Below are 40,830 nucleotides of genomic sequence, written 5' to 3'. Positions count from 1 at the left end.
GGAAACACCTGCATCAGAGGACGAATTACTGATTTCATAGTCGCTGAGAACTTTTGACTGTCCAGTTAGATATAAAGTTGATATTTAAAACGGTTACTTCTGTTTTAAATTCACATGATGCATATTGAATAATGCCTTGGTGGTAAAACATTGACTAAAAGTACATTTTTATTAATTTTCTTTTATAGGAGAAACAATAGATGGATAGGAATAAGACCTCAGTTGCAATCATTATTGTTAATTGGAATGGATATAAAGACACAAGTGAATGTTTAGCAAGCATTGGAAAGTTGAGTTATAACGATTTCAAGGTATTCATTGTCGATAATGGTTCTTCAGATAATTCTTATCATCTATTAAAAACTTTTATTACCCAAACATCTTTGGATTATGCCGTTGAATTACTGAAATCAAATGAAAATTTAGGATTTGCTGGTGGAAATAACATTGCTATTAAGCAAGCACTAAATCAAGGATTTGAATATTTTTGGATGTTAAATAATGATACCGTAGTTGATCCTAAAGCTTTACTCTATTTAGTAGAAGAAATTTCAAAAAATAAAAATATTGGTATTGTTGGATCTAAAATATATTATTATAACTCAGATACGATTTGGTATGCCGGGGGTTTAGTTAATAAGATGACAGGGTTCACAAAACACATTGGAAATAAACAAATTGATACCGGTCAATTTAATAATATAAAATTGGTTGATTACATTACAGGGTGTAGTCTATTATTTAGAAAAGAATTATTAGATGAAATAGGCTTCATGATGGAAGATTATTTTCTATATTGTGAAGAAGTTGATTGGAATATTAGAGCTAGTAAGTTTGGATGGAAATTAGTTTATATACCAAAATCAGTCGTTTATCACAAGGTTTCAAAGTCATCAGGAGGAGCATTAAATCTCTCTCCAGAAGTTACTTACTATTATATTAGAAATCCATTCGTTACAATAAAAAGGACTCAAAATAAGTTTGCTGTTTTTATAGCTTTTTGGGGTATGTTATTTAACGGAGTAAAAAAATTTTTGAAGATCTTTATAATGAATGAAGAACAAAAGATTAAAAGGATTGAATTAATCCTCAAAGCAATGAAGGATGCGCTTTTTGTTAATATGGGGATGTTAAAAAGATAGTAATGAAGAATTTAAAGGAAGGGTATAATACAATGAGAGTTTGTTTTTTTAGCGATAATTTGCCTCCAATGCGTTGTGGGGTTGGCGACTATGTATCAAATCTTGCAAAGAACATTTCAAAAGATAATGAAATTTATTTTGCAACTTTTACAAAAAGGTCAAATGAAAAAAATGTTTTTGTACTGCGAAAAAATAACTACGTAAAAGAATTAATCAATCATGTAAAAAAAAGCGATATTGATTTGGTACATTTTCATATTGCTTATTCAATCACAAAGAATCCTATCCTCAACTTATCATATTTTAGATCAGTAAAAATCTTAATGAAATTAGGTATTAAAGTAGTTGTTACGTTTCACCAATTTCCCAATAAGGATATTTCGAGGGGGTTAGCTTATAGTATTAACAAAAACTTTTCAATAAAGCTAATTAATAAAGTACGATACTTTGTTGATTACTATTTTGGAAAGCTGTATTCAAGGGGCATTAAATATGTAGATTATGTTTATGTAGTAGACCCTAAATATATTGAATTAATTAGTGGGGTAAGAAATAAGGCTAAAATAAGCGTTTTACCAGTTCCATCAAATATTGAAAAAGCAAAGTATACTGAAGAAGAGATGAAAATATTTAAAGAAAAAATTGGATTTAAAAGTACCAAAGATTATATTTCGTTTTTTGGAATGTTGTATCAAGAAAAGGGTTTTGAAGACATATTAGAAATAATAAGAAAAACTGATTATCACTTGTTATATATTGGTTCTTTGAAATTTGACAATCTATATAGAAAATCTTTAGAGAAATTAATAAATGAATATCATATTAAGGATAAAATTATTAGTACTGATTATTTAACACAAAATGAAGTTGGAATGGCGCTTCAATTGGGTGTTGCCAGCATATTTCCATTTATTAATGGATATTCGTCTAAAAATGGAAGTGTAAATGCTGCCTTAACACAGGGAGTATTTACTATTACAACAACCTTAGATAAAAATGAATTGGGTTATGACAAGCGAAAAAATATTTGTTTTGTAGAACCACATGATGTCAACTCAATGATTGATGCAATTCAAAAATACAGAGAGATTAGAATAACTCCTAAGAGGGGTAATTTGACTAGTTGGGAGGATGTTGCTTCGCGCCATGTTGCCATTTATAGAGAACTTTTGGAAGAAAAATAAGTCTATAAATCTGTTTCTTGAATTTTTAGCTATTATTATTGTGGTTTTTACTTCTGTTAATAGTATGAATGGAATTATAATGGGTTTGATAATAACAATTACTATTTTCTCTTTTCAATTTTTAAACACTAGCTACTTAAACATGACTTATGTTTTTGTTCTAGTTTTGTTATTTATAAACTTTATTTTTCTAGTTTTAAGTAATTCATTTTCATTAAATTCCGCTTCCACCTTTAAATATTTTTATGTTTTTTGCAGAGATATTTTAATATATGTTTTGTTTTTTTATTTAATCTTAAAAAGACTGGATATTTTTACAGGCATTTTAAAACGAAATTTAATTGATAGAATTGCATTTATTTTTTTACTCATGGGTATCGTTTATCTAATATTACCTATTGGTCATATTGATTTTAACCTAAAGCTGGGGAGCTTTAAGCAAATATTTAATTTTGTTTTTCTGTTTTTTATAGGCAGAATGCTTGCTTTTTCAGAGAGCTTTAATGAAAATTCTATAAAAAAATTGTCTAGGTTAATAATTTCCTTGGGTGTAATCTTCTCAGTTTATGGTATTATGGAAATCTTTATCCTCCCGTATTTTTTGGGAATGGATCCATTATTATTCTTTGGTGGAGATAAATATTTGTCATTAATGTTTGGAGCTAATTCAGATATATATGGAGGCGGAACAATAAATATTAGCGGATTAACAGGAAATTTCTATTCCCCTGCTTTTGGCATGTCGATAAGAAGAGCTTCTTCCTTGTTAATTGATCCTGTTGCGCTTAGTTTTTTCCTCTCTTTTGTGCTGGTTTTAAATTTTTGTTATTCAAAAACAAAAGTATTGAATACAATCCTTATTTCAAGTTGCCTAATATTAACTTTAGGTAAAGGTGGTATTTTAACCTCCTTAGTTAGCATCACTTTTTGGGCATTAGTACGATTTAAAAAAATAGGAAAATTAGTCGCATTTCTAACTTTTGGAATCAGTGCTGGCTTGTTTACTCTTTTTTTAAGAACAGATAGCTCCGTGATGGATCATTTGAACGGACTTACAAATGGTGTTAAAGATTTTATCGAATATCCTTTAGGAAAAGGTTTAGGAAGTTCAGGAAATTTAGCGACATTGGTTGCCGGTAGTAACAATAATAATTTAATAAGCGGCGGAGAGAGTACAGTTGGAAGTCTCTTAAGTCAAATTGGGATTTTAGGTGGACTATTATTTATTTTATTAATAGTTTTATTGATGTTAAGAATAAAAGCGATAAAATTTACAAATGATAATCAAAATCAACTAAAAATATTCTTAAGTGGCCTGTTAATGGGAGGCTTTTCAGCAAGTCTTTTTTCAGAAGGTGTATTTCAATTTAATGCCTTGGGTCTATTATTTTTATTTATAGCAGCCATGATTTCTGTATCAGAAAAGAGCAAGAAATTTTTTTAAGAAAGTAAGTAGGAGGAAAGCAAAATTGGCGCAAATTGCACTATATCATCCCTGGATTTATTTAATGGGAGGAGCAGAAAAAACAATTTTAGAGTTAGTAAAAAGAAGTAAACATACTTGGACAATATACACCAATCACTTTGAACCTGAAAATACGTTTCCAGAATTTAAAAATCTTAATGTTATAGAGTTAACCAAAATACCTGTTAAAAGAGATTTTTTTAATATCACAAAGGCTTTTTTAGTGATCGTTTTTCAAAAAGTTAAATTTAGTGGCGATCTAGTATTAATTTCTAGTGAGGGCTTTGGGGATTTAATGAATTTTAAAGTAAATAAAAAAAAACCAATAATTTGTTTTTGTCATACGCCTTTAAAAGTAATTTATGATTCCTTTTCGCGTAAGAGATATATTAAACTGAATGGTAAAAGTGCGGTATATAAATTAGCAATAGCGGGCTTCTTTTTTAAACAGATTGAAAAAAGGGCATGGAAAAGATATTCAAGAGTAATATGCAACAGTAATGAAGTGAAAAAAAGAGTACTAGATGCTGGATTGTCAAGTAAAGAAATTGTTTCAATAGCTCATCCTGGTGTAGATTTAAAGAGATATACAAATTTGAATATAACCGCTGGAGAATATTTTTTAATTCCAGGGAGAATGATGTGGACTAAGAATATAGAAATGGGAATAGAAGCCTATAAAATATCTAGAGCTAAGGAGAAACATGTTAAGCTTATAGTGGCAGGAGTTGTTGACAAAAAAAGTGAAGAATATTTCAGGAAATTAAAAGCATTAGCTCAAGGGGATTCTATGATTAAATTTGTTGTTTCTCCTAATGATGAAACGTTGTTAAGGCTTTATCAGGACTGTATGGCAGTCATCTTTACCCCCCCAAATGAGGATTGGGGAATTGTCCCAGTTGAGGCAATGGCTGCAGGAAAGCCTGTTATTGCTGTAAATAATGGAGGACCAAAAGAAAGCATAATTAATAATGTTACAGGATACTTAACTGACAACAATAAGTTTGCTTTTTCTCAAGCAATGAATAAAGTGTTAGCTAATAAGAATTTAAACAATATGTGCTTAGAAGCTAGAAAAAATGCACAAAAATATAGTTGGGATAGATTTGTTGAAAAAATAGATAACAAAATCGACGAGGTATTAGGTTAACTCAAATACATTCTCTTTAAAAAAGGGATCATTTTTCATCTTATAAAAAAATACTATCGCCTATTTTTATAACAATCTTCTTTTAGATAAGGAATATAAGAAAGTTTGCTAATGGTTTTAATTGAAAAAAGGGATATTGGCTATTTGAAAATATTGGGTAATCTATTATGTACTATTTGCATTGAACTCAACAGTTATGAAGATAATAGGATCTTTTAATAATGTTTGAATAAATAACTATGCAAGTTGATTATTAAGAAAATGCTACACATATTATTTCGTCTTTTCTTCAAAACTATTTGATCTATTAATTGATGGGGGCAATTTCTTTGAAAATATCATACTTGATGCCGAATCTTGGAAAAACTGGTGGTTCCATTGTGCTTTATAATTTTATGGATATCCTTGACGCTCGAGGATATGAAGTTTATGCAATAACACCTTCTGAATCAATAAAATGGGAAAAAGGAATTTGGAAAGAACGATTAAATGGGAATAACAAAAGGGGAATAAAAAATAGGATAAAAAGTACTGTTTTTTCATACTTGAAAAAAAATAAAAAATTAGATCAACTGGCTAGTTGGTTTAAGATTTTAAATATGAATAAAAAATTAATTGAAAATTGGGTTGAGTCAGATATCACTATAGCAACATTTAGTTGGACAGCCTACGCAGCAGATTATTTATCAAATAAAACAATTTCTATTTATCATATGCAGCACTTCGAGGAACTGTTCTTTCAAGATACGACAAAGAGATTTTTTACAAGAAATACTTACAATTTACCTCTTTACAAGATTTCAAACTCTAAATGGTTGCAAAACCTTTTAAAAACCAAATTTAACCAAGATTCCTATTTGTTGAATCCAGGAATTGATTTAAGTATTTTTAATTCAAAAATTAATTACAAAGATAAATATATTGAAAAAAAAGATTGGAATTTTGTGAGCTTTTTTGATGAAAAGAGAGAGTGGAAAGGATTTAATGATGCAGCTGAAGCTATAAAAATAGCCAGGAAAAATCTGGAAGAAAAAGGGTACACTATTAATTGGAATGTATTTGGCCTTGAGCCCCCTGCCAAAGAATATGATACTCAATTTCATTATTGTGGCAAATTATTTAATGAGGATCTAGCAGATCTATATAAAAATTCAGACATAGTACTATTAACATCATGGTATGAAAGTTTTCCTTTACCACCTATTGAAGCGATGGCTTGTGGAAGTGTTGTAATTTCAACTCAATATGGTGTAGAGGATTATTTGAATAGCAATGTAAATGGATTTGTTGTTGAGCCAAGAAAAATTGAAGCAATTGCTGAGAAAATAATTTATGCAGTGATGCACCCGTTTCAATTGCAAGCGATTGTTGAACGTGCTCTTGATACTGTAAAAAACTATGAATGGGAGAAAAGAACTGACCAATTAGAGAAAATTCTAAGTCTGATTGTAAAAAATCATTCGTTTAATAAATATAAATTAATTGATGACTTAGTGTCTGGATCTTTTAAAGAATATATGTATCAAGAATTTAAAATAAATGAGGATATCAAGTTGAATAAGGAAAGTTAAGCGTCAAATTTAGCGACAAGGAAAGATAACATGGTTGATCCCCAGCTCAAGATGATGATTTTTTTGGAGCTTGTTGCCAGGGTAAAAGGAAACCCTGTGCCGGATGTGAAACGGCTGCGATTTCACAACGATCACCATGAACCTGAAACAATTCCCATGGGCGCATTTCCGTAAAACAAAAGCAGGGGTTAAACTGCATCTCGCCCTGTGTTCATGGGCAAGGGGCAGGTCTTTCCAGAAAAGGCAGTATTGACGCCGGCTCAGATTCATGACCGGACAGAACTGTATGCTCTGGTCGATGAGGAAGCCATGTACGTCTTTGATCGCGGCTACATTGACTTTAAGCCTGAATTCCCGTGAAATTATACCAAGGTTGGCGGTTCAACACCCAAAAGATGATAAAGCTCAATCTGCTTTTTGGTCAACTCACTAATATGAGTATGGCCTCCAGGTTGACGGTATTGCTCAATGACCTCCAGTTCATCTAATAGTTCCTGTAACGTATATTTTTTAAACAGGTCATGATCACTCATGGCTTTTTTTATGTACGAGAGATAGAACAGAGCTAGAAATTGAACGAAAGGTTTTCCTCAGAAGATACTGAGGTTCGCCGCATATTGTTGTCTATATGCAATTTTATATTGTGTAAAATCTTATAATTTCACAAATAGAGGTGCAAATAATGGATGTAGGCACGGTTGTTATAGAATGCGTTAAAGCCATTGCACCGGTCATTGCCGGAATTACTTCTGCGTATGTAACAGCAAAATATACACTTAAAGCAACTATGGAAAAAGATGCTGCTCAAAGAAAAAGCGATTTACAGGAACAGCGGTATTTGCGTTTTATTGAACTGTTAGGAGTTATAAAATTTCCTCATGATAATAGCGTTAATGCTGCAATGTCGGGGCTGGTAGGGCAGATTTACTTAACTGCCGATCAAGATATGGTTCAAAAGGTATTTGATTTACTGGAACCTATTACCGAACATGATAAAGTAAATAGATCACAACAGGCCCAGTACAAAAACATTATTTTGAGCGGAAGAAAGTCAATGGGTATTCCCACTGATGAAAATACCTTTCCCGATGTATTCCTTATCACGTTTTCTTGACAGTGATAATTTATGGTTTATGGATAATTGGTATCAGAAAATACAAACAGCATTTTATATTTACTGGTATAGTGTCATTAGGGTTGAATGCTATAAGATATATAAAACCTGAATGTGTTGGGGGAGGACATCTTCGTGTAAGTAGGATTACACGGAGATGTCCTCTTTCCTTTCCTAAAATAAGTGCCAGCTATAAAGTCCTACGGACATTATAGCTGGCACTTATTGCCTGCATTCCCGGACATTTATACCAATAAGTGAGCTTAAATCCTTTAATATTCGGGGATTTGAACTTTTTTAGTGTTGCTTTTTTTGCCAAAACATGGTATAATTATACCATGTTTTGGAGGGATGCACATGTCACTCGTCCATTTGAAGAACAAGAAAACCGGGATCACTTACGTATATGAATCCGTAGGGTACTGGGACAAAGAAAAGAAGCAGACACGGAATCACCGGAAATGCATCGGTAAGCTGGATCCAGTAACCGGCGAGCTCATTCCGTCGAAAAAGTATACCGACGGTCTGAAAGAGATCATCAACCAAAAGGAAAAGAAGCGCGGTCCCGTGCCGTCGACCACCTATCAGCGCCGTTTCTACGGGGCAACCTATCTGTTTGACGCCATCAGCGCCAAACTTGGCCTCACAGAAGACCTGGCCCGCTGCTTTCCGGAATCGTACCCGCAGATCCTCTCCCTGGCCTATTATCTGGTCCTGGAGGATCGCAATCCGATGAGCCGTTTCTCCCGTTGGGCGAAGACCCATGTGCATCCCTACGGGAAAAGTCTGCCCTCCCAGAGAAGCAGTGAACTGTTCGGCTCGATCACGGAGAACGCCAAACACCATTTCTTCCTTCTTCAAAGCAAGCGACGTCTCCGTGAGGAGTATCTAGCTTACGATACAACCTCCGTTTCATCCTATTCTAAGGCGCTGAAACAGGTCAAATACGGTAAAAACAAGGATCATGATCCGTTGCCGCAGATTAACCTGGCACTCCTATATGGAGAGACCTCCGGTTTGCCGGTCGCTTATCGCAAGCTTCCGGGCAATATTGCCGATGTCAAAACGATACGTACCCTGCTCGCTGATGTGGACTTTCTCAAGCAAAAGGAAGTAAAAGTCGTGATGGATCGCGGTTTCTACAGTGAGAAGAATATCAATGCCTTCTATCAGGACCATGTGAAATTTCTGATCGGTGCCCGAACGTCACTGAAATTCGTTCGCAAGACGTTGGATGACGTCCGCCAGAAAATGATCACACGCGCCCACTATGATTCCGGCTGCAATCTCTATTATGTCTCTTTTCTGACCGACTGGGACTATTCCGAAGTCAAGAAACGAACCGGGGAACTCATGACCGATAAGAAAAGGCTGTACCTTCATCTTTTCTATAATGATCAGAAGGCGACCGATGATAAGATGGCCTTCAATAAACTGCTGGACCGTCTGGAAGAAGAACTGCAGTCCGGTAGGAGAAACCCGGAACATGAAAGGCTTTATACGCGTTACTACAAGTGGAAGGAAACGCCCGTCAGGGGGCTTTCCCTGACGCCAAAAAACGAGGCCATTGCCAAAGCGGAAAGGGATTTTGGCTACTTCGCCCTTATTTCCAATGGGATCAAAGATCCCATTGAGGCGCTGGAGATCTATCGGACAAAGGATCTGATCGAGAAAGCCTTCGGAAATTTAAAAGAACGGCTAAATCTTCGCCGAACTTCTGTCTCTTCCGAAGAAAACCTTGAGGGAAAACTTTTTGTCCAATTCATCGCTCTGTTCTATCTTTCCTACATAAAAAAGGCGATGAGCGAACATCAATTATTCAAACGGTACACAATCCAGGAACTTTTGGATGAGCTGGATGTGGTCGAGCAGTACCGTCAACCCGGTGGCCATACGCATATTGGCGAACTCACCAAAAAGCAGATGGATCTTTATCAAGCCCTTGGGGTCGATCCACCTGCCTTGGTATAAATTCATGGGAATTCAGGTTGTTCTTATTATTAAGGTACTCAAGTTTCGGAGTGAAAAGCAGGATTAACCCCCTGATTCTATCTGGATGGGGCCAATACGACAGAGAAAAAGAAAGCATCCTACTTATCTGGTAAAATATAATCAGATAGTTCAAGATGGAGAGATCGATATTCTCAATATATCGACAGAAACCTTGCTAAGCCGGTCGAACATTGAAATGCTTATCGGATCGAGAAGACTCGGGCTATTTATAATTGACGAAGCGCGTATAGTGACCATTGGGGAAAACCGTTCCATGTGGATTACTGGTATTTGGGTCACTATTTAGCCCGACTGAGAAAGAAGCATAAGTTCCAATTGCGAGCTTTACGGCTACGGCCATATACGGCGGATCGGAAGAAATGTATGCGGAAACGTTTGACAGTCTGAACATGGTCAATCCGATTGCTACTTCGGATTATGTGAAACGTGATGATCTGATGATGCATGCGCAGTCTTCAGAAAGAAACTATGGGAAATATAATAATGGCTATCGCAAGGCAAAATTTGGGCTGCTAAGTAAATGGTTGAAGAACTTTGTGAGAAGAAGACAGAGGACAGAAGACGCTGGTGTATTTTCCAACGGTCGATCTGTTGAATTACTTTTACAGTCATCTGAAACAGTTCGAAGAAGTTCTTGCGGCTAAGACGGTACCGCTACTATGGGCCGCTCGATAGTGATGAGAAGAAAGGGAACTTTGCTGCCTTTCATCGCAGTGTAGCAAAGACTATGTTGGCGATACAGGCATTTGAGGGGGGCGATCAGTCGTGCAATTTCATTGAAAAACCGTGTTTATCTAGAAATGAATAGTGATGGGCAGGGAAGAAAAATGAAATGGAAGGAAGCAACAGTTCATTGTCAGGCTGCTTTTTCTGACGATGAAAAATACCGTTATCTTTTAACCAAAACCTGGGATGCGGACAAACCCATAGCAGCCGTGTTAATGCTTAACCCCAGTACGGCAGAAGAAATAAAACTGGATAGAACGATCATGAATCTGACCAATTATCTTGTCGATCATGGTTTCGGCACACTTTCGGTTATTAATTTGTTTGCCTATCGGTCAACAGACCCAAGTAAACTTAATCAGGCGAAACAGGATCAGGGTCAGGTAAACGATCAGTTTATTCTGTCAACCTGTTCAGCTGCAGATATGGTCATCATTGGATGGACAAGAAACGGAAATATAAACAGAAAAAGACAGGTAGCTTCTCTGCTAGCTCATCTGTCATGCACTTTCAAATGTTTCAGGGATAAAGAAGGCGTTTTTCCGAGGCATCCGTCACTCCTCAATCCTTCCTGGGAACTTATCGACTATGACTTTACTTTTATTGAAAGAGAACACTGATCTCATTTTGGAAAATAGTTTCGGAGAATCTATTTATTCTGCCTGAGTACATGACAAGAAAGAAACTATTGGACTGAAACCGGTTATGCTCACTTAGCGTTCCACAATAGTTTGTAGTTTCTTCTATCAAAGTTTCTTGCATGTGTTTTTGAAAGTAGGCGCAAATTCAAGTTCGACAGTTGATAGATACACAAATTCCAAGAATGGCTTTATAAAGCTATTTTTTGAGTATACTCGGCTGGTTTCCTGAGATGAATTTACACAAAAAAAGACTTGATCCCCACAAAATACTTCAACTGATCACCATACTATATCTCACTCTAAATAAAATATTATGATCTAAGTGAAACGATGCAAAAAATAAATTAAGGGGTAAAACCTCTGGGTTGATAAAGCCATATTGGCAAGAGCATTATCATAATAAATACTATCGATTTCAAAATTTGGATAAATAAAAACCCCAAATGATTTTGGGGTCATATAATCATTTTTCAAAGATCGGTTTATTATACTCTCTCAATCTGTGTCACGATAAGCACACTTTCCTCAAAGCCTGCCTCCACAAGTACATCAAAGTGAACTCTGAAGCTCGCGGGTTTTGTAAATCCTTTTTTGGAGCAGGTAATTTGTTGTTTTTCCGAGACTTGTTGCCAATTGTTAGGTCGAATACGAGCTTGGCATCCGACGAAGAACTTGCATTCAGAGTCCAACTGTGATGGTGAAAATGTCTTGCCAATGAGATTTTTTAAATGAAGAATCAGGTCTTTGAGCTCCTTAATGGCAATCTCCATCTTTTCCTCATCGTTCATCCATTCACGGCCGAGCAGACTGACAAACTTGTCATCGACAAACGCGTGATGATCAAGCTTGTGCTCTTTGCTCAGAACAATTTCAAACCCCTTTCTTTTGTATACGTTGCATCTTGATTTAATAAACTCAACGGCCAACTCACCGACTTGATAACCCATAATCGAACCGCCTCTTTCTATAGTCTTTAATAAACGACTGGTTTAAACGCTTTGCTTGATTTCCCGCCTGATTTTTGCGAAAATCTCTCTTTTCCAGTTGGTAATGGTGTTTCGGCAGACGCCCAGCCGTTCCGCAATCTCGTTGATTGAATAACCGAGGTCAATATAAAGATGGTAAAATTCACGTTCGTGCGGAGTGAAAGAAGCAGTGATGAGACGCAAGGTCTCCCAATCGAGGAGAGGATTAGGATCGGTCGATCGTTCCGGGATCTCATTGTTTTCAAAAAGAATTTGGTGTTTGGTCAGATTCCGTGATCTCTTTATGCAGAGGAGAAGCCGTCTGTTAATGGTCTTGCGGAGATAGGAGAGGAAAACGGCGTCCGGCTCTTTTCCAACAGGCACTTTACTGAAGTCGAAGCCCTCAGCGGTACGCCAGAGCGCGAATCTTGCCTCTTGGATCAGATCTTCAAGGTCGTATCCATGAGACCGCCAAGCTTGGCCGTATACGCAATGATAGACAGACGAGTAGATCAGCGGACGATACTTTTCGAACAAAGCTTCAAAGGCACGATCTTTGGACAGATGGACTGACGGCATGGTCTGCGAATAAGACATGGGCAAATTCCTTTCATTGGCTAGTACTTTATAACAGCGATGATGGGAGCTGTCCTGCTCATTTGGGAAGAGGGAAATGACCGCCCGAATAACTTTGTCAGTGCGACAGTGGGGAGAAAAGGTTTACTGGATTGGTAAAAAAGGCCTCTTACTATTTATATAGCAGGGAACGTCGGGAAATGTCGATTATTTTTTCAATTGTTGAAAATATTTTGGGAAAATGTGTCCGAGTTGTTCACAATTGAGGGTGTTTTGAGAGGTTAAAGTAGTTTAAAGGCAGATGATATTCATCTCCTTGAAAAAGGAATAGGGCAGAAAATGGCGAATAATGTATTATGAAGCTGACCGGATAAATTAATCGTTAGATACTAACCAGAATGATCCAAGTTCCGAAGTTTTTGGGCAGATCTTTGGAATTAACATGTAGAGCTTAGAAATTAAAGTAGAGCTCCGAAATTAATACAGATGTAGAGCAAGATCAACTTTGGAAGATGACTGAAATAGCTCGTCAAAGGAAAAGACTCTCCGCGATTAAATGGAGAGACTTATTGTTACACTTTGTACATTTAGACATTTCACAATCAGAGAAATGAGCCTGTACCTGCACCGCGCACCCGATTCATTGAGTAAGTTATATCAGGAAGATGGTTCGTAAGGGGATACTGAGCCATTATACAAAACGGATCCGCATCATTCTATCCACGTCGGACGAAAGAAGATTGATTAAGGGAACTTGTGCCTTATGTTGAATTTCCGATGCATTCGAACCGACATAGAGATGTGGCAGAAGGGACAAGAAAAGCGTATTGGATTCAGACGCGGTGCATTGAAATTTACTTTTCCATAGGTGGCTGTCATTCTGCGTGGTGAGCGCTGATAATTAGACGGGGCTTGCTGAATATATTAAAAAAGATTGATTTAGCAGGATTTATGAGGAATACTAGAGTCTTACTTTTAAAAGATAATATTCATCTAAGGGGCGGATAACTTGTGAATCTATCTTATCCTGATTATGTTATTACACCAGCAAAATGTAAATTTGTAAGCTTATCGCATACTGAGATCAGAACAAGATTAATTTTGAAAGCAAATTTGAACATTGAATATCATAACAATCTTCTGTTCATATTAATGAATCCCAGTAAGGCGAATCGATTCTTTTCCGATAGAACAGTAAATAAACTTGCACACATCTCTTATTTTGATCTAAGAAGTTTGTGCATTGGTTCCTTCAGTGTAGTAAATGTCTTTCCATTTTGTCGATCAAATTCGTCAGAGCTGCATGATACATTGGATGAAACTATTAACGTTTCAAAACGATTTTATTATAGGCAATTAACACTGAACTTAAGAGAAATATATAGTTCAATAGACGCAGCAGACTATGTTTTTCTTGGGACGGGCGGTATTCCTGCCAACATTCAGGACAAAGAAGAATATGACTTTATGATTAAAACAATACACAGTTATGTGGAGACATTGAAAGGACAAGCTCTACTGGGAAAGGGAGAGAATAACGAGACATTTCTCAAAGACGGAAAGTACTCTTATCATCTTTGCCCAAACGGTAATCCGCAAACAATAAACAGAGCCAGATTTTTCAAATTGAGAGCCGGCAAGTTTGTTGAAGAATCAAAAATAGAGTATCAACTTTTTTATTAAAAAAGTTAGATTAGCTCGAGTACATAACGGTTACCTCTCATTGATTTGTAAGAAAACAAGCATGATTCGGTGTTAAAATAATTATGAGGATTATAAAAATAATTTATAGACTATTACTGTTAGATTGAAAGATTGTATGCTCTTAATAAGTAATTAAATGAGCCCTATAAAACTTATACAGTTTACAAGGAGGAAGATTAGAATGAAAAAACATGAAATGGAAGCTGTTTTGTTCTGCTCGAATTGCGATCATGAAACGCCACATAAAATAGTCTACATTAATGATCAAATTGCTCAAATAGAATGTCAGCAGTGCCATCATGCTATTGATCTTGAAATTGATGTTGTGAAGGAATTTTATAAGGAATTGTACAAAAAGATCTCAACAAAACCAGCAAGAATCACGAATGAGTACAGGCAAGATCTTAGTATCTTTCTTAGAAAATTGCCTTTTCGGGTGATTAGTAAGCCTTACAGGGTAATGAAAGAATTAAATGAATCAAGAAAAATTATAGAACAGTACAGACAAAAATATGATGACAGTAAATGAAAGATTTGTAGACGAATAGACAGCTCCTGGGTGTTTCCGAAATTTCTTAACCAAGAACAGGAGTCACGATTCTTAAGCCTTAATTTAAAAGACCCGCCTCGCTTTTCCCCGTTTGCCTTACAAATAGGAGCTCCTTAATTGTGGTAACTGGTATATATATACGGTTTAAAGAAGACATCTTGCGGACAAAAGATGTTTTTCTTTTTTTATACTTTTATGGATAATAATGTAAAAATAATAGTGAAAAAGTATTATATTATTAATAAGGATGCTTATGTCGATAAAAGAATTAATGAGCATATGGATGTTCTTTTTAAGATATCATCCGGATGCATCAAAGAGGTTGAGCAACATATTGTCCATTGCTGTGGACATAGAGTAATGGTTTCGCTTCCAATAATCATTATACAATAAACATGTGAGGTGGTAGACATGCAATTAAGTAAAAGAGAACAGGCCCTAACTGATATTCTTTTACAAAAAAACGATTACGTAATTGCTAGTGAAATTGCGAATCTTGCAGACATATCATCTAAAACCGTATACCGGACAATTAAAAATATTAACGATTTATCGAGTTGCGGTGACATTATTGAATCATCAAGAGGACGTGGTTTCAGAATCAATTACGAAAATTACATAAAGGAGAGGAATAATAAAAATAGCGATTTTTTAGACTATACGCCAATCGAGCGAAGAAACAGCGTCATTTTAAACTTACTTTTTAGATCGCCTTTTCCAGTGAGCATGGAAAACGTTTATCAAAAGTATTTTGTTAGTGATTCTTCAATTGACAATGATCTTTCTGTTATTACAAAGATATTAAAAGAGTACCATATTGATCTATCACGTAAAGGTAAATCCATATCTATTACAGGTACTGAAATTGATATTCGGAAAGCGATAAACGTAACAATTTTGAAGATGAACCTATTTGATGCGGATAATTTGCGTGACTTTACATCTGACTTGCATGAATTAAATCCATATGATGAAGAATTTATTATTTCTCAGCTGGAAAAAATAGAGCGTGCCCTGGATTTAACCATACCTTATCCATATAATGTCAATATTTTTTCTCACTTGTATATATTAATTACTCGATTTCGTGAAGGGAAGGTATATGAAAGTGAGCAGGCACCTTTGGATGATAAGCAAAGGGATTTAACAAGAAACAATAAACAATTATACATTGTTGCAGAAAAAGTTATTTCCAATACGAGCAGTTACTTAAATTCAAAGATACCAACGATCGAATCGCTTTATTTATTACAGTATCTCGTTTCTACCAGATTTGATCAAGACGGGGTTCAAAGTAGCGAAGTGCCGGATCTTGTTAAAAAGGTCACAAAGTATTATGTAACGGCAATAAATGAGTTAGAGCATTTAAATATCAATTATGATACTGTTAAAAACGACTTGGCTAATCATATTAAGCCAATGCTGAACCGAATCAATAATCATATATATATCAAAAATAATCTTCTAAATGAGATTAAACTTGAATATGGAAAATTACTCAAGGATATCGTTACGATTTCAAATAAAGCTGAGAAAATTTTTGATATTGAAAAAATCAATGAAGATGAGAGCGGGTTTATTGTACTGTATTTTGCAAAATATATTGAACAAGGGAACACCCAACAAAAAGTATTGATTATGTGTACAAGTGGTGTAGGAACTTCGGAACTATTAAAGGTTAAGGTCAAAAAATATTTTCGGGAATTGGATATCATAGATGTTATATCGACAGCCAAATACCAAAAAGACATCGATAAATACAAAAATATTGACTTGATTTTAACCACTGTAGACGTACGGACGCCTAAGGGTATACCCAAACTATTAGTCAGTGCAATGTTTACAAATAAGGATAAGGAACGTCTAAAAGAATTATTGAGAGATCACAGACATGGAAAATAAAACATACGGAGTATTGAATGTTGATTTAATAACGGTTCATTTGCATGCGACACGTAAGCACGAAGCACTTACTGAGCTAACGAAAATGCTTGCCGATCATAACTATATTAAAAATGAAAACGATTTCATAAAAAGTATAATAAGCAGAGAAAAGAATGGATCCACAGCACTGGGTTTTGGGTTAGTGATTCCACATGGCGAATCAAAAGTTGTTTCAAGATCTATTCTTGCAATCGGTATAAGTCAGCATGATGTTCAATGGGCAACGCCTGATGATGTACCGATAAGAGTGATTGTTTTATTAGCAATCAACAGTAATAGGATGAACGATTTTAGAATTCATCAAATGCAACAAGTAGTATCCAAACTTGCGGATGAAGAATTAATAAATAAATTAAAAAGCGCCGGTACGAAACACGAAGTTATCCGTTTACTGACTGAAAACGAGTAAATTTAAACCATCGGGGGCTTTGATTATGTACTTTGATCGAGAAATTATTCTATTCAATCAGTCAGCTACTGATCGTGGCAATGCCTTAAAATTATTAGCTGATGAATTTTTAAAAAGAAAACTCGTGACCAATAAATTTTTGGACGGGATTCTGGAGCGTGAGAGAAACTATCCTACGGGGTTAAATGTCAATGGGCTGGGCATTGCTATTCCTCATACAGACAGCGATAAAGTGATTGTATCACAGTTAGGTTTTTTGTCACTCGCTAAACCAGTGGAATTTAGAGAAATGGGAAGTAATGTTGGAAAAGTGGATGTTAGCATGATTTTTATGTTATGCCTAAAAAATGCAAACGATCAACTTGAAATGTTGCAAAAATTGGTAGCGCTTTTTCAAAATGAACATTTGGTTAGTCAATTACAAACATGTGATAGTGTTGAGAATTTTATTGAAGTGATGAAACAAGCTGGCATTAAGTGATTTAAATAATAAATATTAAATTGTTTGGAGGAATTTATATGGCTGCAATTCAATGGTTTGTCAGTTTAGGAGCAAGTGTTATGCTTCCCGTACTGCTTTTCATCTTTGCGCTTATCTTGAGAATTAGACCCGGTAAGGCTTTTAAAGCTGGTTTAACTGTTGGTATTGGATTTGTTGGTTTGAATTTAGTAATCAGCCTTTTAACCACAAATCTTGGCCCGGCAGCACAAGCAATGGTTAAAAATTATGGCCTTAGTCTAAGCTCGATTGATGTTGGATGGCCTGCGGCATCAGCAATTGCTTATGGTACGGTTCTGGGGAGCATGGCCATTCCGGTTGGCATTATTGCAAATGTAATTCTGTTGTTTTTAGGCCTGACGAAAACACTGGACGTTGACGTATGGAATTATTGGCATATTGCTTTCACGGGATCTCTTGTTTATGCGGTATCTCAGAATTTCTGGTTAGGGATATATACGATGGTGATTCATGCTGCGCTGCTTTATTTGTTAGCTGATATGAGTTCTAGAACAGTACAAAAATACTATGGTTTGCCAAACATTACTTTTCCGCATGGAGCTTCGGCACCTGGTTTCTTATTAGCATTACCACTCAATTGGTTATTTGATCACATTCCTGGAATCAACAAAATCAAACTTGATCCGGAAACGGTACAAAAAAGGCTGGGTGTCTTTGGTGATTCGACAGTTATGGGTGTAATTATCGGCCTGATCATCGGAATCTTAGCAAAGTATCCAATTGGCGGAACACTGCAATTAGCTGTCAACACCGGTGCAGTTATGATGTTGATGCCTAGAATGGTTGCCCTATTGATGGAAGGCCTAACCCCAATTTCCGAAGGGGCTAATGATTTTGTTCAAAAGAGATTTCCTGGTCGAAACTTGTTTATTGGTATGGATAGTGCACTGGCCGTAGGTCAATCATCGGTGCTTTCTTCATCATTAATTTTGGTACCGCTAACATTACTTATTGCTGTAATTCTTCCGGGAAATAAAGTGCTTCCTTTCGGAGATTTAGCAACAATTCCTTTCATGATTGCATTAATGGCTGCTGTCTTCAGAGGCGATATTTTTAGAACAGTAATTGGCGGCGCAATTAACATTGCGGCAAGTCTGTATGTTGCTTCTTGGGCTGCACCGTTGATTACAAAAGCTGCTATTGCAGCAAATTTCAATTTACATGGCAGTCATTCGATCAGCGTGTTAAGTGACGGCGGTGTTTGGACAACATGGATTATCGTCGGATTAGGAAAAGTGATTAGTTGGGGTGGTATTTCTGTAATAGGAGTTGTCGTATTTGCTGGATTAATCTACTTTAACAAAATTAGAAAAGTTTCTCAGGATGAATCTGATCCGTCAGAATCCTGATATAACGTAAAAAGGAGCGATTAATATGAAAAAGTTGATGATTGTTTGTGGTACAGGCGTTGCTACAAGTACTGTTGTTACAGGTAAAGTAAAATTATTTTTAAAAGCAGAAGGTTTAGATAAAAAAGTAACCCTGTATCAAAGCAAAATTGCAGATGAGGTAAATCATCTGGACGATTATGATATTGTCGTCAGCACAACAATTGTTCCTGACAATGTAAAGGACAAAGTAATTAACGGTGTACCCTTATTAACCGGTATCGGTGCTGATAAAGTCTTTGAAAAAATCAAGGCCGAAATTGAAAAAAATAGTTAATCAAAGGTAAAGTAAAATTGCTTATCGGGGGTAACATTTTATGCTTGTTACATCAACTGAATTATTAAAGACAGCAAAAGAAAAACATTTTGCATTTCCACACTTTAATTTTTGGAGTCGTGCCTCATTAAAAGCTTACTTGGAAGTTGCTCAAGATTTAGATTTACCGGTCATTCTTGCTTGTGCTGAATCACACTGTTCATATATGACTACCGAAGAAGCTGCAGAATTTGGAAAGTATTATGCGAATAAGGTTAATATTCCAGTTGTGCTCCACTTAGATCATGGGATGACTTCATCAATTATTAAATATGCTATCGACAATGGTTTTACATCAGTCATGATTGACGCGTCTCAAGAACCTTTCGATGAAAATGTTAAAAAGACTCGAGAAGTCGTTGATTACGCGCATAGTAAAGGTGTTGTTGTAGAGGCTGAGATTGGGCATGTCGGTACGGGTTCTAAGTATGAGGAAGGAGATAGTGATACAAGATATACACAGGTTGATGCCGCAGTTGATTTTGTGAATCAGACTACCGTCGATTCTCTTGCGGTGTCCATAGGAACTGCTCATGGGACTTACAAAGGTACACCGCATATTAATTTTGATAGATTGAAAGAATTATCGGCAAATGTCCCTGTTCCCTTAGTTCTGCACGGTGGTTCTTCGACGGGCGATGAAAACCTTTCCAGAGTTACAGAGAATGGTATTTGTAAGATTAATATTTTCACGGACATAACAATCGCTGCTCTTAATAAAGTTCGAGAAAATAATCCTGAAACATATTTGAAACTTGAAAATGATGCTTACGAGGGTATGAAAGAAATGGCAACACACTATTATCAAGTTTTCCATACTGAGCGCTACAAAAATAAGTAAGGCTATAAAAGAAAATCAGATCAAGCTTTTGGTATGGGAGGAATTCACTCAATGACAGATGTAAAAGTTAAAAGACCTTTCTTTATAGTTAATCCGAAAGCGTACATTTATGGTGAGGAAGTATTAAATCTGGCGTTAGTTACTGATGAGTTGGCAAAAGAAAATGAAATTGACTGTTTATTTACCGCCCAACTGGTTGATATCCCTGTTATTGTCGAAAGGACATCACATTTGATTGTGACTGCCCAGCACATGGATCCTTTAGTTCCAGGGCGAGGAATGGGACACGTTTTACCGGAAGCTTTAAAAGCAGCTGGAGTTAAAGCCGTTGTTTTAAATCATGCTGAGGATCCTTACACACTTTCTAATCTTGATAAAACCATAAAAAGAGCTAAGAAAGTCGAGTTGCTGACGATTGTTTGTGCGGATACTGTTGAACAATGCAAAGCGGTGGCTCAATTGGGTCCGGACATGATGATTTGCGAACCGACTAGTTTAATAGGTACCGGGAACACAAGTGATGATGACTATATTAGAGAAACCAATCAAGCCATTCGATCAGTTAATCCGGATATCCTAATTATGCAGGCAGCAGGTGTCAGTACCGGAGATGATGTTTATCGGGTTTTAATGGGAGGGGCTGACGGTACTGGCGGAACAAGCGGTATTATCAATGCTTCGGATAGAAGGGCTAAGTTGATTGAAATGATTGGCGCATTGAAGAGAGTACAAGAGGAGGAGATCAGATAATATGATTATTCATAACGATAAATTAGTTTTAACGTCAAACGGTAATCGTCCTTCCTATCATGAAATTACTGATGAAGTGAGGAGAATCGTGAAAGAAAGTCATGTAAAAAACGGAATTGTCGTTGTTTCGACTCCTCATACGACATGTTCAGTCTTTTTTGAAGAATATTCACATGATCGTAATTACAATGGGGATGAATACTTACAAGTAGACTTAGACAATGTACTTGAAGCCATTGTCCCAACAACGAAATCGGATAGACAATATTATCATCCGGGGCCGGAACACACAAAATTCGCCGAAGATATATCAAAAACAGATACAGCAACGGAAGGTACGATAATGGTACCTAATCGTCACTCTTTATTAAACACGGACGCTCATATCAGAGGTTCATTGCTAGGTTCCAGTGAAACCTTTATTATTCAGAATGGTATTATTCAGATTGGTAAGGTGGGGTATGTCTATTTTGTAGACTGGGATCATACGCGCAGCAGAAATCGTCAATGTTTAGTAGAAGTGCTTGGGGAATAAAGAAAGTAAAGAAGCTTCAAAGGCGGGGAGAAAATCTGATATTTTATCAACCCGCTTTTTTTAAGTACTTTAAGGTAAGGTTAAATTATATTTTTGGAGGGTGTATCAGTATGGATAATAAATTAAACATTAAAATCTACGCGGATGGTGCGGTGCTGGACGACATGCTTTCCGCCTATCAGTCCGGTTTTGTCTCGGGCTTCACGACCAATCCGAGCCTGATGAAGAAGGCGGGCGTCACAGATTATGTCGCCTTCGCCCAGGAAGTGGTTGAAAAGATTCCCGATCTGCCGCTGTCCTTTGAAGTGTTTGCGGACGATTTCGAGACGATGGAAAAAGAGGCGGAGAAAATCCATGCCTTCGGCCCGAATGTCTTCATCAAGATTCCGATCACGAACACGAAGGGCGAATCGTCCATCCCACTGATCCGCAAGCTGGAAGCCAAAGGCTATTCACTGAATGTGACGGCGATCCTAACGACGGAGCAGGTCGAGGCAACCGTCGAGGCGCTGAATCCGGAGGTGGAGAACATCGTCTCCGTCTTTGCCGGCCGGATCGCCGACACAGGGCGCGACCCGATTCCGTACATGAAAAAGTCTGTCGCGATCTGCCGGGCGAAAAAAGGTGCAAACCTGCTCTGGGCCAGCTCGCGTGAACTGTTCAACGTCTATGAGGCGGACCGGCTCGGCGTCGATATCATCACCTGTACGCCGGAAATTATCGGGAAACTGAAGAAAGTCGGCAAGCCGCTCGAACAGGTGTCGCTCGACACGGTCAAAGGCTTCAATCAAGACATTCAGGCGCTCGGTTATTCGATTCTGACGGACTCGGAAAAGACGGTTCAGTCCGGCAAGTAAAGGGTTTCATAGATGGCGAAATCTGTATTTTAAGGCAAGGTCATGATTCATTTACCTGTTCGTTAATCAAGTGCACGGGAATTTGAATCACATTTCTACTTATTAAGTCTGATGAATAGCCGTTAAGGGAGATGCAATATGATGACAACATCTATTGAACAACTGTCGATCGATACGATCCGCACGCTGTCGATCGACGCGATCGACAAGGCCAATTCCGGCCATCCGGGGCTGCCGATGGGCGCGGCGCCGATGGCCTACACCCTCTGGGCGCAAACGATGCGCCACAACCCGGCCGACCCGAAGTGGTTCAACCGCGACCGGTTCGTCCTGTCGGCGGGGCACGGCTCGATGCTGCTGTACAGTCTGCTGCACCTGTTCGGCTACGGCCTGCCGCTCGAGGAACTGAAGCAGTTCCGCCAGTGGGGCAGCCGGACGCCGGGTCACCCGGAATACGGGCACACGGCCGGGGTCGAGGCGACGACCGGCCCCCTCGGGCAGGGGATCGCGATGGCGGTCGGCATGGCGATGGCTGAAGCCCATCTGGCGGCGACGTACAACCGGGACGGGTATGACGTGATCGATCACCGGACCTACGCGCTCTGCGGAGACGGGGACCTGATGGAGGGGGTGTCGGCCGAGGCGGCTTCACTGGCCGGCCGGCTGAAGCTCGGACATCTGGTCGTCCTCTATGATTCCAACGCTATTTCTCTGGACGGCAAACTCGATAGGTCGTTCACGGAAAACGTCCGGCAGCGCTTCGACGCCTACGGCTGGCAGACGCTGCTTGTCGAAGACGGCAACGCGGTCGGCGACATCCGGCAGGCGCTTGACGAAGCGGCGGCCGAGGACACCCGCCCGACGCTGATCGAGGTGCGGACGACGATCGGCTACGGGGCGCCGGAAGTGGCCGGAACGAACAAGGTGCACGGCAACCCGCTGGGCGCGGAGGTGACCGCGGCGACGAAGCGGGCGTACGGTTGGACTTATGCCCCGTTCTTTGTGCCGGAGGCAGTCCGGGCCCACTTCGAGAAACTGGCGGCCGCGGGCCGGCAGGCGGAAGAGGCCTGGAACGCCCGGTTTGCGGCGTATGAACAGGCGTATCCGGAGCTCGCGGCGCAGCTGAAGGCGGCGATCGCCGGCCAGCTGGTCCCGGGTTACGCGGACCGGCTGCCGGTTTACGCGCCGGGGGCGAAGAAGGCGACCCGGGAGAGCTCGGGCGAGGTGATCAACGGGCTCGCGCAGACGGTGCCGGCGCTGTTCGGCGGGGCGGCGGACCTGGCGTCGTCAACGAAGACGACGATCAAGGCGGGCGGCGATTTTCTGCCGGAAACCTACAGTGGGCGGAACATCTGGTTCGGGGTCCGAGAATTCGCAATGACGGCGGCGGTGAACGGTCTGGCATTGCACGGCGGGGTGATTCCGTTCGGTTCGACGTTCTTCACCTTCTCGGATTACGCGAAACCGGCGATTCGTCTCGCGGCGCTGATGAGCATTCCGTCGATCTTCGTCTTCACCCATGACTCGATCGCGGTCGGCGAAGACGGGCCGACGCATGAACCGGTGGAACAGCTGGCTGGCCTGCGGGCAATCCCGAACCTGACGGTGATTCGTCCCGCAGACGGCAACGAGGTGCGCGAAGCCTGGAAGGTGGCGGTGGAAAGCCGGAACCGCCCGACGGTGCTCGTCCTGACCCGCCAGGGGGTTGAAACGCTGAAAGGCGAAGCGACCGGCGCGTCCGAAGGCGTCCGGCGAGGCGGCTATGTTGTTTCCAAAGCTGAAATCAATCGACCTGAAGATGGTATATTGATTGCCACCGGCTCTGAAGTTGGACTAGCTGTGGAATCTCAGAGGGTACTGTTAGAGCGTCAGATTAATGTACGTGTGGTCAGTTTGCCGTCATTTAATCTGTTTGATGTACAGGATAAAGAGTATAAGGATAGTGTGCTGCCGCCTGAACTCACAAAACGAGTGGGCATTGAAATGGCGAGTTCATTTGGCTGGGAGCGCTATGTTGGTTCAAAGGGTGCTCTGATTACCATCGATAAATTTGGTTCGTCAGGTAAAAGTTCGGATGTTCTCAATGCGTATGGATTCACTCCCAAACACGTGATTACAGTAGTTGAGAAAGTTATTCATAGCGAACAATATTTGGAGAAGGGCATTAGAAGTTAACTTAAAAAGACTAGAGAATGTATTTTTTTCAAGATAAAATTATGGTAATCGGGATGAGCCGGCTCATCCCGATTCTTTTGAAAACGTCTACATGAGTAACAGCCTGCGGAACAAGTCTACTAAAAACAGTATAAAATTATAGACTGTGTCACTTTAAGGGAACTACTGGTTTAAGATCTATAAACGAAAAACTAACAATCTTGCGAACGCTTATCATCAATGCTGTGCTTCTCTAACTTGGTACTCGTTTGGAGGTAAATATTTTTGTAAGAACAAACGTTTGCTCTGTGATATAATTACAGTAGGAAAGAAGAAGACAGATATTACAGCGGTGATGAAATGAGCGGAGAATATTCCATTAATCAGACAAAAATATTTATTAGTTCACCTGCACAGGATAGCCTTAAAGTAGTGCGCCAAACTATAAAGGAAATGATAATACAGATTGGACATATTCCGATCATGTTTGAGACAAATTTTGGAGTTGCAGGCAATGATTCGATTCGGAAATGTCTTGACATGGTTCATCAGTCTGACATATATTTACTTTTTATTCATAATAATGGCGGCAGCTTTGTACAAGAATATGGGTGCACAGTAACACACTTGGAGTTTTCTAAAGCACTAATAGAGCGCAAAGAGATATTTGTATTTGTTGAACAAGAAGTAAAAGAAATATTTTTTAAATATTTTTGGCACCCTTTACATGAGATATTTAATAAATTAGCTGGACCTTCTGATATATTGAATGAGGTATCGAAGTTAAAAAGACAAAAACCGTTTTCTGAGATTAGCACAGATATTAATGTTATCGTTTTACTTTATGACATATGCCAAAATGGCCTTTGGATGAATGGATTTGATATTAACGGCGGTTATACAGAAATTATAAAGCAGCACCTCAGTGAAGTTTTGCAAAAAGGTTTATCTTATTTGAAAATCGAAAATGAAATTTTGTCAAATAGTATTGATAGTAAGATATTTAATGATTATAAAGGTCTGGTGCTGGATACTTTAAGTAGTTTTGAAATAAAAAAATGCACAAATTGGCATAGATTCCTTGCTGCTGTTATGGAAAATATGAAGGGAAAATCTGTTTTAGTAGGAAGAGAAACATATCTTCCGAAAATGATTGGAAAATATGGGGACTGTAATGGATGTACGTTATATAAAAGAAATGGAGATGCATTGGAGTTAGTCAAACCGGCAATAGGTGTAGCGAGCGATGAGCACCCTCTGTTACAGTTGAATGAAGATGAATACTACGTTGTATTGACATATAACAAGAAAATATCGGATCCAAATGTTTTTGTAAATAGGGCAAAGAAGAGATTGTACATTGCTTTAAAGGTAAACCAGTTTGTGCTCTGTATGCATTTTCCCATTGAGCAATTATGGCCTGACGTGTGTAATAAAGCTGCCAGAGATGATATAATGGCTTCAAAGCAATTTGTTATGCTAATGGGCTTCATAAAATCCATTTTGGGAGGGATTAAAGATGGATGAGATCAGGCTGAAAGACGGTATTGAAATAGTCGGTTTAGGTAAAGACGGAGAACTGGAAAAAATGATAAAAGAATATAATGAGGAATCCAACGAATCGGTAGCTATTGTGCTTAGCACAATTAAGGCGAATGATCGCTTTTATCGAAGAAGGGCTCTAAGACAAAAAGACATCACAAAAAGAATTATTGGTGTAAAGTCCCATTAAGGTATAAGCTTTTATTGTGGCTCTTTGCCTTATTGTTTTGGTGTAAACCTGACTGTTACAATTTTAAGTCAAATTCAACTGGTTCAGCTTGCCTTAGAAAGCTGAACCAGTTTTTACTAAAAAAGGAGTATAAAGCCGCGTGTACATTAAACTAAACTCCGCTGCCGGAGCAAAGAGGGGAGTTTGAAGAAAAATTACTGCTGTTCAGTAATCAATCATGAGATAAAAACAAAAAGAACCCCCAATCATTGGGGTTATAAACGAGATTGATGATAAGCCGGTTATTTTTCCTGAAGCAGCGAATCTCTTAACGGCCTCAGTTTCTTGCGGAGGTTTTTCTCCCAAGTACGACGGTGGGGGGTTCAGCATTCTGTCGAGTCTCCTAGTCTTTAAAGAACACACAGCCTGTTACTTAAAGGAAGATACCTCTTCTGGAATAATCAATGAAAAGGATTTCATTGTTAAATAGTGAACTCTTTAATATCCGAATACCGATCGATAAAGTCTGTCGACTCCTTCTTCAATTCTTTCAAGAGGCAAATTAGCAAATCCCAAAATAAATACAGGATTTTTGGAGAGACGGTAATGAGTGAGACAACACCGTTTTATACTGTATAATTCCAGCTTTTCCTGTTCGGCCTGATTGAGTATGTCCTCAATGGAGCGTTCTGTTTTGAAGGTGCACATGAAATGGAGACCAGCATTGGCTCCATGAATCGCTATGTTTTTGCCGAAACGCCTGTCCAGTTCTTTAATTAACCTCGTTTGCCGCTCTGAATAAATTTGCTTCATTCGCTTAATATGTTTCTGATACTCTCCTGAATCAATAAACTCTTGCAAGGTTAATTGTGCGAGGACGTTGCATGTTTGCATCAGAAAACCTTCACTCTCGCGAAAGCTTTGCAGCAGATGCTGCGGGAGTACCATGTAACTAATCCTCAAACCAGGAAGCAGAGATTTTGAAAAGGTTCCCATGTAGATGACTTTGTCAAATGTGTCCAGGCCTTGAATGGAGGGAATCGCATCACTTTGATATTTAAATTCACTGTCATAATCATCCTCAATAATATAACGGTTTTTGGCTTGCGAAGACCAGTTTAACAGTTGAATACGGCGAGAGATGGGCATGACGATCCCCGTTGGAAATTGGTGGGAAGGTGTAATGTAGAGAATATTTGGGTCTTGCTTTATTATTTCAGACATCGCAATCCCTTTATGATCTAATTCGATGGATGTTATGTCGGCATGCTGCAATTTGAGCAGTTGATAAATTCGGCTATAACCGGGTTCTTCCATAGCGTACTTTGAGCCTTCCGGGAACAAATGACAAAGTATCTGGATAAGGATTTGAGTTCCTCCGCCAATAACAATTTGTTCAGGATAGCATTTAACACCCCGGGTAATCGATAAGAGACGGCTAATGGTACAACGCACAGAATAGATGCCTTGGGGATAACGTGAGGAGTCGTCATTTAACTCTGTGCGTTTCGATTTAAGTGCCTTATGTTCGCAGTTCAGCCAGCTATCAAAAGGAAAAACGGATCGGTCTGCTGACATGTGAGAAAAAGAGATCCAGTCCTTTTTGGGTTCCGATCTTTCGGCAAGATTTGGATTAAGGGATTTTAACGTACTAAATGAGGTGGGTACTTTTTCAAGTTTCTCTACGAAGAATCCGCTGCGTTCAACTGAGTAAATATAGCCTTCCGCAAGAAGCTGCTGATAAGCACCATTAACCGAGTTTATGCTCACATGTAAACTTTCAGCCAGCTCGCGCTTTGAGGGTAATTTTTCATTAGGCAGAAAATGATTGAGTAAAATTTCAATTTTTATTTGTTTATAGATTTGCCGGTAAATATAATCGCCTTTTTGGTTTGATAGATGAATTAAAGATAACATAAAATCAACCTCTGATACCAAAATTATTTGAATCTTGATACTATACATAATACAAAAAATTAATCAAAATATCTATTAAAGGAGAGTGGTCCATGTGTTAAAAGAACTTCTGGAGGATGTATCAACCAAACAATGGCAGGAGAGGAGAGATCGGTTTGTGGCGGCTGCCGTAGGGAATGGGAATCTCCATATCGCTGCCAAAGCGGAGGGGGCTCTAATAACAGACATTGACGGAAATCAATTCATTGATTTTGCAGGTGCGATCGGTGTTCAAAATGTAGGCCATTGTCATCCTAAAGTCATTGAAGCAGCCAAAAAACAATTAGAAAGTTATATTCATCCTGGCTTTAATGTGATTATGTATCCGTCTTACATTGAGTTATGTGAAAAATTGTGTGACATTGCCCCCGGGGAATTTGCTAAAAAAGCCTTATTGTTAAATTCAGGTGCTGAGGCTGTGGAGAATGCGGTTAAAATTGCGCGCCGTTATACGGGACGCCAAGCAGTGGTTTCTTTTGATCGGGCATTCCATGGAAGGACCAATTTAACGATGGGCATGACGAGTAAAGTAAAACCCTATAAATTTGGTTTTGGTCCTTTTACGTCTGAAACATATAAAGCTCCCTATCCCTACTACTACCGGAAACCCGAAGGAATGACCAATGAAGCCTACGATGATCAAATCATTGCGGCATTTGAAAACTTCTTCGTCAGTACAGTGGCACCGGAATCCGTAGCCTGTATCATTATGGAACCTGTGCAGGGTGAGGGCGGATTTATTATTCCTTCAAAGCGCTTTGTCACCTTTGTCCGTCATTTTTGCACACAGCATGGCATTGTTTTTATTGCCGATGAAATTCAGGCGGGGTTTGCCAGAACCGGAAAAATGTTTGCTATCGAACACTTTGATGTTTCTCCTGATTTGATGACGGTTTCGAAATCGTTAGCAGCAGGCTTTCCGTTAAGCGGTGTTGTAGGGAAAGCTGAGATTATCGATGCTTGTGATCTGAAAGGCTCTCTTGGAGGGACGTATTGCGGCAATCCGGTTTCCTGTGCAGCTGCGTTAGCCGTTTTGGAGATCATCGAAGAGGAACACTTGACTGAAAAAGCAGAGAAAATCGGAGCACTGTTTGAGCAGCGAGCAAATGAATGGAAAGAAAAATTTCCTTTCGTCGGTGATGTCAGACGTCTGGGCGCCATGGCGGCGGTTGAATTTGTCCAGGATCGCGTTTCTAAACTGCCTGACCCAAAAAGGACAGGATGCATTGTTCACTATGCTAATGATCATGGGTTGTTGCTTTTGAATGCTGGATTAAATGGAAACTGCATTCGTTTTTTGTCGCCTCTGACGATCACGGATGTTCAGTTGCAAAAAGGACTGGACATTATTGAAGAGGGTTTAAACCAATTAGAAAAATAGACAGTTCGTGTAACCAACAAGGCAGATGAAAACAATAGAAAGCTTACCAATCACTGACAAACATTGATCTGTAGGTTTGAAATAGAGAAAAATGATGGTTAATTTTGCAATATTGCGTTAGAAAATACAAGGTGCTGTTAAAGACAACTCTATTAGGGGATGAAAAAATGAGTCATTCAATGGTCAACGCACCTTCAGAAAAAAGCGGGCTCCGTTCACAATGTCTTTCATTCATCGAAGTTCTTGGTCAGTCTATCGCAAATATTGCTCCGACCGCGACACCGGCGATAACCATACCTGTTGTCTTTGCTACTTCCGGTAATGCTACATGGATCGCATATGTGTTTGCAACGTTAGCCATCATTCTATTAAGTTTGCAAATAAACGTATTCTCTAAGCGTTCTGCCACAACAGGCGCTCTGTATACTTATATTTCAGAGGGTATCGGTTCCGCAGGCGGATTTGTTTCCGGAAGTGGTTTGGTATTCTCTTACTTAGTAACCGGAAGTGCAGTGCTTTGTGGTTTTGCAAACTATGCCAATAATCTGCTTGCCTATGCAGGTATTCAGCTTTCACCTGCCCTGATTATTATCATGGGTACCGCAGTGGCATGGTTTATGACCTATAAGGGTGTTGAACTTTCGGCTAAAGTTATGCTCGTTTTTGAAGCCATTTCTGTGACGTTAATCACTCTTTTGGGGCTTCTCGTTTTGATCCATCATGGGTTCAACCTTGGAACTTCCCAGTTTAATCTTAAAGGCGTGTCTTTTGACAGCATAAGATTAGGACTTGTTTTTGCCTTCTTCAGTTTTGTCGGTTTTGAAAGTGCGACGGCAATGGGGCGGGAAGCCAAAGAACCGCTGCGTAACATACCGCGTGCAGTCATTGGAAGCGGCGTTTTCGTAGGAATATTCTTTGTGGTCATGTCCTTGATCATGGTCATGGGATTTGCGGGCAGTAAAACCTCTCTGGGTGAATCAACTGCACCGCTCACTTATCTTGCGCAGCAAAGTCACGTTGGCATTCTCGGTTTTTTAATTTCAATAGGCGCCATGGTCAGTTTCTGGTCTTGCGGCGTGGCTTCGATAACGGCGGCGGCCAGAGTCATGCTTCATATGAGTCATGAGGGGTATTTACCTGATGCCATAAGCAAGTGCCACAAGACTAACAAAACTCCGTACATCGCCATCATGGTTTGTTCCATTGTCGTAGGAGGTATTCCTGTTGTCCTGGAATGGCTCAGAAGTTCAAACATGGATGTGTACAACTGGACGGGAAGTATGGCTGTTTACGGATTTTTAATTAACTATCTGCTTGTGACGGTCTCAGCGCCTCTTCTTCTTTATAAATTAAAGGAACTGAAATGGTCCCATATCGTCACGGCAGCACTTTCGTTCATCTTGCTGTGCATACCGCTGATCGGAAGTGTCTATCCCTTCCCTGCATTCCCGATGGCCGTATTGCCCATTATATTTCTTGCCTGGCTTATTATCTCTCTTGTCTTTTATATTTTTGTTAAGCAACACAATAGTCTGCAAGAGAATCCGAACACGGAACAAATATAGGATTCTATAATTTGGGGAGGGGGTCACTCATGAAAGTGAACGTGTCTTGTGTTCAGATGGAGCCGGTCATGTACCATGTAGATGAAAACATCAGCAAAATGGAAAGTTATATCGATACAGTAATGATCGAACATCCGGAAACGAACCTCATTGTTTTCCCCGAACTCATCGCATCGGGATATGAGTGTAACGAAGAGTTCCATGCTCTTGCCGAAGTAGTACCGTATGGCAAAAGTATGAAACGGATAGGGGCGTATGCCAAGAAACACGGGGTTCATGTGATTTATGGTTTTCCAGAACAGGATTCCACTCTTACTGATGTTTTGTACAACTCTTCTGTCTTTATTGATGATAATGGAAACGTATTGGGCGTGTATCGGAAGGTTCACCTTTTTGGAAATGAGAAAACCTATTTTCGTTCTGGCTGCGAATATACCCTAATCCACTCATCAATTGGAAAAATAGGAATGATGATCTGTTATGATACATCATTTCCCGAAGCAGCAAGGACTTATGCCCTTCGCGGCGCCGATCTTCTTGTGATTTCTACAAATTGGGAGAAACCGTATGAAGCGGACTGGGATCTTGTTACGAGGGCACGGGCAATGGACAACATTGTTTATATCGCGGCGGCAAATCGTATTGGCTTCGATACGACGCTTGGGTTTTTCGGAAGAAGCAAAATTGTTGGCCCTCTCGGTGAACCGATTAGAGAACTGAACGAAGAAAAAGAAGGCTACATTTTTGCAGAACTTGATTATGAATTATCGCTTAAATTAAAGTCGGGCTATTACACTATTTTTAAGGACCGTAAACCGGATACGTATAGTATGGTTTGCAAGAAATACTAAGGTGATCGGGTGAATTCGAAGACAGCAGCTGTAGATTGTCTCGTTTTACAGAACCTAATATGTGGGGCGATGCACCGCCTGGTAAATTTTGATTCGAGGAATGGATGAATATTCTCGAATCTTTTTTCTTTCTGCGAAAAAAGGTATAACAGTAGTAGGTTAGACAAAAAATCATTACACATACTCCGGGGGACATAATGACACAGGATTCACGAATTTATTGTGTACTTGTACACTACTAGGATCTTAACAAGATTCATAACTCTTTCCGTTTATAGTAGAAAAAATCGATCGGGTTTGTAGAAACTAAAGCAAAGCGCTCCCTAAGGAGGTCTGTCATGAACTGGTTTACCTTTATTTGTTTAAGCATCGTCTTTATGATTTCACCTTTTCAATGGGGTCTTTTCTACGAATCGAATATAAAAATGTGGGAATGGGTCATTTCTGTATTATTTATTCTTAATCTATTGTGGTATTGGATCAGAGAACGTCAGGTGTTAATAAAAAACAGGCTGTATTTTCTGGTCCTGCTGCTTCCGCTGATGTATGTGGCCGCCGTTCCGTTTGCTTTAAATCAGGAAGGCAATGGACAAAATATATTCCGATTTTTTACCTATGCGTTCTTTTTCCTTTTATTAATATGGACGAAAGAATCACCCAGGATTAGCAAACTTTATCCGTACATTTTTAACTCATTAGGCATTGCTTTTCTTATGTTTGCTGTGGCCAATATATTCGGTGTCCTTCATCTTCAAACGTCTATGGTCGGGTGTGTCGAACCGCGATCATGCGGTCCTGTACGCTATCCGAACACATTCGGTGCCATTATGGGCGCTTATTGGTTTTATACATTAGCCGCTTTTATTTACCAAAAAGCGTTAACCTGGCGGGATGGTCTAATCATCTTACTTCTTGCCGGATATGCCGGCATTATTATGCTTACCTTTTCCAGGGGAACGTACATCTTTTTTGGGGCCACATTTGTTCTCGCGTTGCTATTACTATATAAAAAGTGGAAAAAAATCATTTTCATTTCGCTTCTTGTTCTTGGTTTGTCACTGGGTGTATTCAATCTATTATCTATGGATAAACATATAGATTTTAATGGATTTTCAAGTTTAACGACCCGTTTTGCCAGTATAAGTCCTCACGCATCTACTGCGATTGCCCGAGAATCCTTCTACAAAGATGCGCTCTCAATGAGTAAAAATTCTCCATTGTTTGGATTCGGTGGGAAAAGCTGGACGATTTATTATCCGAAATATGCGAATCGAGGTAATGGTTTAGATCAAGTCCACAATGGTTTTCTCGAATTTCTTATTGAGATAGGCTGGGTTGGTCTATCCGTCTATGTCCTCGTGTTAGCGTTGCTTATATTCCTGATTTTTAAATCAAATGAGCCAAAAGAACGTCGGATTGGCGTTGTTTTAGCATTGGCCGCGATCTTCGGGCATGCAATGGTTGATTATGATTTATCCTTTGGAACAATGTGGCTGCTTATTTTCTGGTTAATGGCTATGGGAGTAAGCACCCGGCAGAGTTTAAGCGAATCTTACTCGAAAAGTCTTTGGACAGTGTGGAATAGTGCTCTGTCGCATCGGCACAGCGGCATGAAGAATGAAATACCGCATGAGTAAAACATCGTGTGGGGCCAGTCTGCATCAATAGGAACGAGAATCAAGATCAGCTTTGATTTTATAGCCTGCCGTCACTAGAGATAGTGAAATCTATTAAATGAGTATCCCTTTAACTCATTCAGATTTGAATTTTTAAAAGGATAGGCTGAATGCTTTATTTCTAAAAAGCGAATCTTCAACGCCTTGGGACGATAATCTTCGAGTTCAGGGCGAATCTTCAACGCCTTGGGGCGATTGTCCCCGAGTTCAGGGCGAATCTTCAACGCTTTGGGGCGATTGTCCCCGAGTTTAGGGCGATTCCTTTGCCTTGGGGCGATTGTCCCCGAGTTCAGGGCGAATCTTCGACGTTTTGGGGCGATTGTCCTCGAGTTCAGGGCGAATCTTCGACGTTTTGGGGCGATTGTCCTCGAGTTTAGGGCGATTCCTTTGCCTTGGGGCGATAATCTTGGAGTTTAGGGCGAATCTTCAACGCCTTGGGGCGATTGTCCCCGAGTTTAGGGCGAATCTTCGACATCTTAGGGCGATTGTCCCCGAGTTCAGGGCGAATCTTCGACATCTTGGGGCGTTAATCTCTGAATTAAAGGTGGATTGGGAACTTTTCCATCATCTGCATAAAGCTGTGCAACGAGACAGATAGTGACTGATCATGAGCTAACGGGATCATCAGTATCTATTAATATCAGGTAACCGGGTGGCATCAAGACCTTTAATCATCTTGCTCTGAAAATCTTCTAATGATATAATTTTTTGGTAAAAAAGTTGGAACTATCTAAAATAAACGTCTTAAACCATTTGACAATCCGGGTGAAAAGAGAAGTGAGTGATCCGTCTCTTATAGCCCATGAATCAGGGAGAAACCAAAGATGCCTTTTTATAACCTAAAAGTCGCTGGCATTGAACGTAAATTGCCGATTATTCGAATCAATGATGACCTGGATATTGCCAGTTTTGTAATCCTGGGCGATTCAGAACTCGTCATTCATGCCGCTCAAGAGCTGAAGAAAAAGATTCCAGAAGCGGATTATCTGATGACAGCGGAAGCAAAGGGCATTCCGCTTGTTCAGGAACTGTCCCGTGTGTTGGGTATGAAACGCTACTTTGTGGCAAGAAAAAGCATCAAGCCTTATATGGCCGAGCCTTTTGTAACAGAAGTTTTTTCCATCACCACTCAGAAAAAACAGGTGCTGTGTCTGGATAAAGAGGAAAGCGAGCTCATTAAAGGGAAACGCATTTTGATCGTAGACGACGTCATCAGCACCGGCGAATCCATTAAAGCACTGGAATCGCTCGTCACGAAAGCGGGCGGCCAGATAGCCGGGAGGGCTGCTATTCTGGCGGAAGGCGACGCGGCGGATCGTAAAGACATTGTCTATCTAGAAAAGCTTCCGGTTTTTCCGGTTGAAGCAGCGAAATAAGTATTGATTCAGGCAGAAAGATCTTTTTCTGTGCCATCATTAAAAAGAGACTATTTGATAGGCCTCTTAAAAACGAAGAACTGGAGCGAAGTAGATAGACTTCGCTCCAGTTCTTTTCAGGGCTGGGACTCGGATTCCCCTTAAAGAAAGTCCCTTCCGTGATTGGTTCTTCTTAATCGACTGTGCCGGTTATTTTCAGATGGCTGTTTGGGCAGTTCAAGCTTTTTTGGCTAAATCGATAATCGATTCAAAGAAAGCTTCCCTGTCAACGTCATAAACTACTTCGACCGGGCGGCCGTCTTCAGCAGCCTCGATTTTGCCCTGGCTGGGTTCTTCTACATGAACCTTGGTTAGGACTTTCTTTGTTTTGACCAGATCCGGGTTTCCCGAGGCCATGGTGGTCAGAACATCCCATAGATAGTAAGTCGCGTTATTTTCAAAGTGGACAAGAGGCGGAACGGAGGCGTAGCACTGTCCGATAAAATCAAGTCCGTCATATTTGCGCAATGAAGCCCAGTGGTTGCGGATCGGGATCGTCAGCGGGACCTGATTGGTGCTTTCGAGAGCCACCATCCGGATGTTCAGGCTGCTCTGCCAGACTCTCGCGACAGCCTCCGGATCCCAGAAGGCGTTCCATTCGGCCGAACCGTCATGCTCAGGCTCCTGAACGTTGCCGATCGGATTTAATGTGCCGCCCATCCAAATCAGTTGATCAATTTTCTCTTCAATATCAGGTGCCTGATCAAGCGCGCGTGCGACGTCCGAAAGCGGGCCGGTGCAGAGAATCGTCAGCGGCTCGTCGGCATTCCTCGCTTGTTGAATCAGGTGTTCATGTCCGTGAAGTGCGCTTACAGGTGTTTTCATGTCTCCCGATTCATTCAGAATAGGGAGTGCATTGACATAGAAAGAGCGCATCCGCCATTCCTTTGGAAAAGGATTCATTCCCCGGGAATTAGAACGGGCCACTTCGACTGTTTCCCTTCCGAAACGATCAATTATTTTCCGGCTCGCCTCAATGCCGGGCGTCAGATAACCGTCGGCCGGGATGACGGAAACGCCGCTTAAGCTGATATTTTCCATTTGCGTCAGCAGAAAAAGCGACACAAGGTCATCCACGTCCGCATCGTGAATAAAGTAGAGTGCTTTTTTGTCCATTCTGTTCTCTCCTGTAGGTAGATTTAGATGTTTCAAGATGGATTGCTCCGGGTGTGATGAATAAAAAACAAACGGTGGACAAAAATGTGCGTTTCCCGTCCACCGTTCTTTTTTTACACTATAGGAAAGTATAAAAATTTTAAGGATTATAGTATAAGGGCAGCTAGGACTCAGCCTGCGCCAGGGCTTGGCTTCGCCAAGTTTTCTAATAAGCAGGCAGGGGACCGGCTAAAGGTCAGCTGTCCTGAAATCTTGTCCCGCCTAGCTTTGATTATTTTGATAGAGAAGCCAGATAAGTGCTATATTCTTTATCGGTTGTCGGCACGACGATGCTGCCGTCAATGATCTTTTGCTGATACTTCTTGACTTGATCCAGTACGGACGCGCTGACATTTTTTATTGTCGGAGCGATGCCGACGCCGTTTTCTTTCAACCCGTATTGAAGCACCTGGCCGCCCGGGAATTTTCCGGCTTTTGCCTTAGCAGATGCGTCATAAATAGCTTGGTCGACGCGTTTCACCATGGAAGTCAGTGTTACATTTTCTGGAAGCCCTTCATCATATTGATCCTTGTCCACACCAATAACCCAAACTTTCTGGCCGCTTTTCGCTCTCGACTTAGCCTCGGTAAATACGCCGTTTCCTGTATTGCCGGCCGCTGCGTAAATGATGTCGGCACCTTTGCCGTAAAGTGTAGCCGCAATGTTCTGCCCTTTGTCCGGTGCGTTGAAGTCCCCGGCATACTGTACGAAAATCTGCGCATTCGGATTGACTGTCTTGACGCCGGCCTTAAACCCGCTTTCAAATTTCTTAATCAGATCCGAATTGATGCCGCCGACGAATCCAACCTTATTAGTTTTTGTCGTCAGCCCGGCAACAACGCCGACCAGAAATGAACCTTGCTGTTCTTTAAAAGTAAGGTTGGCTACGTTCTTCAGCGGCTTGTTATTTTTATCGACCGCCACACTGTCAATCAAAGCAAAATGCTGATCCTGATGCTGCTGGGCAATATTCTGAAGATCCGTCTGCATCTGAAAACCGATCGCAACAATCAGATTGTATTTTTGTTGAATCAATGAATTCAGGTTCGGCGCAAAATCAGTCGGCTGCTGAGACTCCAGGTACTTTACGTCAGAACCAGTCTTTAATTCGTTATCTTTGGCAAACTTTGTCAAACCTTCCCACGATGACTGATTGAACGATTTGTCGTTCACGCCGCCAACACCAGTAACCATCGCAACTTTATAAGTGCTTGCCTTGGAACTTCCTGCACTTCCGTTATTCCCGCAGCCTGATAGAATGCCTGCAAGAATAACAACACATGAGACCAATACTGCCATCTTTTTCTTTAACACAAAACAACCCCCTGATTCGTAAATTAACATCAACAGAAATACTATAGCTTATTCATTAATAAAAGGGAACAGGTTTTTAAATAAATGACGAATATTAAAAGTTAGTTGGTTATGTAATGTTCGCTTTTCAGCTAATCTTTTGGTTGCCAATGACCAACGATAAATATTGGTACGGCAGTAAAAATGAATAATTTTTTTGGAAATTTCATTTATCCAAACAAAATTATTTCGTAATTATTGATTGACAATTCAATACAAACAAATTAATCTAAATACATCATAGATTTTTAAAAAATGTGAAACCGGTTTTAGATTATTAATCAATAGAATACATGAGTAATCGTGCTAGATTTGTTATCTGTGTGAAACCGATTTTAGTTTTATGTGCAATGTGAAACCGGTTTTAGAATCTTAATCATAACGCTAGGGAGGTGAGATATTGTCAACGATAAGAGATGTCGCCAAATCTGCAGGTGTGTCTGCTGCAACCGTATCACGAGTCTTAAACAATAAGGGATATGTCAGTGAAGAAAAAAAAGAAAAGATTGAAAAAGTCATACATGATATGGGGTACGAACCTAATCAGATTGCCAGAGGTTTGGCAAAAAAAACATCGAAAACCCTTGCCTTAATCGTCACCGACATCACCAATCCGTTCTTCCCTGAGCTTGCGAAAGGGGCTGAAAAGGCCGCTTATTTAAATGGTTATTCATTTTTGCTCGGAAATACAAAAGGAATGGACAATCACAATGATGATTACGTCAAACTGCTGAAAAATAAATACATTGATGGTGTCATCATTGCTTCGCATGATATTGATATTGAGATATTAAAGGAGCAGGAAAACACACCCATGGTCGTGCTTGAAATGGATAATGATATCGAAAATGCCTGTACCATCAAGGTGGACAACTACGATGGAGCCATGACTGCTACCCGTCACTTAGTGTCGATTGGCTGTCGGAAAATTGCTCATATTTATGGACCTCAATACGATTCTACCGCTAAAGAGCGATTAGAAGGCTATAAAGCGGTGATCAGAGACACTTCGGGTTTATCTGAAATTTTGGTACCCGGCGACTTTACGATCAATGGAGGTGCCGAAACCGTACAAAATCTCTTGACTCAATATCCTGATATAGATGGGATTTTCGCAGGTAACGATTTGATGGCGATAGGGGTATTAAAAAAATTAAACCAGCTTAAGATTAAGGTTCCGGAAGACATTGCGGTTTGCGGATTTGACGGTATTTTTATGACCCAGGTTACTAATCCGGAGTTAACTACCATTGAACAGCCGATTTACAGAATGGGAGAGCTTGCGGCAGAAAAACTTATTTTCAGGATCAATCATCCTTTTTACGGGAAAGAATCTATTGAACTAAAGACAAAGCTTCAAATTCGGGAATCCACGCGAAAAGTGAATCGAAGTGATCAGAAAAAGTCATTTTCCGACGGGGACTGAGCGGACGACCTGAGTCCACGAAGTCCATCAACGTCAATTGTTATTGAAATATTCAAAATTAATATACGTGTTAAAAATATAAAGGGATGAAAAACATGAAGCTATTATTCGTTGGCGAGTCTTGGGTTATACATATGATTCACACAAAGGGATATGACAGTTTTACTTCGACAAAATACGAAGAAGGAGCGACCTATTTACTCCAGTGTTTGAGAGATTCAGGCATCGATGTTGACTATCTTCCTTCTCATGAAGTACAGGTCAGATTTCCAAAATCAACGGAAGAGCTTGAAAAGTATGATGCCATTGTGTTGAGCGACATTGGCAGCAATACCTTTCTGCTCAGGAATGAAACATTTTATGAAATGAAAATCGTTCCAAACGCTTTAGAACTGATCAAAGAATTTGTCAGGGATGGCGGCGGACTCCTGATGATCGGTGGCTACCTTTCTTTTACAGGGATAGAAGGCAAAGCCAATTACAAGAACACGGTACTTGCTGATGTTCTCCCGGTGGATCTTTCAGATACGGATGATCGTATTGAGATGCCTCAAGGGGTTCGCCCAGTAACCATTAAAGAGGATACGATCACAAAAGATTTGACTGATTGGCCTCCTTTTCTGGGGTATAACCAATTTGCTGCTAAAGCAGGCGCAGATGTTTTAGCAACGATCCAAAACGATCCCTTCATCGTTACCGGTCTTTATGGAAAAGGAAAGACAGCCTGTTTTGCCAGCGACTGCGCCCCGCATTGGGGGTCGAAGGAATTTGTCGATTGGGAGCATTACAAACCTCTGTGGACTCACATTTTACAATCCATTTCAAGAAAGAGCTGAATGAAAATGGCAGAGTTAAATGTTAGAAAATCTATTTTGGAACAGAAAGAAAAATTCATTGACTTTCTGTCTCTGATGATCAAAACGGATACTCAGGTTAAAGGGCAGGGCATTCTTGGTGGAAATGAACGATTCGGCCAGAAAATTGTCAAGCAGAAACTTCTCGATTTAAACTTTGACGTTGATGAATTTGATGTTGAAGATGATAAGATCAAGAAATTTCCAGGAGCCAATCTAGGACATCAAAATGAAAATCGGCCAAACGTTGTGGGTGTGCTGAAGGGATCAGGCGGAGGAAGATCGCTCATATTAAATGGCCATATTGATACGATGCCCTATGGTGATCCATCGCAGTGGACAAAAGATCCCTTTCTGGGCGAGGTACTGGGTGGTGAAATGTTTGGTTTGGGTGCCACCGATATGAAAGCCTCTTTATCCGCGATGATTTTGGCGGCTGAGGTGATTCATAACTTAGGCGTTCGCCTTAAGGGAGATTTGATTATTCAATCCGTTGTTGATGAAGAAGGCGGCGGTAACGGAACAATGGCCTGTGTTGAAAGAGGGTACAGGGCAGACGGAGCCATTGTAGGAGAACCCACGCAATTACATCTGCAAACCGCTCATATGGGATTCCTTTTTCATGAAATTAAAGTGTCCGGGAAAAGTCTTCATTCCAGCCAATTATGGGAGGGGATAAATGCGATTGATAAAGCATTAAAGATCTACCATGAATTAAAAGAGCTTGAACGGCAATGGCTGATGACGCGAAGACATCCGCTTTTACCCGGTCCAACGATTAATTTAGGGGTTATTGAAGGAGGTGTTGCAGGTTCGGTCGTTCCGAATTCTTGCACTATGAGATTTTGCCTGCATTATCATCCGGAGAAAAATGAGGCAAAGGAAGTGACTAGAGACAGGGTAGAGAATGAAGTAGCCGAGGTTGTTCATTTGGTCTCACAAAGTGATCCATGGTTAAAAATCAATCCGCC

36 protein-coding genes and 1 pseudogene (1 of these 37 running past the window's edge) are annotated in these 40,830 nt (G+C 39.9%); 31 read left to right on the top strand and 6 right to left on the bottom strand.

Going from position 1 to position 40,830, the window contains the following annotated elements:
* Positions 1–200: 200 nt before the first annotated feature.
* The 5 genes from IEX81_RS10880 (at position 201) to IEX81_RS10860 (ending at position 6,512) form a co-directional block, all read left to right on the top strand.
* Positions 201–1,142, top strand: coding sequence for a glycosyltransferase family 2 protein (locus IEX81_RS10880; RefSeq protein WP_188803202.1), 942 nt, complete (start codon positions 201–203; stop codon positions 1,140–1,142).
* A gap of 32 nt (positions 1,143–1,174) precedes the next feature.
* Positions 1,175–2,326 carry a glycosyltransferase family protein gene (locus IEX81_RS10875; protein WP_229727573.1) on the top strand — a complete coding sequence of 384 codons (1,152 nt, stop codon included), beginning with the start codon at positions 1,175–1,177 and terminating at the stop codon, positions 2,324–2,326.
* Positions 2,277–3,770: a hypothetical protein gene (locus tag IEX81_RS10870; protein WP_229727572.1), complete on the top strand. Its 1,494-nt coding sequence runs from the start codon at positions 2,277–2,279 to the stop codon at positions 3,768–3,770. The genes IEX81_RS10875 and IEX81_RS10870 overlap by 50 nt, the downstream gene beginning before the upstream one ends.
* Positions 3,771–3,795: 25 nt before the next feature.
* Positions 3,796–4,941, top strand: a complete 1,146-nt coding sequence (locus IEX81_RS10865) for a glycosyltransferase (protein ID WP_188803196.1) — start codon at positions 3,796–3,798, stop codon at positions 4,939–4,941.
* 329 nt (positions 4,942–5,270) lie between these two features.
* Positions 5,271–6,512 carry a glycosyltransferase family 4 protein gene (locus IEX81_RS10860; protein WP_188803194.1) on the top strand — a complete coding sequence of 414 codons (1,242 nt, stop codon included), beginning with the start codon at positions 5,271–5,273 and terminating at the stop codon, positions 6,510–6,512.
* A gap of 362 nt (positions 6,513–6,874) precedes the next feature.
* Here the strand turns inward: IEX81_RS10860 and IEX81_RS16955 are convergent.
* Positions 6,875–7,131 (bottom strand): annotated as a pseudogene (locus IEX81_RS16955) (IS1634 family transposase); the annotation flags it as partial.
* Positions 7,132–7,194: 63 nt separating this feature from the next.
* On the opposite strand from IEX81_RS16955, the gene IEX81_RS10850 reads away from it, so the two are divergent.
* The 4 genes from IEX81_RS10850 to IEX81_RS10835 all read left to right on the top strand — a co-directional run bounded on the left by IEX81_RS10850 (position 7,195) and on the right by IEX81_RS10835 (position 10,985).
* Positions 7,195–7,626, top strand: a complete 432-nt coding sequence (locus IEX81_RS10850) for a hypothetical protein (RefSeq protein ID WP_188803190.1) — start codon at positions 7,195–7,197, stop codon at positions 7,624–7,626.
* A gap of 357 nt (positions 7,627–7,983) precedes the next feature.
* Entirely contained in the window at positions 7,984–9,597 is a 1,614-nt protein-coding gene (locus tag IEX81_RS10845; RefSeq protein WP_188803188.1) for an IS1634 family transposase, read from the top strand.
* 401 nt (positions 9,598–9,998) lie between these two features.
* Complete coding sequence (locus IEX81_RS16595) at positions 9,999–10,283, top strand: hypothetical protein (RefSeq protein WP_229727571.1); 285 nt, start codon at positions 9,999–10,001, stop codon at positions 10,281–10,283.
* A gap of 183 nt (positions 10,284–10,466) precedes the next feature.
* Positions 10,467–10,985 carry a DUF1643 domain-containing protein gene (locus IEX81_RS10835; protein ID WP_188803186.1) on the top strand — a complete coding sequence of 173 codons (519 nt, stop codon included), beginning with the start codon at positions 10,467–10,469 and terminating at the stop codon, positions 10,983–10,985.
* A gap of 506 nt (positions 10,986–11,491) precedes the next feature.
* On the opposite strand, the gene IEX81_RS10830 is transcribed toward IEX81_RS10835, so the two are convergent.
* Together IEX81_RS10830 and IEX81_RS10825 are read right to left on the bottom strand one after the other, a co-directional pair.
* On the bottom strand, positions 11,492–11,953 hold the full coding sequence (locus tag IEX81_RS10830) for a hypothetical protein (protein ID WP_188803184.1): 462 nt from the start codon (positions 11,951–11,953) through the stop codon (positions 11,492–11,494).
* 42 nt (positions 11,954–11,995) lie between these two features.
* A complete protein-coding gene (locus tag IEX81_RS10825; RefSeq protein ID WP_188803182.1) occupies positions 11,996–12,568 on the bottom strand; it encodes a sigma-70 family RNA polymerase sigma factor in 573 nt (190 codons plus the stop codon).
* Between the two features lie 990 nt (positions 12,569–13,558).
* Between IEX81_RS10825 and IEX81_RS10820 the strand changes: the two genes are divergently transcribed.
* From IEX81_RS10820 to IEX81_RS10755, 14 genes are all read left to right on the top strand, one after another.
* Entirely contained in the window at positions 13,559–14,230 is a 672-nt protein-coding gene (locus IEX81_RS10820; RefSeq protein WP_188803180.1) for a DUF1643 domain-containing protein, read from the top strand.
* Positions 14,231–14,432: 202 nt separating this feature from the next.
* On the top strand, positions 14,433–14,780 hold the full coding sequence (locus IEX81_RS10815; protein WP_188803178.1) for a bh protein: 348 nt from the start codon (positions 14,433–14,435) through the stop codon (positions 14,778–14,780).
* 432 nt (positions 14,781–15,212) lie between these two features.
* The gene (locus tag IEX81_RS10810; protein ID WP_188803176.1) at positions 15,213–16,703 is read left to right on the top strand and encodes a BglG family transcription antiterminator; all 1,491 of its coding nucleotides are present in this window, start codon (positions 15,213–15,215) and stop codon (positions 16,701–16,703) included.
* The gene (locus tag IEX81_RS10805) at positions 16,693–17,154 is read left to right on the top strand and encodes a PTS sugar transporter subunit IIA (RefSeq protein ID WP_188803174.1); all 462 of its coding nucleotides are present in this window, start codon (positions 16,693–16,695) and stop codon (positions 17,152–17,154) included. The genes IEX81_RS10810 and IEX81_RS10805 overlap by 11 nt, the downstream gene beginning before the upstream one ends.
* A 25-nt stretch (positions 17,155–17,179) precedes the next feature.
* A complete protein-coding gene (locus IEX81_RS10800; RefSeq protein ID WP_188803173.1) occupies positions 17,180–17,635 on the top strand; it encodes a PTS sugar transporter subunit IIA in 456 nt (151 codons plus the stop codon).
* 38 nt (positions 17,636–17,673) lie between these two features.
* Complete coding sequence (locus tag IEX81_RS10795; protein ID WP_188803171.1) at positions 17,674–19,023, top strand: PTS galactitol transporter subunit IIC; 1,350 nt, start codon at positions 17,674–17,676, stop codon at positions 19,021–19,023.
* A 25-nt stretch (positions 19,024–19,048) separates the two neighbouring features.
* Positions 19,049–19,339: a PTS sugar transporter subunit IIB gene (locus IEX81_RS10790; protein ID WP_188803169.1), complete on the top strand. Its 291-nt coding sequence runs from the start codon at positions 19,049–19,051 to the stop codon at positions 19,337–19,339.
* Positions 19,340–19,379: 40 nt separating this feature from the next.
* The gene (locus IEX81_RS10785) at positions 19,380–20,219 is read left to right on the top strand and encodes a class II fructose-bisphosphate aldolase (protein ID WP_188803167.1); all 840 of its coding nucleotides are present in this window, start codon (positions 19,380–19,382) and stop codon (positions 20,217–20,219) included.
* A 51-nt stretch (positions 20,220–20,270) separates the two neighbouring features.
* Positions 20,271–20,969 carry a triose-phosphate isomerase gene (locus IEX81_RS10780; protein WP_188803166.1) on the top strand — a complete coding sequence of 233 codons (699 nt, stop codon included), beginning with the start codon at positions 20,271–20,273 and terminating at the stop codon, positions 20,967–20,969.
* A gap of 1 nt (position 20,970) precedes the next feature.
* Complete coding sequence (locus IEX81_RS10775) at positions 20,971–21,504, top strand: YjbQ family protein (RefSeq protein WP_188803164.1); 534 nt, start codon at positions 20,971–20,973, stop codon at positions 21,502–21,504.
* Positions 21,505–21,614: 110 nt separating this feature from the next.
* Positions 21,615–22,361, top strand: coding sequence for a transaldolase (locus IEX81_RS10770; RefSeq protein WP_188803162.1), 747 nt, complete (start codon positions 21,615–21,617; stop codon positions 22,359–22,361).
* A gap of 141 nt (positions 22,362–22,502) precedes the next feature.
* On the top strand, positions 22,503–24,536 hold the full coding sequence (gene tkt / locus IEX81_RS10765; protein ID WP_188803160.1) for a transketolase: 2,034 nt from the start codon (positions 22,503–22,505) through the stop codon (positions 24,534–24,536).
* A 339-nt stretch (positions 24,537–24,875) separates the two neighbouring features.
* Positions 24,876–26,042: a DUF4062 domain-containing protein gene (locus IEX81_RS10760; RefSeq protein ID WP_188803159.1), complete on the top strand. Its 1,167-nt coding sequence runs from the start codon at positions 24,876–24,878 to the stop codon at positions 26,040–26,042.
* A complete protein-coding gene (locus tag IEX81_RS10755; RefSeq protein WP_188803157.1) occupies positions 26,035–26,247 on the top strand; it encodes a hypothetical protein in 213 nt (70 codons plus the stop codon). Before IEX81_RS10760 ends, IEX81_RS10755 begins: the two co-directional genes overlap by 8 nt.
* Positions 26,248–26,724: 477 nt before the next feature.
* Here IEX81_RS10755 and gabR read toward each other — a convergent pair whose 3' ends face one another.
* On the bottom strand, positions 26,725–28,143 hold the full coding sequence (gene gabR, locus IEX81_RS10750) for a MocR-like transcriptional regulator GabR (RefSeq protein ID WP_188803155.1): 1,419 nt from the start codon (positions 28,141–28,143) through the stop codon (positions 26,725–26,727).
* Positions 28,144–28,237: 94 nt separating this feature from the next.
* Here gabR and gabT point away from each other — a divergent pair, with 94 nt between their 5' ends.
* From gabT to IEX81_RS10725, 5 genes are all read left to right on the top strand, one after another.
* Positions 28,238–29,563 (top strand): 4-aminobutyrate--2-oxoglutarate transaminase, encoded by a 1,326-nt coding sequence (gene gabT, locus IEX81_RS10745; RefSeq protein WP_188803153.1) that lies wholly within the window; start codon positions 28,238–28,240, stop codon positions 29,561–29,563.
* Positions 29,564–29,730: 167 nt separating this feature from the next.
* Complete coding sequence (locus IEX81_RS10740; RefSeq protein WP_188803151.1) at positions 29,731–31,128, top strand: APC family permease; 1,398 nt, start codon at positions 29,731–29,733, stop codon at positions 31,126–31,128.
* Between the two features lie 29 nt (positions 31,129–31,157).
* On the top strand, positions 31,158–31,979 hold the full coding sequence (locus tag IEX81_RS10735; protein WP_188803150.1) for a carbon-nitrogen hydrolase family protein: 822 nt from the start codon (positions 31,158–31,160) through the stop codon (positions 31,977–31,979).
* 338 nt (positions 31,980–32,317) lie between these two features.
* Entirely contained in the window at positions 32,318–33,616 is a 1,299-nt protein-coding gene (locus IEX81_RS10730; protein WP_188803147.1) for an O-antigen ligase family protein, read from the top strand.
* A gap of 863 nt (positions 33,617–34,479) precedes the next feature.
* Positions 34,480–35,031, top strand: a complete 552-nt coding sequence (locus IEX81_RS10725) for a phosphoribosyltransferase family protein (RefSeq protein WP_188803145.1) — start codon at positions 34,480–34,482, stop codon at positions 35,029–35,031.
* A gap of 216 nt (positions 35,032–35,247) precedes the next feature.
* Here IEX81_RS10725 and IEX81_RS10720 read toward each other — a convergent pair whose 3' ends face one another.
* Both IEX81_RS10720 and IEX81_RS10715 read right to left on the bottom strand, forming a co-directional pair.
* The gene (locus IEX81_RS10720) at positions 35,248–36,186 is read right to left on the bottom strand and encodes a nucleoside hydrolase (protein ID WP_188803143.1); all 939 of its coding nucleotides are present in this window, start codon (positions 36,184–36,186) and stop codon (positions 35,248–35,250) included.
* Positions 36,187–36,457: 271 nt separating this feature from the next.
* Positions 36,458–37,570, bottom strand: a complete 1,113-nt coding sequence (locus IEX81_RS10715; protein WP_373292371.1) for a BMP family lipoprotein — start codon at positions 37,568–37,570, stop codon at positions 36,458–36,460.
* A gap of 409 nt (positions 37,571–37,979) precedes the next feature.
* On the opposite strand from IEX81_RS10715, the gene IEX81_RS10710 reads away from it, so the two are divergent.
* From IEX81_RS10710 to IEX81_RS10700, 3 genes are all read left to right on the top strand, one after another.
* Positions 37,980–39,005: a LacI family DNA-binding transcriptional regulator gene (locus IEX81_RS10710; protein WP_229727570.1), complete on the top strand. Its 1,026-nt coding sequence runs from the start codon at positions 37,980–37,982 to the stop codon at positions 39,003–39,005.
* Between the two features lie 95 nt (positions 39,006–39,100).
* Positions 39,101–39,841 (top strand): glutamine amidotransferase, encoded by a 741-nt coding sequence (locus IEX81_RS10705; protein WP_188803138.1) that lies wholly within the window; start codon positions 39,101–39,103, stop codon positions 39,839–39,841.
* 6 nt (positions 39,842–39,847) lie between these two features.
* Positions 39,848–40,830, top strand: partial view of a M20 family metallopeptidase gene (locus IEX81_RS10700; RefSeq protein WP_188803136.1) — the 5' portion only. The gene runs 313 nt beyond the window's last position; the window shows 983 of its 1,296 coding nt (coding positions 1–983); its start codon is at positions 39,848–39,850; its stop codon lies beyond the right edge, outside the window.

Source organism: Sporolactobacillus putidus (assembly GCF_014647035.1).
In the GTDB taxonomy this organism is placed as follows: domain Bacteria; phylum Bacillota; class Bacilli; order Bacillales; family Sporolactobacillaceae; genus Sporolactobacillus; species Sporolactobacillus putidus.
The sequence above is the reverse complement of the archived record's forward strand: the minus strand, read 5'-3'. Positions and strand labels throughout refer to the sequence as shown.

Excerpts from the sequence above, each read along its gene's own strand:
- IEX81_RS10735 (WP_188803150.1), top strand. The coding sequence starts at position 31,158 with ATGAAAGTGAACGTGTCTTGTGTTCAGATGGAGCCGGTCATGTACCAT.
- IEX81_RS10880 (WP_188803202.1), top strand. The coding sequence starts at position 201 with ATGGATAGGAATAAGACCTCAGTTGCAATCATTATTGTTAATTGGAAT.
- IEX81_RS10715 (WP_373292371.1), bottom strand. The coding sequence starts at position 37,570 with ATGTTAATTTACGAATCAGGGGGTTGTTTTGTGTTAAAGAAAAAGATG.
- IEX81_RS10740 (WP_188803151.1), top strand. The coding sequence starts at position 29,731 with ATGAGTCATTCAATGGTCAACGCACCTTCAGAAAAAAGCGGGCTCCGT.
- IEX81_RS10780 (WP_188803166.1), top strand. The coding sequence starts at position 20,271 with ATGACAGATGTAAAAGTTAAAAGACCTTTCTTTATAGTTAATCCGAAA.
- IEX81_RS10795 (WP_188803171.1), top strand. The coding sequence starts at position 17,674 with ATGGCTGCAATTCAATGGTTTGTCAGTTTAGGAGCAAGTGTTATGCTT.
- IEX81_RS10785 (WP_188803167.1), top strand. The coding sequence starts at position 19,380 with ATGCTTGTTACATCAACTGAATTATTAAAGACAGCAAAAGAAAAACAT.
- IEX81_RS10720 (WP_188803143.1), bottom strand. The coding sequence starts at position 36,186 with ATGGACAAAAAAGCACTCTACTTTATTCACGATGCGGACGTGGATGAC.
- IEX81_RS10755 (WP_188803157.1), top strand. The coding sequence starts at position 26,035 with ATGGATGAGATCAGGCTGAAAGACGGTATTGAAATAGTCGGTTTAGGT.
- IEX81_RS10815 (WP_188803178.1), top strand. The coding sequence starts at position 14,433 with ATGAAAAAACATGAAATGGAAGCTGTTTTGTTCTGCTCGAATTGCGAT.
- IEX81_RS10830 (WP_188803184.1), bottom strand. The coding sequence starts at position 11,953 with ATGGGTTATCAAGTCGGTGAGTTGGCCGTTGAGTTTATTAAATCAAGA.
- IEX81_RS10845 (WP_188803188.1), top strand. The coding sequence starts at position 7,984 with ATGTCACTCGTCCATTTGAAGAACAAGAAAACCGGGATCACTTACGTA.
- IEX81_RS10775 (WP_188803164.1), top strand. The coding sequence starts at position 20,971 with ATGATTATTCATAACGATAAATTAGTTTTAACGTCAAACGGTAATCGT.
- IEX81_RS10790 (WP_188803169.1), top strand. The coding sequence starts at position 19,049 with ATGAAAAAGTTGATGATTGTTTGTGGTACAGGCGTTGCTACAAGTACT.
- tkt (WP_188803160.1), top strand. The coding sequence starts at position 22,503 with ATGACAACATCTATTGAACAACTGTCGATCGATACGATCCGCACGCTG.
- IEX81_RS10805 (WP_188803174.1), top strand. The coding sequence starts at position 16,693 with ATGGAAAATAAAACATACGGAGTATTGAATGTTGATTTAATAACGGTT.
- gabR (WP_188803155.1), bottom strand. The coding sequence starts at position 28,143 with ATGTTATCTTTAATTCATCTATCAAACCAAAAAGGCGATTATATTTAC.
- IEX81_RS10725 (WP_188803145.1), top strand. The coding sequence starts at position 34,480 with ATGCCTTTTTATAACCTAAAAGTCGCTGGCATTGAACGTAAATTGCCG.
- IEX81_RS10835 (WP_188803186.1), top strand. The coding sequence starts at position 10,467 with ATGAAATGGAAGGAAGCAACAGTTCATTGTCAGGCTGCTTTTTCTGAC.
- IEX81_RS10760 (WP_188803159.1), top strand. The coding sequence starts at position 24,876 with ATGAGCGGAGAATATTCCATTAATCAGACAAAAATATTTATTAGTTCA.
- IEX81_RS10825 (WP_188803182.1), bottom strand. The coding sequence starts at position 12,568 with ATGTCTTATTCGCAGACCATGCCGTCAGTCCATCTGTCCAAAGATCGT.
- IEX81_RS10800 (WP_188803173.1), top strand. The coding sequence starts at position 17,180 with ATGTACTTTGATCGAGAAATTATTCTATTCAATCAGTCAGCTACTGAT.
- IEX81_RS10705 (WP_188803138.1), top strand. The coding sequence starts at position 39,101 with ATGAAGCTATTATTCGTTGGCGAGTCTTGGGTTATACATATGATTCAC.
- IEX81_RS10770 (WP_188803162.1), top strand. The coding sequence starts at position 21,615 with ATGGATAATAAATTAAACATTAAAATCTACGCGGATGGTGCGGTGCTG.
- IEX81_RS10850 (WP_188803190.1), top strand. The coding sequence starts at position 7,195 with ATGGATGTAGGCACGGTTGTTATAGAATGCGTTAAAGCCATTGCACCG.
- IEX81_RS10875 (WP_229727573.1), top strand. The coding sequence starts at position 1,175 with ATGAGAGTTTGTTTTTTTAGCGATAATTTGCCTCCAATGCGTTGTGGG.
- IEX81_RS10730 (WP_188803147.1), top strand. The coding sequence starts at position 32,318 with ATGAACTGGTTTACCTTTATTTGTTTAAGCATCGTCTTTATGATTTCA.
- IEX81_RS10810 (WP_188803176.1), top strand. The coding sequence starts at position 15,213 with ATGCAATTAAGTAAAAGAGAACAGGCCCTAACTGATATTCTTTTACAA.
- IEX81_RS16595 (WP_229727571.1), top strand. The coding sequence starts at position 9,999 with ATGTATGCGGAAACGTTTGACAGTCTGAACATGGTCAATCCGATTGCT.